Here is a 55,383-nt window from a genome sequence, read left to right as displayed (position 1 = left end):
GGTCAGGTGGTGCTCGTGGTGTGCGACGGGCTGGACGGGGTGGTGGAGGGCGGCGGCGTTGTTGTGGGGATGGGCTTCGCCGAGGTCGTCGTGGTCACCGGCGGCGGCTGGGTGCTGGACGGCGGGGGAGGAGGGAAGCCGGGGCCCGGGGGAGGCTGGACGCCGTTGCTGGAGGTGGTCGACGGCATCGTCGTGCTGGACGGACTGCTCGTCGAGGAGCCGGACGTGGTGGTGGGGCCCGGCGTCGTGGTGGTGGTCTGGCCGGGGACCGGCGGTGCGTCGGAGACGCGGTCGCCCTGAACGGTGTCCCCGCCGCCGGAGGTGCGGCCCTGCTCCGCGGCGGAGGTGGTGACCAGGGTGGCGACGGTGGCGAACAGGGTCGCCGTTGCCAGCGCGACCGCCCCGAGCACGGCGGTGCCCGGAACGCGCTGGCCCTGCTTCACCGGTGCGACCGGATCAGCGCTCACCTGCCGAACACCTGCGTCCACACCCAGCCGCGGGTGTCCAGGCCCATGCCCAGTGCGGTGAACCGGCAGTTCAAGATGTTGGCGCGATGGCCGGAGGACTGCATCCACGACTCCATGACCTGTTCGGCGGAACGTTGACCCTTGGCGATGTTTTCACCGCCAGGCCGCGGATACCCAGCCGCGCGCGCCCGGTCGACGAACGAAGCGCCGTCCGGTGAGGTGTGCGAGAAGTAGTTACGCTCCGCCATATCGGCGCTGTGCCGTTGGGCGGCATTTGCCAACCGCTCATCGATTCGCAGGGCTGGACAGCCCGCTTCGGCGCGGGCGTGGTTTACCAGCTCCGCCACTTTTGCCGCTGGTCCCAAAGGTACGGGTGGCGGTGCGGGGGTGCTGCGCCGCGACGGGGTCGGGCTCGGCTGTTCGGGCGGTGGTGCCGTGGTGGACTCCGTGGGTTGCTTACTCGGAGTAGTCGTCGGCGGGGTCGTGGTAGGGCCGCCGGTGGTGGTCGGGGCGGTCGTCCCCGGAACCGGGGACGTGGTCGTCGGCGGGCTCGTACCGGTGGGCCCGGTTGGATCTCCGGGGGCGCCGACCGCCCTGGTGGAGCCCTTGTCGGCGAGGAGGATCGAGTCCTGCCCGCCGAGCAGGGAGGTCGCCCCGGCCGCCACGGCGCCGACCAGCACCGCGACCAGTCCGGGCACGAGCGAGGAACGACGTGCGCGCTGTCCGGCCACGGCGCGGGACCGTACCACTATCGGGTGATGTACGCGGTTGTCGTCGTAGCCCTTCGCGTTCGGCAGGATGGGTCGGGTGAGCGAGGGAGACAGCGAAGGGGATTTCGTGCGGCTGACCGCGTGGGTGCACGGCCGCGTCCAGGGTGTCGGCTTCCGCTGGTGGACCCGGGCCCGCGCGCTGGAGTCCGGGCTGGTGGGGGCGGCGACGAACCTGCGGGACGGCCGCGTCGAGGTCACCGCGGAGGGTGCGCGGGCCGACTGCGAACGGCTGCTCGGCCTGCTGCGCTCCGGGGACGCCCCCGGAGCCGTCACGGCGGTGGTGGAGCGCTGGTCGGCGGCGCGCGGTGGCCTCACCACCTTCGTCGAGCGCTGACCGGACCACCCCGCAAGATCAAGTAAAGTTGAGGCATGTCGACGTCGCACCCGCCAGGTGCTGCCGCCTCCCTCACCCGCGCGCTGGAGGAGATCGGGGACTTCGAGGTCCTGCTCGTCCTCGCGCACGTCTTCTGCGGGGTCGAGACCGAGCAGGAGCTGCTGGCCACGGCGGGGCCGCGACGGGAGGAGGCCAAGGAGCTGCTCCAGCGGATGATCGAGTACGGCTTCCTGGAGCGCCGCCCCCGGATGCACCGCTCCACCATGGCCTGGGCCTACGAGGTCACTCGCAAGGGTGAAGAACTCCGCGAAGTGGTGACCTTGCTGGAGCGTTTCGGAGAGCGGTGGTCGGCCCCTGACGCGGAGCTTCTGCCCTACCCGAGGGTGCGAGTAGCGCGCTGACCGCGTGCGCCTGCCCGGATCTTGAACGCCCTCCGGCTATCCTCCTGCGGAAGCCACGGACGGGGCCGAGACACGGAAGCGGGCGCACGTGCACCTGAAGAGCCTGACGCTGAAGGGCTTCAAGTCCTTCGCCTCGGCGACGACCCTGCGCTTCGAACCGGGTATCACCTGCGTCGTCGGCCCCAACGGCTCCGGCAAGTCCAACGTGCTCGACGCCCTGGCCTGGGTGATGGGCCAGCAGGCGGCCAAGGCGCTGCGCGGCGGCAAGATGGAGGACGTCATCTTCGCCGGCACCACCGGCAAGGCCCCGCTCGGCCGGGCCGAGGTGACGCTGACCATCGACAACTCCGACGGCGCGCTGCCGATCGACTACACCGAGGTCTCGATCACCCGGCGGATCTTCCGCGACGGCGCCAGCGAGTACGAGATCAACGGCAACAGCTGCCGCCTGCTCGACGTGCAGGAACTGCTGTCGGACTCCGGTATCGGCCGCGAGATGCACGTGATCGTCGGTCAGGGCCGCCTCGCCGAGATCCTGCAGTCCAAGCCGGAGGAGCGGCGCGCCTTCATCGAGGAGGCCGCCGGTGTGCTCAAGCACCGCAAGCGCAAGGAAAAGGCGCTGCGCAAGCTCGACGCGATGCAGGCCAACCTGACCCGGCTCACCGACCTCACCGCCGAACTGCGCCGCCAGCTCAAGCCGCTCGGCAAGCAGGCCGAGATCGCCCGCAAGGCCCAGACCGTGCAGGCCGACCTGCGCGACGCCCGCCTGCGGATCTACGCCGACGACCTGGTCAACGCGCGTTCGGAGCTGGCGAAGGACCAGGCCGACGAGGCCCAGGCGCGGGCACGGCGCACCGAGGTGGAGCGGGCGCTCCAGTTCGCCCAGAACGAGCAGTCGGAGCTGGAGGAGAACCTCGCCCAGGACGCGCCGCTGCTGGCCGCCGCGCAGGAGACCTGGTACCGGCTCTCCGCGCTGGAGGAGCGGCTGCGCGGCACCGTGCGGCTGGCCCAGGAGCGCGCCCGCCACCTGACCGCCCCGCTGGAGCAGCACCGCGGCGGGCGGGACCCGGAGGAGATGGAGCGCGAGGCCGAAGAGGTCGCCGAGCAGGAGCTGGAGCTCCAGGAAGGCGTCGAACAGGCCAGGATGCTGCTGTCCACGGCGCTGGAGACGCGTTCGGAGCTGGAGCAGGAGCTCAAGGCGGCCGAGCGTGAGCACATGGCCGCCGTGCGCGCCGTCGCCGACCGCCGCGAGGGCCTCGCCCGGCTGGGCGGCCAGGTGGAGGCGCTGCGCAGCAAGACCGGCGCGACCGCCGAGGAGATCGAGCGCATGTCCGTGGCGCTCGCCGAGGCCAGGGATCGCGCCGAGCACGCCCAGCTGGAGTTCGAGGAGACGCGGGCGGAGACCGGGGTCGAGGAGGACGCCGACACCGGGCTCGCCGGGCGCAAGGACGCCGCGGTCGAGGAGCACCGCCAGGCGCGGGCGCGGGTGGAGGAGCTGGTCGCCGCCGAGCGCAAGGCCGAGCGGGAGATCGCCTCCTGGAAGGCCCGCGTCGACGCGCTCTCCCTTGGCCTGAACCGCAAGGACGGCGCGGGCGCGCTGCTGGCCTCGGCGGGGAAGCTGCCCGGCCTGCTCGGCTCGGTCGCCGCGCTGATGACCGTGGAGCCGGGCGCCGAGGTCGCGCTGGCCGCAGCCTTGGGCGCCATCGCCGACGCGGTCGCGGTCGCCGCGCCCTCGGATGCCGTTGCGGCGCTTGACCTTCTGCGCACATCCGATGCCGGGCGCGCCGGGATGCTGATCGGTGGCGGGGCCCAGCCGGAGCGCTCCGGCTGGCCGGTGCTGCCGATGGGCGCGCGCTGGGCGGTGGACCTGGTGCAGGCCCCGCAGGCGTTGCGCCCCGCGCTGACCCGCGCACTGGACCGCCTTGCCGTCGTCGACGACCTTCCCGCCGCGCGGGCGCTGGTGGAGCGCTTCCCCGGGGTGCGCGCGGCCACCGTCGAGGGCGACGTGCTCGGCGCGGACTGGGCAGTCGGCGGATCCGGGCGCAGCCAGAGCGTCATCGAGGTGCAGGCCGCGGTCGACGAGGCGCGGGACAAGCTCACCGAGGCCGAGCGCGCGCTGGAGCACTACGGCGCCGCGTTGCAGGGCGCCCGCGAGGACGAGAAGGTGCGTCGCGCGGCGGTCGCCGAGGTCCAGGAACAGGTCAACGACTCCCGGGTGCAGCGGGCGCGCAGCTCCGAGCGGCTGTCCCGGATGGCGAAGGCCGCGAGCGCCGCGCAGGCGGAGGCGGAGCGCCTCGCCGCGCAGCGGCAGAAGGTCGAGCTCGCCCGCGAGGAGGCGCTGACCAAGCTCTCCGAGCTGGAGGAGCGGTTGCTCGCCGCCGAGTCCGAGCAGGTCTACGACGAGGAGCCGGACACCCAGCGCCGGGACGAGATCGCCACGCAGCTGGCCGCCTCGCGGCAGGAGGAGGTCGAGGCGCGGCTGGTGCTGCGGACCTCCGAGGAGCGGGCCCGCGCGCTGCTGGGCAAGGCCGACCAGCTGCGACGGGCCGCGCGCAACGAGCGCGAGGCGCGCGAGCGGGCCGAGCGAGCGCGGGCGGCGCGGGTGCGCAGCGCCACGGTCGCCGAAGCCGTGGTGCGCGGCGGTGAGACGGCGCTGGAGCGGATCGCGCTGTCGTTGACGCGGGCCGCGACCGAGCGGGACGAGGCGCAGTCGCGGCGCACCGAGCGCGAGTCCGCGCTGAACAAGGTGCGCAGCCGGGTCCGCGAGCTCGCCGGCGAGCTGGAGAAGCTGGTCGACGCCGTGCACCGGGACGAGGTGCTGCGGGCCGAGCAGCGGCTGCGCATCGAGCAGCTGGAATCCAAGATCACCGAGGACTTCGGCATCGGCCTCGACGACCTGGTCGAGGAGTACGGGCCGATGGTGCCGGTCCCGCCGAGCGCGCCCGAGGTGGCCGAGTACGAGGCGGCCAAGGAGCGCGGCGAGGACGTCAGCCCGCCCCCGCCGCTGCCCTTCGACCGCTCCACCCAGGAGCGCAGGGCCAAGCGCGCGGAGAAGGACCTGGCGCTGCTGGGCAAGGTCAACCCGCTGGCGCTGGAGGAGTTCGCCGCGCTGGAGGAGCGCTACAAGTTCCTCTCCACGCAGCTGGAGGACATCAAGGACACCCGCCGCGACCTGCTGACCGTGGTCAAGGAGGTCGACGACAAGATCCTGGAGGTCTTCACCTCGGCCTACGAGGACGTGGCGCGCGAGTTCGAGACGGTCTTCAAGACCGTGTTCCCCGGCGGCGAGGGCAGGCTGCTGCTCACCGATCCGGACGACCTGCTCACCACGGGCGTCGAGGTGGAGGCGCGCCCGCCCGGTAAGAAGGTCAAGCGGCTGTCGCTGCTCTCCGGCGGCGAGAAGTCGCTGACCGCGGTCGCCATGCTGGTGGCGATCTTCCGCGCCCGCCCCTCGCCGTTCTACGTGATGGACGAGGTCGAGGCCGCGCTGGACGACACCAACCTGCGCAGGCTGATCGGCCTGTTCGAGCAGCTGCGGGAGAAGTCGCAGCTGATCGTGATCACCCACCAGAAGCCGACGATGGAGATCGCCGACGCGCTCTACGGCGTGACCATGCGCGGCGACGGCATCACCCAGGTGATCTCGCAGCGGTTGCAGCGGCCCGCCGCCGCGCCCGCCGCCGACTGACGCCCCACCGCACCCCAGGGAGAGACCGGAGTGGACACTCCGCAGGACGCGCCTCGGCGTTCGCCGCTGAAGCTGATCGTCGCGATCGTCGTGCCGTTGCTGGTGATCGGCGTCGGCGTGTACCTCTACGCCAGCTCGGCGAGCACCGCGAAGGTCGGTGACTGCCTGCGCGACGGCGCGACCGCCGACGCGCCGATGGCCAAGGTGGCGTGCGGCGAGACGGCCGACTACCGCGTGGTCGGGCGGCTGGAGGGCAAGAAGAAGGACGAGATCGGCGAGACCCGGCCGTGCGAGCGGTTCCCCACGACCGCGGTCACGTACTGGGAGGGCGACGAGTCCTCGGGGAACCTGCTCTGCCTGGAGCCGTACCACCCGTGACACCGAGTTCGTAACACACCTTTGAAAGCAGTTCCGTTCGTGTCCTTTTCCGTGCATGATGAGCGCCCGCTTGACGCGGATCTCACATCTCTTGGAAAGAAGCCCAGTGAGCACTCCTGAGAACATGCCGGAACCCACCGAGCAGCAGACCGAGCAGCCCGCGAAGAAGAAGCGGTCGCCGGCGAAGCTGATCATCGCGATTCTGATCCCGGTCGCCGTGATCGGTTTCGGCGCCTACAGCTACTTCACTTCGGTGGGAAGCACCTCGAAGGTCGGCGACTGCCTCTCCGGCAACATCAACGACGCCGACAGCATCAAGAAGGCCGAGTGCGGGTCGGGCGCGAGCTACAAGATCGTCGGCCGGATCGAGGACAAGCTCCAGACCGAGGGCGGAGAGGGCGGCGCGATCTGCGAGCCGTTCCCGACCGCGGAGGCGCTGTACTGGGAAGGCCCCAAGGACGGCAAGGGCAACTTCCTCTGCCTGGAGCCGTTCAAGGCGTAACGCGATTCACGAGTGGGCCCGGTGCGACTTCTGCGCGCCGGGCCCATTGCTTTGTGGCGCACGTACCAGCAGCCGGGATTCGGGTGCCTGCGCGTGGAGACCTCGTTCAACCCGATGAACCGGTTCCTGTTCTTCCGAAGCCGATCCTGGTGATCCTGCTCAATGTTCTGATGTAAGTGTGCCCCGACTGGTCCTGGCCCGACTCCGCCCGCGTCGGTGAGGATCGGCGGATGCGCTGTGACGATGACGTCGTGGTTGTCGGTGGTGGGCACAACGGCCTGATCGCCTCGATCCTGCTGGCCAGGGCCGGGTTGTCGGTGCGGCTGCTGGAGCGCGCGGAGCACCTGGGCGGCGCCTCGGTCGGCAAGCGGGTGTTCCCGGGCCTGCCCGCGCGGCTGTCCAAGTACTCGTACCTGGTGAGCCTGTTCCCGGACGCGCTCGCCGCGGAGCTGGGCCTGCCGCTGGCGTTGCGGTCGCGCGCGGTGTCCTCCTACACGCCGACCGTTCGCGACGGCCGGGCGACGGGGTTGCTCGTCGAGCGCGAGCCGGGCGCGGCGACGGAGGCGTCCTTCGCGGAGTTGACCGGTTCGGGCGAGGCGTGGCGCGCGTGGACCTCCTTCTACGACCGGGTTTCCGCGTTCGGTGGAGCTCTCGGGCCGTCGCTGCTCGGCCCGCTGCGGAGGCGCTCCGAACTGCGCGCCGAGGTCGATCCGTCCACTTGGGACGATCTGGTCGAGCGGCCGCTCGGCGAGGTCCTGGAGCGCGAGTTCGCCGACGACCTGGTGCGCGGTGTGGTGGCCACGGACGGGCTGATCGGGACCAACGCGTCGCTGCACGACTCCGCGGCCAACCGCTGCTTCGCCTACCACGTGATCGGCAACGGCACCGGTGAGTGGCGGGTGCCGGTCGGCGGGATGGGGGCGCTGGCCGACGCGCTCGAACTCGCGGCGGCCGAGGCCGGCGTCAAGGTGTCGACGTCGACGCCGGTGCTGGCCCTGCACGAGCACGGGGACCACGTCGAGGTGGTGACCGAGGCCGGGTCCACCTCGGCGCGGTGGGTGCTGTGCGCGGTCGCTCCGTCCACTGTGGACCAGTTGCTCGGCAGGGACGCGGAGAAGCCGGAAGGCAGCCAGCTCAAGGTGAACATGCTCCTCAAGCGGCTGCCCCGGCTGCGCAGCGGTGTCGATCCCCGGGTGGCCTTCGCGGGCACGCTGCACCTGGAAGAGGGGTACGCGGACCTGGAGCGGGCCTATCGCCTCGCGCAGGAGGGCGCGTTGTCCGACCCGCTGCCGTGCGAGGTGTACTGCCACTCGCTGACCGATTCGAGCATCCTGGGCGGGTTGGCCGAGCGCGGGTACCACACGCTCACGCTGTTCGGGCTGCACGCGCCCGCTCGTCTGTTCACAGTGGACGGTGCGCGGGAGCGGGCGACCGAAGCGGCCGTCGCGGCCCTGCAAGGCCACCTGGCCGAGCCGCTGGCGGACTGCCTCGCCCTGGACGCGGACGGGAAGCCGTGCCTGGCCGCGGAGTCGCCGCTGGACCTGGAGCGCGACCTCGGCATGCCGGGCGGGCACATCTTCCACGGCGACCTGGACTGGCCGTGGCTCGACGACGACGAGCCCGCCGACACCCCCGCGCAGCGTTGGGGCGTAGAGGTTTCCGGGACGAGCCGGATCATGCTGGCCGGAGCGGGCACGAGGCGCGGCGGCGGGGTGAGCGGCCTGGGCGGCTGGCACGCGTCCAACGCCGTCCTGGAGGCTAGACAACAAGCCAAGATCACCACGCCGTAGGCTTGGCGGCGTGAGCGCGGAGAGCGGGATGCTGATCGTGCACGCCACCTACCACCGCCGCCTTCAGCGCGAGCTGCCGAACGACACGTCTGGTGCCAAGGTGCTCGTCGCCGACCGCGGACAGCTGGCCGAATGGGGCGGGACCGCCACGTTCGAGCTGCCGGAGGGCTCCTACGAGGTCTCGGCGGCGGTCAGCCAGGCCGAGGCGGACTTCCTGGGAGAGGGCGAGCACGAGGAGACGGTCTACGGGGAGGCCCGCACCATCGTGCTGGTGCCCGCCGGTGGTAGCGCGGAGCTGTTCTACGCGCCGCCGTGGACCTCCTCCGGACCGGGGGCGCTGGCCACCACCCGCCCCCGCACGGGTGGCCTGCGAGCGCTCTGGCCGGTCTTCGCCGCGCCACTGGTGATCGTGGCCATCATCGCGATCACCTTGGCGGTCTTCGCCGCGCTCCTGCTCTAGCGCGAGGTCCGCGACCCCGCGTGGTTGGGGCGTCTTCAAGACCCCCGAACCCCCGCCCCGAGCGTCTTCAACCGCGACGCACCCCGCGCCTCGATGGGGTTCGTGGTGGTTGGCGATCGCTGGAGCGGGGGTAGGGGGTACTTGAAGACCGGAGAACCGGCTAGTCGACCTTGGCCGCGGCCATGACGCGCATGCGGTCGATCGGGTCGACCAGGGCGACGTAGTCCGCGTGGCGGCGGACCCATCCCGCCACGAACGGACACAGTGGACGGACGATCAGCCCGTTGACGCGTGCGGACTCCAGCGCCGCCTTCGCCAGCTCGCCGCCGACGCCCTGACCTTCGAACGCGGACTCGACCTCGGTGTGCGTCAACAGGATCTTGCCGCCGAGCCGGGCGTACTCCAGGTGTCCGGCGAGCGCATCGCCGACGCGGGCTTCGAACCGGGTGCGGGTTGCCACCTCGGTGACCACGACATCCATGGGTGCTCCTCTCGCCGCGAACCGCTGCGAGTGGAGCATGCAATGCCGGGCACGCGCTCGCCATTCCAGCGCGTGCCCGGCATCGGCCGTACGGGCTACTTGACCGGGAGTTCGGCCTCCACCGCCTCCGGCGCGTTCGTGCTGTGCCGCAGGGACAACAACCCACCGACGACGAGGGTGATCAGCACGCCGAGCGGCGGGTACCACGGGTAGGCCAGCGCGAGTTCCTTGGCGCCGACCGGGAACTTCACCGTGAGGATGATCGTGGCCATGCCGAGCACGGTCACCACGAACGCCACCAGGGCGTCGGTCTGCCGGGCCTTCTTGAAGATCAGGCCGAGCAGGAACGCGCCGAGCAGCGCGCCGTAGGTGTAGCCGGTGATCGACAGGCCCTGTTCGACGATCGGGTTGTTCTTGCTGGTGAACATCGAGGCGAAGCCGATCAGCAGGCCCGCCCAGACCACGGTCCAGATCTTGCCCTGGCGCAGGATCTCCGCGTCGGTGAAGGTGCGCTTGGAGACCTTCTGGATCACGTCGGTGACGGTGGAGGAGGCCAGCGCGTTGAGCGAGGAGCTCATCGCCGCGGCCAGGATGCTGGCCAGCATGAAGCCGGAGACGCCCGGCGGCAGCACGTTGATGATCACGTGCGGGAACAGCTCGTCGCTGGCGGCCATGCCCATCGACGCCGGGGTGGCGCCCTTGAACAGCGCCCAGATCATCACGCCGATGAACAGGAACAGGCCGAACTGGAAGAACACGATCACGCCGGAGCCGATCAGCGCCCTGCGGCTGTCCTTGAGGTTCTTGCAGGACATCAGCCGCTGCACGATCAGCTGGTCGGAACCGTGCGAGGCCATGGACAGCACGGCGCCGCCGAGCACCGCGGTGACGATCGCGTACGGGCTGGTGAGGATGTCCGCGCCGGTGTCGAAGATCTGGAACTTGCCCGCCTCGAACGCCTGGCCGAGCCAGCCCTCGGGGAGCTTGCCCGCGAGCACGGCGATCACCGCGAGGCCGCCGATGATGTAGACGCCGAGCTGCACCGCGTCCACCCAGACCACCGCGCGCACGCCGCCGATGTAGCTGAACACCAGCATGCCGATGCCGGTGACCAGGCAGATCGCCCAGTACGGGGCGTGGATGTCGTAGGCGGCGAGCAGCACCTTGATCGGGATCGCGGTGGCGAACAGCCGCAGGCCGTCGGCGAGCAGGCGGGTGAACAGGAACGTCACCGATGCCGTGCTCTGCAGCTTCGAGCCGAACCGCTTGCCAAGGTAGGCGTATGCGGTGACGAGGTTGCCGCTCATGTACTTCGGCAGCAGCACGAACGCGACCACGATGCGCCCGAGCAGGTAGCCGATGGCCAGCTGGAGGAAGGTGAACGTGCCCAGGTACGCGACCGTTGGCACGCTGATCACGGTGAGCGCGCTGGTCTCGGCGGAGACCACCGAGAGGCAGACCACCCACCAGGACATGGGTTTGTCGCTGACGAAGTAGTCCTTCGAGGAGCGTTGCCGCCCTCCGAAGAGCACTCCGAGCAGCGGCATACCGATCAGGAACGCCGCGACGATGATCAGATCGAGAGCGTGCATGGCCTCTCCTGCGGACTCCGGGGACGTGACACGTGCGGGGGACTGCTCAGCCGAGGCGCGGCATCGGCGTCTGGTCGGCGAGTTGGAGCACTCGCAGCCGCCTCGGCGGTGTCGTCGCGGGCTCCGGTAGCTGGAGCGCCTGCCTGCCCGGGGTGATCGAGCCGAGCACGCGGGGCCCGCTCGCCCCGGTCGCGGTCGGCAGGTTCGCGGGCAGACCGTGCCAGGTGAGGAAGCCCAGCAGCGCGGTCAGGTACGCCTCCTTGGCGTCCGCGGCGAGGCCGAACGACTCGCTGGTGGCCAGCTCGGTGGCGCCGAGGTGGCGGTCGAGCGCGGCCATCAGCGTCGCGTTGCGCACGCCGCCGCCGGAGGCCACCACGCGGTCGGCGCCGTGCCCCCGGCACGCGTCGGCGACCGTGATCGCGGTCAGCTCGACGAGCGTGGCCAGCAGGTCCGGCAGCGCGATGTCCGGCAGGCCGTCCAGCGCGGTGCGCAGGTAGTCGGCGTGGAAGTGCTCCTTGCCGGTCGACTTCGGCGGCGCCGCCGCGTAGTACGGGTCGGCCAGCAGGCGGGACAGCAGGTCCGGGTGAGGGGAGCCGTTGGCGGCGAGCCGACCCCCCTCGTCGTACTGGATCCGGCTGTCCGCGGCGAGGCGGCAGGCGGCGTCCAGCAGAGCGTTACCCGGACCTGTGTCGTAAGCCAGCGGGGCATGTGTCCCGCCGACCACGGTGATGTTGGCGATCCCGCCGATGTTCAGCGCGACCGCCACGTCGTCGGACGTCGGTGCGAGCCAGAGCGCGTCGAGCAGGCTCGCCAGCGGCGCGCCGTGCCCGCCCGCGGCGACGTCGCGCACGCGGAGGTCGGCGACCACCGGGGCGCCGGTCGCCTCCGCGATCCACGCGGGCTGCCCGAGCTGGAGCGTTCCCTTGCAGGTGCGACCGTCCACCCAGTGGTAGATGGTCTGGCCGAGCGAGGCGATCAGGTCGACCTCACCGCAGCCCACCTCCGCGATGCCCTTGCGCGCGGCGTCGGCGAAGGCCTGCCCGACGAGCGTGTCCAGCACGCAGAGCCGCTCGGCCGAGCACTCCGCGGGCGGCAGTGCGGCGACCAGGTCGCGGCGCAGCTGCTCGGGGTAGGCGATCTCGCGGCTGCCCAGGGGGAGCAGCTCGACCACCGGGCCGCCCGGCGCGTCCTCGCGCAGGCAGAACTCGGCCACCGCCACGTCGATGCCGTCCATCGACGTGCCGGAGATCAGCCCGAGCACCCGCCAAGATTTCACGGAAAAAGGTCTAAACCATGGTGAATCTTTTCGCAAGCACCTGGCCAGCTTTGAGGCCAGGTTGTGAAGCTGTCCACGCGGGAGTGCGAGGATAGCGACGTGCCTGTTGAGTCCGCGCCCACTGAGCCCGTGCCCGTCGAGCCGTCGTTCTGGACCGGGCCGTTGATCTGGATTTCCCTCGTCGTCCTCGCGGTGCTCGTCATCGCGCTGGTCACCGGACTCGTGCTGGCCAGGCGACGGCGGGTGAGCCTGACCGAGGACCGCCCCGGGGGCGCGCCGCCGGTCACCGGCAAGGACACGTACAAGACGGCGGGCGGCATCGGCTTCTCCTCGGGCACCGTGGAGAAGCACCCGGTCGCCGACCGCACGGAGACCGACGGGCAGCCTGGCGTCGGCGACGACGCGTCCGTTCCGAGGGACACGCCGCGTCGCGGCATCGTCGACGTTCAGCTGCCCGAGCAGGAGACGGCGCCCGAGCCGGTCGTCGACGAGATCGAGCCGACCGCTGGGCGGATGGAGCGGCTGCGCGGGCGGCTGTCCAGGTCCCGTTCGACCCTGGGGCAGAGCCTGCTCGGCCTGCTCGGCGCGGGCGATCTCGACGAGGACTCGTGGACCGACATCGAGGACACGCTCCTGCTGGCCGACCTCGGCTCGACCACCGCGAACGAGATCATCGAGCGGCTGCGCAAGGAGATCACCGCGCAGGGCGTGCGCACCTCCGACGAGGTCCGCGGCCTGCTGCGCGAGGTACTGGTCGACGCGCTGCACCCGGAGATGGACCGCGCGGTGCGCGCGCTGCCGCACGACGGCCGCCCCGCAGTGGTGCTCGTCGTCGGCGTGAACGGCACCGGCAAGACCACCACGACGGGCAAGCTCAGCCGGGTTCTCGTCGCGGACGGCCGCACGGTCCTGCTCGGCGCGGCGGACACCTTCCGCGCCGCGGCGGCGGAGCAGCTGGCGACCTGGGGTGAGCGCGCGGGCGCCGAGGTGGTGCGCGGAGCCGAAGGCGCGGATCCGGCCGCCGTCGCCTTCGACGCGGTGAAGCGCGGCATCGAGGCCAAGGTCGACGCGGTCCTCGTCGACACCGCCGGGCGCCTGCACACCAAGACCGGCCTGATGGACGAGCTGGGCAAGGTCAAGCGCGTGGTGTCCAAGCAGGCCGAGGTGGACGAGGTGCTGCTCGTGCTCGACGCCACGACCGGCCAGAACGGCCTGACCCAGGCGCGGGTGTTCTCCGAGGTCGTCGACGTCACCGGGGTGGTGCTGACCAAGCTCGACGGCACCGCGAAGGGCGGCATCGTCTTCCAGGTGCAGCGCGAGCTGGGCGTGCCGGTGAAGCTGGTCGGCCTCGGCGAGGGCGCTGACGACCTCGCGCCGTTCGAGCCGGGGGCGTTCGTCGACGCACTGCTGCGCTGACATGTCCGCGACGCGACTGCTTGTCCTGGGTGTCGTCCGGGCCTACGGGCGGGCGCACGGGTACCTGGTGCGCAACGAGCTGGTCTCGTGGGGTGCCGAGGAGTGGGCCAACGTCAAGTGGGGCTCGCTCTACCACGCGCTGCGCCAGCTCGACAAAGACGGACTGCTCGACCACGTGGACGTCGCCGAGTGGCCGGGGCGGGTCGACTACTTCCTCACCGACAAGGGCGAGGAGGAGTTCCTGGAGATGCTGCGCGAGGCGCTGCGGACGCCGGAACACCGTCCCGACCTGCTCGTCGCCGGGGTGGCGCTGTTGCCCGCGCTGACCCGCGAAGAGGCGATCTCGTTGCTGCTGCTGCGGATCGAGGCGCTGGAGCAGGAGCGCGAGGAGAAGGCCCGGTTCACCGCGCGGGCGGGTGGCGGGGAGTCTCCCGAGCACTTCCGCGAGCTGTGCGGGCTCTGGGTGCACGCGGCCGACCGAGGCGTGGAGTGGACCCGTGACCTGGTGGAGCGATTGCGGGCGGGCGCGTACGTGATGGCCGGGGAGCCGGGCCACGTGTTCGGCGGCGCGAAGGTCTGGGACAACCCGACCCCGGCGTGACCTTGACGAGAACGAATCCGTGCCATCTGCCTTGTATGCGGTGCTCAAGTTTGAGTAGCCTCAAGTTTGAGCAACCGAGAGAAGGAGAGAACGTGACCGTTCTGGTGGCCGGGGCGACCGGCAACGTCGGCGGCATCGTGGTGCGGCGGCTCGCTTCGGCGGGCGTGCCGGTTCGTGGCCTGACCCGCAACCCCGACGCGGTCCTCCCGGCCGGGGTGGAGAAGGCGGTCGGTGACCTGTCCGACGCGAGGACCCTGGCGGCGGCCTTCGACGGGGTCTCCGCCGTCCAGCTGTTCATCAACTGGGGGGACCAGAGCGAGGTGGTGGAACTCGCGGTCCGCGCCGGGGTGCGGCGGATCGTGCTCCTCTCCTCTGATGGCACCCCGGACGAGCTGCTGGAGGGGAAGATCCGCGAGTCCGGGCTGGAGTGGACGATCATGCGGCCCGGCGAGTTCGCGGTGAACAAGATCGACATCTGGGGTCCGGCCATCCGCGCGGGCGAGCCGGTGCGCGAGGCGTACCCGGACATCGCCGGTGTTCCGGTGCACGAGGAGGACATCGCCGACGTCGCGGTGGCGGCCCTGACCGGCGACGGGCACCACGGCCGCACGCACGTGATCCGGGGACCCGAGGCGCTGACCCATCGCGAGCAGATCCGGCTGATCGGCGAGGCCGTGGGTCGCGAGGTCAAGATCGAGGAGGTCGGCCACGACGAGGCGCGGGCGGACATGATCACCAACGGGTTCCCGGAGGAGGTCGCCGACCACATCCTCGACTACTTCGTCGAATGGGTGGACACTCCGCCGCCCCCGGTCTCTCTCGAAGCGATCATCGGCAGGCCCGGCCGCACGTTCGCCCAGTGGGCCCGCGACCACGCACCCGCCTTTTCTCCCGTTTCGTACTCTTAGCCGGAAAGAGAGCGCTCCCAAATCCCGCTATGAGTACGAAACGGGAGATCTCTAGCTACGTCGGCCCGGGATGGGGGCGGCGGGGCGCGTGACGTGCATGGCACGACTTTACCGTGGGCCGATGCGGCTCGGCGCCGTTCACATCAGGCGGGGGCGAGCGGTGAGGTTGCGGTGGGATTGCGCGGGGAAGGGAAGAACACGGCGCGGCGCGCAACGTGGACGTAACAGAAGAGGGCTGACAGTTCACTCTGGGGAAACGTTGCGCGTCGCCGCGTGAAACACCGCCTTCCGATGCTGCTCATGCGAATGGGGCAGGCATCGGAAGGACTACCTATGAACTCCGGCGACACCGCCTGGGTGTTGATCAGCGCCGCGTTGGTGCTGCTCATGACACCAGGGCTCGCGTTCTTCTACGGCGGCATGGTGCGCGCGAAGAGCGTACTGAACATGCTCATGATGAGCCTCGGCAGCATTGCCGTCGTCGGCGTGCTGTGGGTGCTCATCGGTTACTCCACGGTCTTCGGCACCGATGTCGGCGGCGGCCTTCTCGGCAAGCCGTTCGAGTTCTTCGGGTTGGAGGGACTGCTCGGCGCCGACTCGTTGTTCGGCACGATCCCCACCACCGCGTTCGTGGCCTTCCAGGCGATGTTCGCCATCATCACCGTCGCGCTGATCTCCGGAGCCATCGCCGACCGCGCCCGCTTCGGCCCGTGGCTGCTGTTCGCCGCCGTGTGGTCGATCGTCGTGTACTTCCCGGTGGCGCACTGGGTGTTCGACTTCGACGGCAAGGACGCGGCGGGCAACGTCGTGGACCCGGGCGGCTGGATCGCCAACACCCTTGGCGCGCTTGACTTCGCGGGCGGCACGGCGGTGCACGTCAACGCCGGGGCCGCCGCACTCGCCCTCGCACTGGTGCTCGGCAAGCGCAAGGGCTGGCCGAAGGAGCCGATGAAGCCGCACAACCTGCCGCTGGTGGTGCTCGGCGCCGGTCTGCTGTGGTTCGGCTGGTTCGGCTTCAACGCCGGTTCGGCCGTCGCCGCCAACGGCACCGCCGGGGTCGCCTTCATCAACACCCTGGTCGCCACCGCCGCCGCGACACTGGGCTGGTTGGTCGTGGAGCGCATCCGGGACGGCCACGCCACCACGCTCGGTGCCGCCTCCGGCATCGTCGCGGGCCTGGTCGCGATCACCCCGGCCGCCAACTCCGTGACGCCGCTCGGCTCCATCGCGGTGGGCTTCATCGCCGCCGTGCTGTGCGCCCTCGCCGTCCCGCTGAAGTACAAGCTGGGCTACGACGACTCGCTCGACGTGGTCGGCGTGCACCTGGTCGGCGGCCTCGCGGGCACCCTGCTGATCGGCCTGTTCGCCTCCAAGTCCGCCCCGGCCGGGATCGACGGGCTGTTCTACGGTGGCGGCTTCGACCAGCTCGGCAAGCAGGCGATCGGCGCGGGCGCGGTGCTGGCCTACTCCTTCGTGCTCAGCCTGCTGATCGGCCTGGCGATCAAGTACACCGTCGGCTTCCGCGTCAACGCCGAGGCCGAGGTCACCGGGATCGACGAGTCCGAGCACGCGGAGAGCGCCTACGAGCTGGTCTCCTTCGGCGGCCGTGGTTCCGGCCGGGCCGCCAGCGTGACCACCAAGTCCTCCCCGGCCCTTGAGGAGAGCAAGCCATGAAGCTGGTGACCGCCATCGTCAAGCCGTTCACCCTCGACGACGTCAAGAACGCGCTGGAACAGCTCGGCGTGCTCGGTATGACCGTCAGCGAGGTGCAGGGCTACGGCAGGCAGAAGGGCCACACCGAGGTCTACCGCGGCGCGGAGTACGCCGTCGACTTCGTGCCCAAGGTCCGCGTCGAGGTGCTGGTCGACGACGAGGTCGCGGGCAAGGTCGTGGACGCGGTCGTGGAGGCGGCGCGCACCGGGAAGATCGGCGACGGCAAGGTCTGGGTGACCCCCGTCGAAACCCTGGTTCGCGTCCGCACCGGCGAACGCGGCAACGACGCGCTTTAAGCAAGCCGCGCGGGTGCGCTCCGAACACCGGGGCGCACCCGCTGCTCTGTTGAGGGGTGGCGGGGGAGATGACGACCGTGAGCGGTGGAGCCGCTGAGGACCTGGTTCGCGCGAGGGGACTGCTGTTCACCCCGGCACCCGGGCAACGCAGGCTGGCGCCTGATGAGCTGCGCACCGCCCTGGTCGACCTGCACGACTTCTGGCTGACGGCGCACGCGGGCTCGGCCGGGCTCGGTGGGCCCGGCGGCGGTACGGCGCTGGTCGCGGTCGGCGCGCTGGGCAGGCGGGAGCTGACCCCGCGCTCCGACCTCGACCTGATCATCATCCACAGTGGACGGTCGGACATCGGCGAGCTGGCCGACCGCGTCTGGTACCCGCTGTGGGACTCCGGAATCGGCCTCGACCACTCCGTGCGCACGATCGCCGAGGCCAAGCGCACCGCCGGGACCGACCTCCGGGTGGCGTTGGGGCTGCTGGAAATCCGGCACATCGCCGGGGACCAGGAGGTCACGCAGCGACTGTTCAGCACTGCCCGGCAGGCGTGGCGCTCGGGCATCCGCGGCAGGCTCGACGAGCTCGTCGAGTCCGCGGCGGAGCGGTGGTACCGCAGCGGCGAGATCTCCCACCGCGTCGAGCCTGACCTCAAGCACGGCAAGGGCGGCCTGCGCGACCTCCACCTGCTCGACGCGCTCGCTGCGGCCCAGGTCGTCGACCGTCCCGCCGCCGATGTGTCCGGCGCCCGCGCGCTGTTGCTCGACGCGCGCACAGAGCTGCACCGCATCAGCGCGCGCCCGCAGGACGTCCTACGCGCACAGGACGGCGACGACGTCGCGTCCGCGTTGGGCATGGCAGACCGCTTCGAGCTCGCGCGCGCGATTTCGAGTGCAGGGCGCACGGTGAGCTTCGCGCTTGAAGTCGCGCTGCGTACCGCGCGTGCAGCGGCGCCGAAGCGCACCCTCGGCGTCCTTACGTCGTGGCAGCGTCGCCCCGCGCGTAGGCCGCTGGACGAGGGCGTGGTGCTGCACGGAGGAGAAGTCGCGCTTGCAAGAGACGCGACACCCCACCGCGATCCCGCGCTGCTGCTGCGAGTAGCCGCAGCGGCGGCGCGTACCAACAGTCCGATCTCCGCGGGCACCCTCGCCAAGCTCGCGGACTCCGCGCCAGAACTACGCAAGCCGTGGCCCCGCGAAGCGCGTGAAGAGCTGCTGTCGTTGCTGAACTGCGGCCGCGGCCTTGTAGACGTTGTCGAAGCGCTCGACCGCACGGGCCTGTGGGGCCGGCTCATCCCGGAGTGGGGCTCGGTCCGAGATCTCCCGCCGCGCGACGCCGCGCACATGTGGACCGTGGACCGCCACCTTGTGCAGACCGTGGTGCACGCGGCGCGCCTGGCCACGCGTGTGTCTCGGCCAGACCTCTTGCTGCTCATAGCTTTGGTGCACGACCTCGGCAAGGGCATCACGATCGGCCGTCGCGATCCCGAGCACTCCGACCACTCCATCGTCGGTGCTGCACTGGCGACACAGGTCGCCGAACGCGTCGGTCTGTGGCCCAACGACGTCAAGCTCGTCTCCGACGCTGTGCGACACCACTTGTTGCTTCCACACACCGCGACGCGTCGCGATGTCGAAGACCCGGCGACTGTGCACCGCGTCGTGGAGACGCTCGAAGGCAACGCCGTCCTGTTGGAGCTGTTGCACGCGTTGGCTGAAGCCGACTCCTTGGCTACGGGACACGGTGTCTGGACTGACTGGAAGGCAGCGCTCATCGCGGATCTCGTAGGCCGTTGCCGTGCGGCGATGGCCGGTGATCCGCTGCCGGAGCCCGAACCGCTCCCTGAAGACCAGCGCGAACTCGCTGTCGCCGCATTGGAGTCCGGCCGTCCCAAAGTGCTTGTGGCCGAAGACGGATCGACCGCGACCGTCACGGTGTTCGCGCCCGACCGTCCCGGGTTGCTGTCGAGGGTTGCCGGAGTGCTGGCGCTCAACTCGCTCGAAGTGCACGCCGCGGTGCTGCACGGACACGAGAAGGCAGCGGTGGAGACCTTCACCGTCTCGCCGCGCTTCGGCACGCTTCCCGACGCGTCGTTGCTGCAGGAGCAACTGCGCCGAGCCCTCGACGGTTCGCTGCTGCTGAAGGATCGGTTGGCGGCGAAGGAACGCGACTACGGCGGGCCGCCGGAGGAGGTCGCTCCGCCCAGGGTGTTGTGGTTCGACGACGAGGCATCCGGAGCCGTAGTGCTCGAACTCCGTGCTACTGACCGCATCGGCCTGCTGCACCGCATAGCCGCCGCCCTGGAGTCCTGCTCGGTGAACGTGCGTTGGGCGCGTGTGTCCACATTGGGCGGAACAGTGGTCGACGCGTTCTGCCTCGACGGTGACATCTCAGCGCGGCGGTCGATCGAGCGCGCGGTCCTCGCAGCTGCCCGCTGAGCTTTCTTCCGGCGACCGCGTCATGGCTCCGCGCGTGCCCCGTCGTGGATGGTGAGGCACCAACCTCACCTGGGTTGTTTGCGTAGCTCTACGCAAACAACAGCAAGGACCTTCACGCTTCTGGCGCATCGGGGCCCAGCGGCAGGATCTTCCTTGTGACGCGGGTGGGGGCCGCGCGGAACCGCTGACACGGGGGTGTGGCGGATCCGGCGCGGAGGTGGGGATCAGCGTGCGTCGCGGCGCCCGTGGCGGGTGCGGTTCGGATCGAGGGGTCCGGGTCGCTTCCCGCCACGGGCGTTCTTTTGTGCCACCCGAACCTGCGAAGGTTGCGTGAAGCTGTTAGAAAACGGTCATCAATCACAATCCGCACGCGCATGGAACGCCGCCGTGGCCGTCACTCGTTTTCGGGTAGTGGACGCCCCCAGAACCCGCAGAGCGCCCGCCGTCTTCACTGTCGGCGGTCGAGACCTGGTGCTGCTCGCGGGACTGCCCGGGGCAGGGAAATCCGAACTCCTGCGGAGAGCAGCCGTGCCCGCCTACGTGACCGTGCTCGACTCCGACCAGGTCCGCCAACCACTACGTGACGCGCTCGGGCCGGTGCCCTACCGGTTCTACCGACCGCTCGTGCACGTCACCCACCACGCGCGGCTCGTCTGGCACGCGATAACCGCGCCGGGCGCTGTCGTCGTGCACGAGCCCGCCACGCGCAAGAGCACGCGCATGTGGATCGCCGTGCTGCGCATCCTGACCCGTCGGCCCGGGACCTTCGTCTGGCTGGACGTCAGCGCCGTCGAGGCATTGGCGGGACAGCACAGCAGGGGACGCGTGCTGCCCGCCGAGTCCTTCGCCAAGCACGTGCGCAGGGCCTCGGGCATCCGCAGGCGGCTGCGCGCGGGCCACACCTTCCCCGGCTGGCGGAAGGTGTGCGTGCTGCGGCGGCACGACATCGGCGAGCGGGTCCGGGTCGAGTTCCGGCTTCCGGCTACCCTGAGACCCGACTGAGCCTGAGCAGACGACACCTGGCTGGAGCCCGAAACCCGTGTTCGACACCCTTTCCGACCGTCTCACAACGGTACTGAAGAACCTGCGCGGCAAGGGGCGCCTCTCCGACGCCGACATCGACGCCACCTGCCGCGAGATCCGCATCGCGCTGCTGGAGGCCGACGTCGCGCTTCCCGTGGTGCGGCAGTTCATCGCGCAGGTCAAGGAGCGGGCCAAGGGCGCGGAGGTCTCCGAGGCCCTGAACCCGGCCCAGCAGGTCGTCAAGATCGTCAACGAGGAGCTCGTCACCATCCTCGGCGGCGAGACCCGGCGGCTGAACCTGGCCAAGACCGCGCCGACGGTGATCATGCTCGCCGGTCTGCAGGGTGCCGGTAAGACCACCCTCGCTGGCAAGCTGGCCAAGTTCCTCTCCGGGCAGGGGCACACCCCGCTGCTGGTCGCCTGCGACCTCCAGCGGCCCAACGCGGTCACCCAGCTCCAGGTCGTCGGCGAGCGCGCCGGGGTGCCGGTGTTCGCGCCCGAGCCCGGCAACGGCGTCGGCGACCCGGTCGACGTGGCCCGCCGCGCCATCGAGGAGGCCCGCCGGGCCCAGCACGACATGGTGCTGGTCGACACCGCGGGCCGCCTCGGCGTCGACGAGGAACTGATGCGGCAGGCCGCCGACATCCGGGACGCGGTCCAGCCCGACGAGACCCTCTTCGTCGTCGACGCGATGATCGGTCAGGACGCCGTCACCACCGCGGAGGCCTTCCGCGACGGCGTCGGCTTCACCGGCGTGGTGCTGACCAAGCTCGACGGCGACGCCCGCGGTGGTGCCGCGCTGTCGGTCCGGCACGTCACCGGGCAGCCGATCCTGTTCGCCTCCAGCGGCGAGAAGCTGGAGGACTTCGACGTCTTCCACCCGGACCGGATGGCCAGCCGCATCCTGGGCATGGGCGATGTCCTCTCGCTGATCGAGCAGGCCGAACAGGTCTTCGACGCGCAGCAGGCGGAGCAGACCGCCGCCAAGATCGGCTCCGGTGAGCTGACGCTGGAGGACTTCCTCGAGCAGATGCTGGCCATCCGCAAGATGGGCCCGATCGCCAACCTGCTGGGCATGCTGCCGGGCGCGGGCCAGATGAAGGACGCGATGGCCCAGGTCGACGAGAGGCACCTGGACCGGCTGCAGGCGATCATCCGCGGCATGACCCCGGCCGAGCGCGCCGACCCGAAGATCATCAACGCCTCCCGGCGGCTGCGCATCGCCAACGGCTCCGGCGTCGCGGTCAGCGAGATCAACGACCTGGTCAACCGCTTCTTCGACGCGCGCAAGATGATGAAGCAGATGGCGGGCCGGTTCGGCCTGCCGGGCACCGGTGGCGGCGGCTCCAAGAAGCTCAAGGGCAAGAAGGGGAAGAAGGGCAAGAAGTTCGGCCCGAAGAACAACGCGGGCACCGGTCTGCCCGCGGGCATGCCCGACCTCTCGCGGATGCCCCCCGGCCTCAACCAGCTGCCGCCGGGGCTGGCCGGTCTCGACCAGCTGCCCGCCGGTTTCGACCCGTCGAAGCTGAACTTCGGCAAGAAGAAGAAAAAGGACTAGCGGTGCCGAATCTGCACCTGCGCGGGGTGGTGCTGCCCCGCGAGGAGCACGGTGACGAGGTCCGCGACCTGTGGATCGCGGACGGACTGGTGTCCTTCGAGCCGGTCCGCGACGCGGTGACGGTCGCGGACGGCTGCTGGATCGTGCCGGGGCTGGTCGACGCGCACTGCCACGTCGGCATCGGCCCAGGTGGCCCGGTGGACCTGCCGGAGGCGGCGGCGCAGGCGGAGGTCGACCGCGACGCGGGCACCCTGCTGATCCGGGACTGCGGCTCGCCGATCGACACCCGGCCGCTCCAGGAGCGCGAGGACCTGCCGAGGCTGATCAGGGCGGGACGGCACATCGCCCGCCCGAAGCGCTACATCCCCTACCTCGGCGTGGACGTCGAGGACCCGGCCGACCTGCCCGCCGCCGTCGCCGAACAGGCCGCGTACGGCGACGGCTGGGTCAAGCTCGTCGGCGACTGGATCGACCGCGGCGCGGGCGACCTGGCCCCGCTCTGGCCGGAGGACGCGCTGACCGAGGCGATCAAGGTCGCGCACGAGGCGGGCGCCAGGGTGACCGCGCACGTGTTCTCGGAGGAGGCGATTCCCGGCCTGGTCAACGCCGGGATCGACTGCATCGAGCACGGGACCGGGCTCAGCCGCGAGCTGATCGACGTGATGGCCGCCCGCGGCACCGCGCTGGTCCCGACGCTGATCAACATCGAGAACTTCCCCGACATCGCCGACAAGGCGGCCAAGTACCCGCGGTACGCGGGGCACATGCGCAGCCTGTACGCCAACTCGCGCGAGACCATCGCGCAGGCGATCGAGGCGGGCGTGCCGGTCTACGCGGGCACCGACGCGGGCGGCGGCATCAAGCACGGCCGCATCGCCGACGAGATCGCCGCGCTGCACTCGGTCGGGATGACCGCCGAACAGGCCATCGGCGCGGCGAGCTGGGCCGCGCGGCGCTGGCTCGGCATGTCCTCGATCGCCCACGGCACCGCGGCCGACCTGGTCGTGTACGACGCGGACCCCCGGGAGAACCTGGCCACGCTGCGCACACCGTCACTGGTCGTGTTGCGTGGTCGTCCAATGCGGTGACCTGACGACGCCCCGGAACCGGCTAGCGTCTTGGCGAAGGCGTCGCGGGGTAAGGAGGGTGTGTGGAAGACCAACGGCAGGACACCGGCGGTACCGATGACCCCGTCGAGGCCGCCACCCCGCCGATGGGTGTTCCGCAGCAGCCCCAGCCGTCCTGGGCCGCCTACGGCACGCCGATGCGCGGGGTCGAGGACGGCAGGGACACCAAGCTGCACACCAGGTTCTGGGAGGCGGAGCAGGTCGCCTCGGCCAGGGGCAGCCTCCAGTGGGGCTTCCTCGCGTTCTTCATCGGCTTCGGCGGGTTCTACCTGCTGTCGCTGCTGATCAGCGTGTTGATGGCGGGACAGCTGCGCGGGTTCGACCCCGCCGACCCGCCGAAGCTCGGCCCGCTGCTGCTGCTCGCCTTCGTGCCCAACCTGCTGCTCGGCCTCGGACCCGTTGTGGTGTCGTGGATGCGCGGCCGCGGGCCGGTGGCGGACTACGGCTTCCGGCCGACGCTGCGCGATGTGCGGGTGGGCGTGCTGTGCGGGCTCGCGGCGCTCGTGCCCGCGTGGATCATCGCGTTCGTCCTGATCCGCAATTCCCCGGACGGGGGACCGCAGGGGCCGGTCGCCGGGCTGCCGGTGTTCTCCGAGGGCCAGACGGTCTGGCTGGCGATCTTCGTCCTGTTCATCGCGGTCGGCGCGCCGATCACCGAGGAGCTGCTGGTCAGGGGCGCGCTGTGGGGAGCGCTCGAGCATTTTCGGGTGCCGAGGTATGCCATCCTGATCCTCACCACCATGATGTTCGCGTTCATTCACCAGGAACCGGACCGGATGCCGCTACTGTTCGCGGCCGGGCTGCTCCTGGGAACGGCCCGCATGATCACCGGACGGATCGGCGCCAGCATCGTGGCGCACGCCGTCTACAACCTGCTGCCCGCCATCGTGTTGTTCTTCGCGGCCGGTTGAGCTCCACCGCATCCCGTTCGCAGGCAGGCAGGTAGCACCGACGCTCGGAGGCGCACGTGAACGCACCGCACAAGTCCAGCGGTGGTGGCGTGCGCGCCTGGGCGGCCTACCTCCGCGCGCTCGGCAGCAGCCCGGCACCGACCCACGGCCCGGACACCCCGGTCAAGGCGCACCGCTGGGGCTTCGGCGCGTTCCTGTTGGCGCAGCTGGTGTTCCTGCTCGTCTCGGTGTTCCTCGCGGCCATGTTCCGGCCCGGCGCGGGCGAACCGCTGTCCCCCGCGGGTCTGCTGCTCACGCTCTCCGTGCCGATCGTGCTGGCCGCCGGGGTCGGGATCGCCGCGACCAGGACGCGCGGCAACGGCCCCCTGGTCGACCTGCGCATCGAGTGGCGCTGGTCGGACGTGGTGCTCGGGCTGACGATCGGGGTGATCAGCCTGGTCCCGACGCTGATCGCCTCCTCGCTGTGGACGAAGTGGATGGGCAAGGACGAGGCCAGCTCGGCCGTGGGCAACGTGCTCGACGGCGTGCACCTCTCGCCGACCATCGCGGTGCTGGTCTTCCTGCACCTGTGGCTGATCGCGCCGATCTGTGAGGAAATCCTCTACCGCGGCCTGGTCTGGGGTGCCGCCGAGCGCCTCGGCTGGAGCCGCTGGGCGGCGTTCGCGGTCAGCACCTCGATCTTCGCGGTCGCCCACCTTGAACCGGCCCGGACGCCGTTGCTGCTGGTCATCGCCATTCCCATCGGGCTGGCCCGGCTGATCACCGGCCGCCTGCTGGCCAGCATCGTCGCGCACCAGGTGAACAACCTGCTGCCCGCGCTCGGCCTGCTGCTGACGGTGCTCGGCGTGATGCCCGCCTAGGGTGTGTTCGCCGGCCCCCGCCGATCTGGCACAATGGCTGGCTGTCCGCCCTGTCCGGCCCCTCTCGCCGGACCAGGGCGCCTAGACACCTGGACGTTCTGACCCGCAACCCCACGCTGGTCACGAGCGCTCAACCGTGAACACAGTTGAGGAGCACTCCTACCCGTGGCCGTCAAGATCAAGCTCATGCGGCTTGGCAAGATCCGTTCGCCGCACTACCGCATCGTCATCGCCGACTCGCGCACCCGTCGCAACGGCAAGGCGATCGAGACGATCGGCAAGTACCACCCCAAGGAAGAGCCGAGCCTGGTCGAGGTCGACTCCGAGCGCGCGCAGTACTGGCTGGGTGTCGGCGCGCAGCCGACCGAGCCCGTGCAGCGCCTGCTGGAGCTGACCGGTGACTGGCAGAAGCACAAGGGCCTGCCCGCGCCCGCCGAGGGCACCCTGAAGGTCAAGGAGCCGAAGGCCGACAAGAAGGCCCTGTTCGAGGCCGCTCTCGAGGCCGCGGGCTCCGAGCCCAGCATCGACGCCACCACGCCGAAGAAGAAGCCGGCCAAGAAGGCCGACAAGGCGGACAAGGCCGAGGCCAAGACCGAGGGTGACGCCGAGAAGGCCGAGGGCGGCGAGGCGTGAGCGAGCTCGCGGACGCTCTGGAGCACCTCGTCCGCGGCATCGTCGAGAACCCGGACGACGTGCGCGTCCAGTTGATCACGACTCGGCGTGGCCGCACCCTCGAGGTGCACGTGCACCCCGACGACCTGGGCAAGGTGATCGGCAGGGGCGGTCGTACCGCGACCGCGCTGCGCACCGTCATGTCCGGGATCGGTGGTCGCGGCCTGCGCGTCGACGTCATCGACACCGACCGCTGAGCGAATCGGGACGAAGTGGACCTGGTAGTCGGACGTGTGGTGAAACCGCACGGTGTCCGGGGCGAACTCGTGATCGACGTCCGCACGGACTCGCCCGAGGACCGCTTCGCTCCCGGTATCGCGCTCGGTGTGCGTGGTTCGGCGAGAACACTCACCATCGCGGCCGCCCGGCCCCACACCGGGCGGCTGCTGGTGTTCTTCGACGGCGTCGGCACCCGTGAGGCGGCCGAGGAGCTGCGCGGCACCCTGCTCACCGTCGAGGTGGACCGGTTGCCGCCGATCGACGATCCCGACGAGTTCTACGACCACCAGCTCGAAGGGCTGGTGGTGGAGCTCCAGGACGGCACCGCCGTCGGCACCGTGCGTGAGATCGCCCACGGTCCCGGTGGGGAGCTGCTGGTCGTCAAGGCCGAGGACGGGCGCGAGGTGCTGATCCCGTTCGTGGAGCAGATCGTGCCGACCGTCGACGTCGAGGGCGGCCGGGTGGTCATCGACCCGCCCGACGGCCTGCTCACCATCGAGTAGCAGGCCGTGTTCCGCAGGTCCGTGTTCGCGATAGCCGGGCCGCTGTGGCCAGACTTCGGCCTACGGCCGGGGCAGCCCCTGGCTGCGTCGTCGGAAAGCCCACGTACAACACCGGTACGCGGTCTTCCCGCCGTCTTGCCAGGAACGACCTCGCTGTAACCCGACTTCGGCCTGCGGCCGGGGCAGACTCTCATCGAACGAGACCTACGGAACACGGCCCAATGCGCGTCGACGTCATCACGATCTTCCCGGACTACCTCGCCCCGCTGCGCGAGGCGCTGCTGGGCAAGGCCATCGACAAGGGCCTGCTCGAACTGGACGTGCACGACCTGCGCAAGTGGACCTACGACGTCCACAAGGCGGTCGACGACAGCCCGTTCGGCGGCGGTCCGGGCATGGTGATGAAGCCCCAGGTGTGGGGAGAGGCCCTGGACGAGGTCTGCGCCGGTGCCGCACCGCGGCTGATCGTGCCGACCCCGGCCGGTCGCCCGTTCACCCAGGCCGTGGCCGAGGAGCTGGCCGCGGAGTCGCACCTGGTCTTCGCCTGTGGGCGGTACGAGGGCATCGACCAGCGGGTGATCGACGACGCCGCGACCAGGATGCCGGTGGACGAGCTCTCCATCGGCGACTACGTGCTGGTCGGCGGCGAGGTGGCGGTGCTGGCCATGGTGGAGGCCGTGGTCCGGCTGCTGCCCGGCGTGCTCGGCAACCCCGCCTCCCACCAGCAGGACTCCTTCTCCGACGGCCTGCTCGAAGGGCCGAGCTACACCCGTCCCGTCCTCTGGCGGGACCGCGAGGTGCCCGAGGTGCTGCGGTCGGGCAACCACGCCGCGATCGCCCGCTGGCGGCGCGACCGGGCGCTGGAGAGGACCTTCGAGCGCAGGCCTGACCTGCTGGAAGCCCTCCCGGATTCGGAGCTGGACAAGCAGGACCGTAAACTCCTCGACCGGTTGCGTGACCAGCAGCAACCCGGGTCGATTTCATGACCGGGCAACCCGTCTGGCAGACTGGACAGGTTGCCGATGCCGGGCGGAACAACCCGGCGCGCTCAACCAAGCCATCTCCCGCCCCAGGGAATGTCCTCGTCATCTGACGGGTGGACCCGAGGCGGAGAGCACGAAGCACACGTGAGGACGGACCCCCGATGAACACCCTGGACGCCTTGGACGCCCAGTCGCTGCGCTCCGACATTCCGGACTTCCGCCCGGGCGACACCCTCAAGGTCCACGTCCGCGTCATCGAGGGCTCGCGCTCGCGGGTCCAGGTCTTCCAGGGCGTGGTCATCCGGCGGCACGGCGGCGGCCTGCGCGAGACCTTCACGGTCCGCAAGGTCTCCTTCGGCGTCGGCGTCGAGCGCACCTTCCCGGTGCACTCCCCGAACATCGCCCAGATCGAGGTCGCGACCCGCGGTGACGTGCGTCGCGCCAAGCTCTACTACCTCCGTGAGCTGCGCGGCAAGGCCGCCAAGATCAAGGAGAAGCGCGACACCGTCCGCAGCTCCTGACGCCCGTCGTTCAGACCTGCGTAGCCTGGCGTCGTGGCCGAACTAGATCCTTCGCCCGCCGCACAGGGTGATCCCGATTCGAGCTCCTCGGACGGAGATCACCCTGTCGGCGAGAAGCAGGCGAAGACGAAGAAGAAGAGCTCCTTCTGGCGTGAGCTGCCGATCCTCATCCTCACCGCCCTGGTGCTCACCTTCCTGATCCAGACCTTCCTGGCCCGGGTCTACGTGATCCCCTCGCAGTCGATGGAGACGACCCTCCACGGCTGCTACGGGTGCACGAACGACCGGGTGCTGGTCGACAAGATCACCTACAACTTCACCGATCCCAAGCCCGGTGACGTGGTGGTCTTCCGCGGACCGGACTCGTGGAGCCAGACCGAGTTCGAGGACAACCGCTCCGAGAACGTGGTCGTCCGCTGGTTCCAGGAACTCGGTTCGGTGATCGGCCTCGCCCCGCCGAACGAGCGCGACTTCGTCAAGCGCGTGATCGCCGTCGGCGGCCAGACCGTGGAGTGCTGCACTCCGGACAACAAGCTCAAGGTCGACGGCAAGCCGCTGAACGAGCCCTACATCCACTACGAGGAGGGCCGCGGCGACAAGCAGGAGGAGTTCGCTCCCGTCAAGGTCCCCGAGGGCCAGCTCTGGATGATGGGCGACAACCGGAACAACTCCTCGGACTCGCGCGCGGACAACCACGGGCCGGTGCCGGTGGCCAACGTGATCGGCAAGGCGCAGTTCATCGTGCTGCCGCCGAGCCGCTGGCAGGGCATCGACAACCCGAACCCGCAGGCCGTAGCGCTCTCCGCGCCCGCGTGGCAGGCCGGTATCCCGGCCGGTCTCGGTCTGGCCGCGGCCTGGCCTGTGCTGTGGCTGTTCCGCCGCACCAGCCGGGGCATCCGCTCCCGGATGATCCGCCAGGACTGAGATCCGGCGCTGATGACCGCCACGATGCGCACCGCCCCCGGTCCGCGGCTACCCGTGCCGCGTCCGCCGAGGGCGGTCGTGCGTTCCAGCACCGGCACATGGGCTCTGCAGTCCACCCTGGTCCGCAGGGGACTGGGGCCGGTGGCCGGGGTCGACGAGGCTGGCCGGGGCGCGTGCGCCGGTCCGCTGGTCATCGCCTCCTGCGTGCTCCGCCCCGGCGACGTGCGCAGGCTGGACGGCCTCAACGACTCCAAGCTGATGACCGCGGCGGCCAGGGACCGGATGTTCGACCTGGTCCTGGAGCGGGCGGTGGATCACGCGGTCGTGGTCGTCGACGCCGCCGAGGTCGATGTCATCGGCGTGCACGTGGCCAACATCGAGGGCATGCGGCGGGCCGTCGCCCGGCTCGCCGAGCACCCCGGCTACGTGCTGACCGACGGGTTCCGGGTGCCGGGGCTGACCGCGCCGAACTTGGCGGTGGTCAAGGGCGACCAGGCGGTCGCGTGCGTCGCCGCGGCATCGGTGCTGGCCAAGGTCACGAGGGACCGGATCATGGCAGGAATGCACGAGGACCTGCCGGTGTTCGGATTCGACGTGCACAAGGGCTACGCCACCGCCGACCACTCCGCCGCGCTGGTCAAACACGGGCCGAGTGACCAGCACCGGTGGTCCTATGCCAACGTGGTCGCGGCGGCTGCCGAACACGGCATGCGCGCGCCGCGCCGGGTCAGATCAGGGCTGCTGCACCTCGATCGAGCCGGGGTGGTTCAGAATGGGGTGCCCCCCGTGTCCGGGGTGGCAGGCTCGCAAGCAGGAGGGGCGCGGACCGCATGAGCGCGGAGGATCTCGAGAAGTACGAGACCGAGATGGAGCTGCAGCTCTACAAGGAGTACCGCGACATAGTCAGTCAGTTCTCCTATGTCGTGGAGACGGAGCGCCGCTTCTACCTGGCCAACGCCGTTGATGTGCAGGTGCGCAACGCCGATGGCGAGGTGTACTTCGAGGTGCGGATGTCCGACGCCTGGGTGTGGGACATGTACCGGCCCGCCCGGTTCGTGAAGAACGTCCGGGTGATCACCTTCAAGGACGTCAACGTGGAGGAGCTGGACAAACCGGACCTGCGGCTGCCGGAACCGGGGCCGTTCGGCCAGTAACCCACTCGGGGCTTTGACAGGGGCGCGTGCGCACGGCACGCGCCCCTTTTTCGTGTCCCCGGCACACCTGGTTCGCCTAGTTGTCCACATCGACGGTCTCTGTCCACAGATCGCCTCCGGAGGGCGTCGGCCACTTCGCGGATGCCGCATCGTCGAGGTGGGACCGGCGGTGAGGGAGGAAGCGTGGGGACGGGACGTGGGGCGGCGAACCAGGAGCTGGGCCGCCGGGGTGAGGACCTGGCGGTCTGCTACCTCGAACGGCAGGGCATGGTGGTGCTGAGCCGCAACTGGCGGTGCCACCTCGGTGAGCTCGACGTGATCGCCGCGGACGGGGACGTGCTGGTGGTGTGCGAGGTGAAGACCCGCTCCGGCACCGGCTTTGGCGGCCCGGAGGAAGCCGTCACCCGGGTGAAGCTGCGCCGGATGCGGACCCTGGCGAACCAGTGGCTGTCCGTCTACCGCGTCGGCTGGTGCTCGATCCGCTGCGACGTGATCGCGGTGCTGTGCCGGCCGGACGGCAGGACGTTCATCGACCACCGCCGCGGGGTGGTCTGAATGGGGCTCGCGCGTGCGTGGTCGGTCGCGTTGTTCGGCGTGGACGGCGTCGCGGTCGAGGTGGAGGCCGACATCGGCGCGGGCCTGCCCGCCGTGCAGCTGGTCGGCCTGCCGGACGCGGCGCTGCAACAGGCCAAGGAGCGCGTGCGCGCGGCAGTGCGCAACAGCGGCGAGCAGTGGCCGCCGCACCGGATCACGCTCGGGCTCTCACCGGCGGCGCTGCCGAAGGGTGGTTCGGGCTACGACCTGGCGATCGCGTGCGCCATCCTGGCCGCGGCCCAGGCGGTCCCGCCGGATGTGCTGGACAACATCGCCCTGATCGGCGAGCTGGCGCTGGATGGCCGCGTGCGCCCGGTGCGCGGGGTGCTGCCGGGCCTGCTGGCGGCGAGGCGGGCGGGACTGCGCGAGGCGATCGTCCCGGTGGCGGCGCTGCCCGAGGCGGCGCTGGTGGACGGCATGCGGGTCTTCGGTGCTCACCGGCTGGACGAGGTGATCGGCTGCCTGCGCGGCCAACAGGGACTGGAGACCCCGCCCGAGCGCGCCCCGGCGTCGCGGGTGTCCTCGGCCGACCTCGCGGACGTCCTGGGCCAGCCGGAGGCCAGGTGGGCGCTGGAAGTCGCGGCGGCGGGCGGGCACCACCTGCTGTTCGTAGGTCCGCCCGGCACGGGCAAGACCATGCTCGCCCAGCGGCTGTGCGGGTTGTTGCCGGAGCTGACCCCGGAGGAGGCGCTGGAGGTCACCGCGATCCACTCGGTCGCGGGGGCCCTGGCGACGGACTCGCCGTTGATCGACTCCCCGCCCTTCGTCGCCCCGCACCATTCCCTGTCGATCGCCGCGATGATCGGCGGCGGCACGGGGCTGGCCAAACCCGGCGCGGTCAGCCGGGCGCACCGCGGGGTGCTCTTCCTGGACGAGGCGTGCGATGCCCTATTCACCCTCGGACAACCCCATTCTACCAGGGGAAATGGATCCCCTCATGATCAACTAGGTGTGTGCGTCGCCGTGTGGATCGCCCCACGGCTCCCAGGGCGCTGACCAGTGGGAAAGGCTGCTGCCGCGAGCGGAATACCCCTTCGTCGCTGGCCTTGGGCTCGACGCCTGGGGGCATCCCAAGATCATGTGCACGAGGGGCGCCGGGTAGGCGAGGAGACATCGAGCGGCTGGTCTTGGGGAGACAAACCGGCATGGCGGCGCGGCTTGAAGGACGTGAACCAAGGCAGCGCTCTGCGGGAGCTTGGTTCGATGCCTTCAAGGGCCGTCTTGGTGCGTCGAGGAAGCGTCACCATTGCCGCCTCAGACGGCCGCTGAGCGCCTGGCGACTTCAGCGAGCCCTTCTCCCTGCCGCTGATGGCTGGCGGCGGTGCTGCGGCCTGCTGAGTCTTCGCGACGTGGGTCAAGGGCACAGGTTGAGCCCCGACTAGCCCGAAACGATGGCCGTATATGCGACAGAATGCGCATGGGTTGAATATTTCTACGCTTACCTTATAATTAACATTAGTAATGAACGAGAAGTTTCCTCACGTCACCTCTGCAACACCTGACTTGGCCCGTAATTTTCGGACTGAGCGGGAACGTATCGCTAGAGAAATCGATGAGCAGCGGCTGGCGCACTCTTCTAAGATTGCCCGTTGGGCGACGCAATTCCCAGAGATTGCGGGGCCGCTCCGTCGTCACGCCGAGCGCGTGGGCCACGATCTAGAGGCCATGAAATCTCGCGACTATCAGCATGTGCCGGACGAGGATCGCGCCAGGAAAGAAAAGGCAGACTGCTGGGAGCTTCTGACTATTCTCGCTCAAGCCGTGCCGGACTTGCCGATTGCGGAGATGCATGACGAGGCATCTGCATCGATCGACGCAGCAATGCGTGAAGGTAGCCAGAAGAAGGCTGCGCTGAAAAAGGCGGCGAACGATACCAGGGTGACGATGGGAGACACAGCCATTGACCATCACGTAAGTCGACGTGATGGAGGGGCGACGGCGTAGGGAGAGCCTCGCCCGCTCCGGCGTCATACCGTCAACCGCGAGCTGTCATGCCCACCGTCGTAGATCTGGGGTTGGCGCTCCTTCCCTGACGAGAATCGTCAAGAGGAGTCCTCCTTCATATCTGTCTGGAAAGTACTTCCAGCCGTTTTTGTCGACCATCTTCCATCGTGCCTGAGATGTTCCGGCTAGAGGTTGCGCGCGGATAGCGACCGAAATATCGACTATCTCGCCGGGCATCGTGTCGGGTATGGGCGTGTGGCTTGGCGAATGCGGAACGCCGTACCCGGCTGCGGCTCCATCACGTGCAAGTAATCTACCAATCCAGGGTACTGTGCCCGAATTTTTGATCCGCCATGTCTTCTCAAAAATGAATAGGGGCGGCATAAGTGTGCCATCGGGAATAGTAACATCGGCTATGAACTCAGAAGCGTCGCCAGGGATAGGGTAATCTGGTTTATCCGCAGCGGGTGCACGTTGAGGTGGCCGGGGTCCCGTTTGCACTTCCACATATGCCGCCCATAGCTGACCGTCTGCATGAAAGTTGTTTTCGTAGAAGGCAATGATGTCCCAACTAGGGGCGTCGCGGCCGGACTCCACGTTGCTCAGATGACCCTTGGTCTTGCCAAGCAGTGCCGCAGCGGTCGTCAAGCTCATGCCGCTGAGGCGCCGGTGGTAGCGGAGCTGATGGCCGAGCACGACACGGGAGCCTTCTAGCGCCATCGACCCATCCTTGTTTGGAGTTCGCCATACGCCCCGGGGCTTCGCCTACGTTGCGGCGGACGGGCAGACGGCCCGTCCTGGAGCCAAGCATGCGAGAGGTCGAACGATGAGTGAGCTGGAGCGTCTCTCGGCACAGGCGGAGATCATGCCGTTGTTCCGGACGCATGGGGGCCTCGTGGTATCGCGTGAAGCTAGGCAGTTGCAGGGGAGGCTTCGTCAAGAGGCCGCTGAAGGTGTGATCAAGAAGGCCAAGATCGCCATCGCCACCGATGTCGCCATGGACGCCATGGATGGTGTGAAGCAGGTGGACGACTTCCGCCGCACCCTCGCGAACGGCGACGAGGGCCTGAACAGCGTCCTGGCCGAGATCGAAATCGCGTACGTCCACCATGTCAACCGCATCCAGCGCGGCAGCGCCTTCTAGGAGGTGATGACCGTGAAGAAGTGCGCGCACACCTTCTTGGCCACGATCAAGAGCAAGCTCCGGCGGTCTGCTGAGCGGGCGAAGAGCGGGGGACCTGAAGGACAACCGGGGCGAGCCCGGAGAGCGGATGACGAACAGGCACGGTGTCACGCCGCGCACTCGTTGATGAAGGTTGACCGCCACCGCCGCCAGCTCGTGCAGGAGAACCCGACGTTGCAGCAAGCACTGGGCAACATCGAACTCAACCTTGCTCACGACCTCGGCCAGCACTTTCGGTCGTCGAGGCAGGACTAGCCGATGGACGAGTTCTTGTCTTGGGTATTCGGCTTCTTCGCCTTGATGGTCATGCTCGGCTACGCCATCCAGGGCATCGCCTGGCTCGTGGCCAGCCTGTGGTGGGTGATCGTGCCCGTTCTCCTACTCGTGATGGCGATGCTGATCGCAGGGTGGATCTACAACAGCCCTAGTGCCAAGGCCAAGCGCGAGCTCAAGGCAGTCATCAAGCACGGCAACCAGATGATCGATGACATCGAGTTCGCCACGGAGAAGACCAAGGCCGCGATGGAGCGGATCGCCCGCGACTGGAACAAGCAGCGATGATCAGAAAGCTCCGTGCCGGGTTGGTGACTGCGACTCTCCTCGCGGTCACCGCCCGCGTGCTCTGGTGGGCGGTCGAGCCGATGGTGCCGTACTTCATCGTCGGCTTGGTGCTCGTGACCATCTTCGGCTTCATGTACTACCGCGTGTGGCGGTGAAGCGATGGTTCATCAGGAGCCGGCGGGCAGCTGCCGCCGCTACAGCCTGGTCTTCCCGGCCAATGTACAACCGGCGCAGGTTCAAGCCTGGCTGCGAGCGCTCGCCGGAGCCCTCGGTGCTCCGCATCGCCGCGATGCCGTTGCCGTCCTTGAACTTCAAGCCGATGCACGTGGCCTTCAGCATCGACTCGTGATTCCGCCTCGCCACGCGGACTACGCCGTTGCCCAGCTCCGCACGCTGATCCCCGGGGTTCGGGTTGCGCCGCAGACCGATCCAACACGGACGCCGTGGACGAGCGTGGTCGAGCTGACCTCCTCCTCGCCCAAGGGAGATATGAACTTGCCGTCCATCGAGGCCGCCGCAGCCACGGTGATGGCCGCGATGCAGGGCACCGCGGATCAGGAGGCCCTTCTGCTCCAGGTGGCTGTTACCCCAGCCATGGCAGCCAAGGCGGTGAAGAACGACCGCTCCACCCACAAGGCGGTCAAAGCCGTTGAGCCTGGCTACCTGGTGTCCATCCGCATTGCCGCCAGATCGGACGACGCTGAACATGCCCAGCGGCTTCTTCGACGTGTGCAAGCAGCCGTGGGCAGCACGGCCAGCTCAGGGGCGCGCTTCCGGAGGAAGCTGACCTTCTCGAAGGCGGCCTTGTCGAAGAAGATCGAGCAGGCCAAGGGCAACCTGATGTACAGCACGCAGCTCAGCGTCATCGAGCTGAGCGCACTCCTCGGCTGGCCGATCGGTTCTCCGCATGTAGCTGGTCTGCCGCAGGGGAGAACTCGGCAACTGCCCGCGTCGGCCGCGGTGCCCAGGAAGGGCAAGGTGATCGGCCGCTCCAACTTCCCCGGTGCCGAACGCCCCGTTGCCGTTGCCGCCAGGCAAGCGGTCAAGCACCTGCACGTCGTCGGCCCGACCGGCACCGGCAAGACCACGTTGCTCGCCAACTTGGTCGCCCAGGACATGAAGCAGGGCTACGGCGTCATCGTCTTGGAGAGCAAGGGCGACTTGTTCCAGGCCGCGCTCGACCGCGTCCCGCGCAGGCGGATCAAGGACGTCATCGTGCTGGACGTCAACGACGCGACGCACCCCGTCGGCTTCAACGTCTTGAGCTCCGGCACCACGCGCTCGGCCGTGGACGAGCTGAGCGCGCTCATCACCAACCTGTACGGCGACGGGGGTGGCGTCTACGCCCCGATGCTCCTCTACTACGGCTTGCACGCTCTGGCGGAGACGCCAGGCAGCACCTTCATCGACTTGCCGTCGATGCTCACGCCGCAGGGGCCGGAAGAAGTCGCCTGGCGCGACCAGGTGGTCGGCAGCGTCAAGAACCGCGACGTGCACCAGTTCTGGCAGCGCTACTTGAGCGACAGCAACAAGGAGCGCGACCGCATGGCCGCCCCCGTGCACAACCGCATCTGGCAGCTCGCGGTGCGGCCGGAGATCCGCAACATCATCGGTCAGAGCACGAGCAGCTTCACGTTCGAGGAAGTGTTGCAGGACAACAAGATTCTGCTCATCAACTTGAACAGCGTCCGGGTAGGCGAGCAGACGGCCAGCCTGACCGGCACCCTCCTGATGAACGCGCTCTGGTCGGCTGTGCGCACGGTGAAGAAGACGAAGCCGAGCTTCCTGTACCTCGACGAGTTCCAGGACTTCGTCAACTTACCGATCAGTGCCGCGGACATGCTCGCGAAGACGCGCAGCTTCAACCTCGGCCTGGTGCTTGCTCACCAGGATCTCGATCAGCTCTCCAAGGTGCGCGGGCTTGAACAGGCGGTCCTCGCGAACGCGCGCAGCAAGGTCGTCTTCCAGACCAGTTCGCGTGATGCCCGTGCACTGCAACGGGAGTTCGGCCGCTTGGTGGATGAGGAGGACTTCCTCAACCTCGCCGCGTACGAGGCGATCGTCCGCATCGCGACCGAGGACGGCGTCAGCTCGCCGATCACGGTGTCCACGAACCCAGCCATGAAGCCGACCGGCGTGGCGAACGCCGTCCGGTTGGCGAGCCGCACCACCTATGGCAGACCGATCGCGGAGGTCGAGGCGCAGATCGATGTGCGCCGTCGAGGAAGTGACCGAACCAAGACCAAGCCGAAGCTCGGTGCGCAGAAGTGGGGATGAGCATGCACCACACCACGCGGAACATTCTCGGTGAAGTGGAGTACTTGCGGCGCTCCTGCGAGATTCTGCTGGGGCAGCTCAGGGAGATCGGCGGCATGGCGACGGGCACCGAACAACTCACCCCGATCCAAGAGGCTGCCGTTGCCGATGCCCATGTAGCTCAGGCTGAGCGCGCCAAAGAACACCTGGAACTTGCCGGCCAGTATCTCCAGGGGTGGCAGCGTGCCATCAATGACGCGCTGGTTATGGAGCCGTCGTGGCAGCGTTAGGGCGCTCGGAGCTTTCCACTCGGGATCGCGCCCTCGTGGAGTTGGTCGGCAAGTTTCGCCAGATGACCAGTAAGCAGATCGGTATCAGTCTGTTTTCTAGTCTTGCTTCACAGACGCCGCTTGACCGCGCGCTAAAGCGGCTTGTTGAACGAAGATACCTAGAACGCTTGGATCGGCTCGTCGGCGGCAACCAAGGGGGATCGGCGCAGTACGTCTACCAGCTTGGCAGAGCTGGCTGGAAACATCTACGCAGGCCAGGTGTCTTTTGGGCTCCACGAGCGGTCAACCTGCACACTCTCGCTATAGCCGATTGCTACGCCGAGCTCAAGCGACGTGAGCAAACTGGCCAACTAGAACTTATCCAATTCGTCGCCGAGCCGGAATGCCACCGGGTGGTTGGGGATGTTCTTCTAACTCCAGACGCGTACATCGAAGTAGGTAACCGGCCCAAGCGGATCAAGCGCACCTACTGGCTGGAGGTGGATAGAGGAACCGAGCAACTGAACAAGATCCAAGAAAAGTGTCAGCGGTACTGGACCGCATACCGCGCTTGGAGGGAAGAGTATTTCCCTCGAGTGTTTTTTGTTGTGCCTGATGAACAGCGGAAGGAGGTTATTGTGAGGGTGGTCAGTAAGGGGCCATTAGAAGCGCGCTACCTGTTCGTCACGCGCTTGCTAGGTGACGCCTGCCAGATCCGATTCACAGACTAAGGCAGAGGCAACTCTCAACTTGATTGCTGGCGACAGCGAAATTTCACTCCAGCTGAAGGGGATCAGATGTATACGGCTGACAAGAGGGACCATTACTGCAAAACGTGTAGGGTCAAACGCACTTGGGTAAAATGCGGCAACTGTGGAGGGCGTGGAGCTACTTGGACAACAACCTGCAAGTATAAATGTACGGGCGGGTACAAGTGTGAGACTGCGCCCACGGATCCGTATCACCCAGTGTCCGATAAGGCGTAGAAGGTTTTGTCGCTGATTCCTCGGTGTGTCGTCGGCCTGGTCAGCATCAATTGGTCGGCCAGGCTGCACTACACCTTAAACCTAATCAGTCCCGCCAATTCGGCATCACCCATGAGGGCGTCTTCCGAATATGTCTCGTATACTCTCGCAAGCGTTGTGCGCCAGGTATCAACCGTAGATACAACATCTGCTCGGCCGAGGTAATCCTCATCTATTACAAAGGCGACATCGGGACTCTTGAACACGTCGTTCGCAATCATTATAGTTTTCATGTGCTTATGGCGATCCTCGGAAACCTCCGCCTGAACGAATGAGGAAATCGCTGCCCCCGGATAACCTAATAGCATGCCAAAGCGAATATTATGCGGACTCCACCAATCTCTGAGCCATTCGCTGAAATGAAGCTCGTTTTCGATAGCTCGTACGATTGCAATATCGAGCCCGGCTTGCCAGCCGAAGAAGCCCCAATCCGACCTCTCCAGCACAGGACCTACCTTCGAAATGGTCTCAAGTGGGTATGTTGCCGCCAGGTTATCGGCCACGTTGAAGTTGATAAGAGCATACGAGGGCAACTCGGGGTCGGTGACATTGGGTTGTTCGTTGAGCCATAGGAATCCATGGCTTGCCAGAAGCTTTTTAAACTGTTTCGTATCAATCTCAAACCGGAGCCTGTCGTTATAAGGGCTCATGCTACGTAAGCCAGCCAGTGCTAGAACGTTACTAGGCGCAAGCATGTGTGCAAGTAGCCTGCGATCGAAGCGCTCGAATGTATGTAGAAGCGTAAGAGCACGCGTAGCGTAGTCTTTTGTTTCTGGAGGCACATAGGAAATTTCGGTTGTTTTGAAAGCCATCTGCCTTAATGGTACCGCCTTCGGTGGGGAATTGCAATTGTTGCACGATCGACCCCTTCCTTATCAAAGATGACATCTGTCCGACGTGGTTCTGTGGCTACTTGTAACAGTCCTAAGGGTTAGTGTCGCCCTAAGAGGGCCATGCCGTGCTGGCGGGCTAACGCCATGATGGTCGAGCACGTTTTCTTGACTATTACTCGAGGAGAAATGGAACCAATGACTGATATGGCCAGGCTGGCGGTCTTGTTAGACGAGATTGGCGGCTACCAGCAAGCAATCGATGCCGGCATGCCTTTGGCTGTAGCAACCCCGGAGTTGCTCATTCGCTTGCGCGAGGCGAATGAACTCTTGCCGCTTGGAAATCAGCACATTTGGAATGATTTCCACATGTGGATCATTTATGAATGGGGTTCGGCCTATAGGAGCGGTGGTGATGCTGCCGGTGACCCCTGGCTGAAGTTTCGCGCTGACGTGCAGGAATTGCTTGGGCCTCCCGTCTCTGATTAGTGTGGTATGCGAGCGTGCTTCACGGCGGAACTTCGAGCGCGTCGTCGATTAAGAGGGCGAACTCGCTGAGCAACTTCGCTGTCTATAAATAGGTAGGTCTTCGTCACCGTGACAAAACCCCTCCGTGAGGCTCGGTAGGTCCGAGCCGCGAGGAGGGGCTTTGTGCTGCGGCACTTCGCCGCTACTCGCCCAGTCTCGGCAGCACCTCGGTCTCTGCTTCATCCGCTCGCACACCCCCGCCAGACCGGTGCACTTCTCCGCCTTCGCCGTCCAGCCCTTGCTCGCGGCGGTACGCCGCCCTGGCGTTCAGCCAGGAGCGCACCTCTTCCAGCTCGATCTGCTCCGGGGCTTGTAGCCGCGCAAGGAGCTGCCACCAGACCACGTCCATCGGCTTCGTGAGGAAGAACCGGGCCGCGGTGCGCACCGAGCACCGCGTTGAACGGCGCCACCACAGTCCTGTGCGTTGCCACCGAGGACACACCGGACACTGTTCGCCGTCCTCGGGCAGGTGCTTGAGCAGCAACACGAACAGTGCCCCCGCGCAGCGAAGCAGCGGTTCTTCCGCAGCTTCATGGACAAGCTGCTGCTCGTCTTCCGGATCAGCGAGGTTCCAGAGGACGGCCCGCAGTTCCTCCACCAGCTCTGCGGTGCCCGGACGCACCGGGCTCACCGCTCCGGCTCCCGGTGCTCATGAACAGGGAGAACCTGTTCGCCTCGACCGGCAAGCAGGAGCCGCCGCTCAGCTGGTGCCGGCTCGTCGGGAGTCTCGCCGTCCACCACCACACCTCGATTGGCGTGCGCCCGGAGCTGGACGGCGAGCCCTTCAAGCTCGTCGGCAAGGTCGTGGTGCACCTGGGCGTCGAGGAGCTGCTGTTCCAACATCGCCACCACGAAGGCTTGCAGCTTGCTGTTCATCCGGCCGAGCGCCAGGAACAAGTCCTTGTCTTCTGGGATCACCGCGGGCTCCGTCCGGTCTCCCGCTGCGTCGAGCTGCTGGACAGCACGGAGATCAGCGACTCCAGCCCGACGATCGCGAAGCGCATGGCGTTCCTCGCGTCCATCACGATGCACATCACGACGGCCGCCGATTCGAGCGGTCCTCCGTCGTGCCGTTCGGCTTCTCCTTCGGCTCGCCGCTGTTCCTCGGCGAGCCCATCTCCTTGCCGATGGTGTCCGGCGTGGTCGTTGGCATCTCCATCTCCGTCACCGGGACGCCGGTGTGGATGAAGTGCAGCCGGACGCCAGTGCGCTGGAGCGGCCGGGCGAGCACCTCGAAGGTGGTGAGGTCCCAGGAGAAGTGGTGCGGGCTCGGCAGCACCACGCCGCGTGTATCCGGCAAGCCGCAGACGTCGAGCAGCCCGGCGAGTCCCGGCCGCAGCCGCATATCGCTCGGTGTGGCCGTGTCCGAGAAAATCCCCGCCAACTGGTAGCCCTCGCGGTCGCAGAAGGTCGCGATCTGCCGCTGGTAGCGCCGCAGCTTGTTGTAGGAGTGGCACGAGGTGCGGATGTACCCGTAGACCAGCGGTAGCAGCGACATGTCGTTGGGAGACAGAGCATTTTGGAACAGCTCGTCCTCGAGCACCTGCAAGCGCCGCTGCCAGTCCTGCGGCTCGCGCTCGTCCGGGAGGCTCATCTAGAACCCCTCCCGCAACCGGAACGCCAACCGCACCTGTTCGCACGGCCAGGTGACGCCGCAGCGCATGCACAACCCCGAGCGCTTCCCGGGGTAGTGCAGCACCAGGGCGAGCGCGATCAGGCCGTACAGCTGGTCGGGCTCGGTGGCGTTGATCGAGTCCCGCACCTCGGCGGTGTCGTGATCGCCACGAGCAAACAGCAGTGCCCCGGCTGCTTGCCGGGGCACTGCACTTCCGTTGGTACGCAAGGGGATGACGTTGGATGCCACGGGACATTCGCCTCCGGTTGGTGATCCGTCCAAAGTGGACGGCACCCGGAACCGGGGATACTTCCGCGCCAGGCCGGGCTAGGAGAAGTAGCCGACCAGGCGGCGCCGGGGGACGGAGATCGACCCGGAACCGGGTGCCTGGGGATGACCCTTGTCCGTTGGCAGAGAGGGCGAGATGCCGAAAAAGGGATATCCGGATATTCCCAAAACGCATATCCCCTGGTAGGGATAGTTGCGTAACGTGGTTAGGTTGGCACTGAGCGCAACCAACCCTCACGGACGGAACGGGCGCCATGGGACCCCAGGAGACGACGCGGCATTGCCGCTGCGGCACCAAGCTCGCGCGGGACAACCGTGAGACCCGGTGTCATCAGTGCCGCAAGGCAGCTCGTGATCTCCGGCTCCGTCCTCCTGCCGTGCCGCTGGCGTTCTGGCACACCGAGGAGATGCGCACCGCCCTGAACTCGTGGCACATGGGCAAGGTCATCCGTGCCTTCCGCACGCATCCGTTCCACGAGACGACGATTCCCCAGAGCGTCGCGGCTACCTGGAACCACCTGACACAGGCACAGCTCAGCCGGATCGAGAACGGTCCGCGGCTCACTGACCTCATCCGGCTCATGCAGTGGGCGCATGTGCTCGACATCCCGGCCGACCTACTCTGGTTCAAGGTGCCAACAGCGCTTCCCGAGTCCGACGGCGTACTCGACGCGCATGCACCGGACCCTGCTGCTTGCGATCACGAGTCGGCACGGCGAGCGTCGTCAGCTTCAGCGGGCAACGTGGTCTTGCCGGTCATCGTTGACGGCCGTCCGGTGCTTCTCCCGTTGAACGCCAGCACCCTGGCGACCAACGACCTCGGCGCCCTGCTCGATCATGTGGTCACCAGCGACAGGTCGGGCGTCTCGCCCGACGCTGCCACTGATTGGGACGCCGTGAGTCCACAGAATCGCCGCTGGTTGTTGAAGCACAGCGTGGCCGCCGCTGCCGCCTTTCCGGCTCTCGATCTCGCCGCGATGCCACAGGTCGCCGCCGCGTTAGAAGATGCCCGGCGCTATCTCGACGGCTCCGTCGTCGAGTACTTCAGCAACCAGCTCGACCAGTGCAAGGCCAACGACGGCTCGGTCGGCGCCAGCCGGACCTTGCCAGCCGTGCTCACCATCCTCCGCACCATCGAGCAGTACGCGCGCGACGTGAAGCCAGTCGTCCGGCGGCAGCTGCTTTCCGTTGGTGCACAAGGTGCAGAGTTCGCCGGTTGGCTCTACCGCGACGCGTATGACCCGCTGCGGGCTGGGTTCTGGCGTGACCGTGCCACGGAGTGGGCACAAGAAGCGGGCGACTTCGCGATGCAGGGCTATATCTTGCTCAAGAAGGCCCAGGCCGCCTACGACGACCGCGACGCGCTCCGGATGCTGACGCTCTCGCAGGCAGCACAGGACGGACCGTGGTCCCTGCCAATCAAGGTGCGCGCGGAGATCGCACAACAGGAAGCCCGCGGCTTCGCCATGCTCGGCGAGGACAACGCCCTGGTGGAACGCAAGCTTGACGAGGCGCATCAACTGCTCGCCGACGTCAGCGCGGATTCAGGCGACCACCAGCTCGGCGCCCACTACAACACCTCGCTGCTCACCTTGCAGACGGCCATCTGCTACACCGAAGCCGGTCAGCCTCGCCGTGCCACCGAGCTGTACCGGGAATGGTTGTCTACCAACCACTTCTCCCGCCGCGACTACGGCTACTTCCTCTCGCTGATGGCCTCCACCCTGGCGCTGTCCGGCGAGCCGGACGAAGCCGCCAGGACCGGCGTGGTGTCAGCGGCGTTGGCGGCGGAGACCAACTCGCAGCGAACGGTGCAGGAGCTGCACAAGGTCCTCGACACCTTGAAGCCGTGGGAAAACCGTGCAGGTGTGCGTGAACTTCGCGAGGCCGTGACCGCGTAGCCGCGCCGGGCTCAAGCAGGCTCCGGCGCAGTGATCCAGTCCGCCACTGTCCTGATGACGAACGCTTGCCACTCCTGGCTCTGCGGATCGGCGTACTGCGGATCGTCGTGCACCGCGAAGCCGTGCTGCGCGCCCTCGATCTCCACCAACTTGTGCACCGCGCCGAGCTGCGCGATGGCACCGCGCGAGGACTCCACGGGGATGAAGGTGTCCTTCGTGCCGTGGATGATCAGCGTGGGCGCGGTGATCTCGCCGAGCACCGTGTGCGGCTGGAGCCAGAACACCTCGTTGAGCAACCCGCGGCTGAGCTTGAAGGTCGGGGAGTGGGCGATGAAGCCCTGCTCGTTCAGTTCCCGCGCGGCATCCTCGTGGATGCGGTCCTCCGACCAGTACGGCTTGTCGTCGATGAAGCGCTTCTTGTAGTTGAGCAGCGGGTTGCCCATGACCAGCCGCTCGACAAGCTCCGGGCGCTTGGCCGCGAAGTACCCCACCAGCCCGCCCGCGAAGCTGACGCCCAGCAAGCTCACCGACGAAGCACCAGCTGCGGCACGAACGTGCTCGATCGCCAGCTCGATGTCGTTGAGGATCGCCGAGAGCGTCAGATCCTCCTGACGTCCGGCACTGTCGCCGTGTCCCCGAAGGTCGAAGCGCAAGCTGGCAACACCAGCTTCAGCCAGCCCGGCCGCAAGTCGGGTGAAGAAGCCGGCCTCGTCACGAGTGACACCGCCGCCGTGCACCAGGACCACCGCTCGTTCGGCAGCGGCCTCCGGCTGCACGAGCGTGCCGACGAGCTGCAAACCGTCACGAGTGCGGAAGCGGGTCTCGGTGCTCTTGATCGGCACGGGCAACCTCCGGGAGACGACATGCTGGTGCCTCGATGTTCCCAGGTTGAGCCAAGGAAGATCAGTGCCATCTCAGATGCTGACAGGGTGGCGGACTTCTACGCCGCCGCAGGGGTGCGCCGAGCAAGGACGTCTTTGCCCTGGCGTCCATGGACTGTGGCCCCCTCCAGCAAGAAGAAGATCGCCGCGATTCCCTGCTTCCGGTCGGGCGACGCAGAAGCCTCCGGGCGCCTCCTTGCGCCTTGTATCCCCGTACTCCCCAAAGGAAAGGTCGCCTTACTCGAGGCTCCGTCCGCGTGGCGCCGAGGAAAAGCACAAAATGGGGGAATCTCGGGCCGAGCGGGGGCGATCTACCCCCTCCATGACAATTGTCATGGAGGGGGCCGAGTGTCCCGTGCCCGACGGCACGACCGATCGGTGAGCGTTCAACAAGTGCCCTTGACCTGCGATGAGCGGTCAATGAACGGCCGGGCAGAACGTTTTCGCTCTTGCACGAGGTGGTCAAGCGCTCCGACGTTCACCCACTTGCCGTAAGTCGAGGAGAAAACGCTTAGGTAAATGCCGGTGCGTTCCGGTGAGTGGCACTTGCCTGATAAGCCCACGTTCTCACGTGGTGTATCCATCTGACCGAGGCGACGTGTCTCGTTCGAGTGGCTAGGGCGACTTCAAATCACAGCGTGTCGCCGATCTGGCGATGGTCAGCTTCCCGCAAGGGTGAGCTAGGCATTTGCCGTTCCCCAAAAGGACTACGCCTACCCGGACGCTAATGAATATCAAGTTCTGAGCGACCGATCGGCATTTGCCGTTCGGCGCACGATCTCGACGTCTCGACGGATGACGTGAACTGCGGGTGGCAGTATCAAGATCATCATCTGCACAATTCGGGCAACCAATCTGGCTAGAGCAATCCGAGATATTCGATCTTGGATGGCTCGTGCCGTTGCACGGGGGACGAGGGGTGGAGATGACGAAGGTGACTGCCTGCTAGCCGCAGCGCTGAGCCGGGGTTGTCCTCGGCTCGCGTAGCCCCTGCCGCGCCGCCCAGTAGCTCCGCAGTCCAAACGTATGGCTGCCCACACGAGAAACCAGCGTCATCCGTGACCCTCGAACGTCGTCGTTCAACTCCTCAGCGCCGGAAGACCAAGCCCAGTAAGGGAAACTGCCTTATAGACGCGTACTACCACGCCACCAGCGACTGGGACATCACCATGCGCACCCTGCTCTTGGTTGGTGTGCCGCTTGTCCTGGTGCTCAGCTCGATCGTCCTGCTGTTCATCTTCGCCGGGCCGATCACTGCCGGGGCGATCACAGCCGCGAGCACGGCGGGTGGCATGTGCGTATACACCAAGCGCCGGGCGACGAAAGCTGGCACCAACCCCACCGTGGTCGAGGGGACGGTCGAAGGCGGCCAGAACGGCAGGCCGCAGATCGGTCAGTGAGCGCGCACCTCGGCTTGACCTCCAGCGTCTACTTCACCTCGCCCGTTGAACAGACCGCTCCATGCCGCAACTGGGCAACGTGCGATTCGAGCTGCTTCACGAGCGCGGCCAGTTCTTCGTCCGCGACGTAGAGCAAGGTGACCGTTCCCCGCGGCGCAGCGTGCTGGTTGGCAAGCAAGCTCCGCTTGGCGAGATCCAGCCCGTTTCGAGCGTCCCGCAGCTTGGCGACCGCGTCGCTCGCGTGGCGGTGCGCTTCTTCAGTGTTGTGCGGAGCCGGGTAGGACATGGCGGTCATGAGGTGCGTGCCTTCGTGGTCTGGTCGAGGAGGGGTTGCCGTCGGTCCTGGCGCGGCGGTCTTCTAGTCGAAGCTCGTGCCGCAGTCGGTGCAGACCGCTCGGTTGCCGTGGTGGACCACTTCGCCTTCGCACTCCTGGCAAGTGCCCAGGGACTCGGGTTCCATACAGGTGCTCCGGTGAACGAGGGCGTCACGAAGAGGTCAAGCTACTCGGATGCGCGAGCTGAACACTGCGGGGTGTGACGGGCAAACGACCGGCATAGGACAGCACGTGGAAACCAGAGTGTTCGCTGATTTCCGGCTGGTTCACCGGGACGAAGGTTCTAGTCGACTAGGCCGAGCTAGCGAAGGTGTGCCCTTGACCTGCAATAAATCCCGTGGGCGAGGTCTGGTGCACAGATTGCTCTTCAGTTCACAAGGTGAACATGCGCCCGCCTTCCCGCTTGCCTCAAGAACAACCGGCATCTTCTTGGCGATTGCCTATGTCGAGTTTGAGTCCGTTTCGTGTTGAAGCAGTAGCTAACACGCGCCTCTGAACGGACGATACTCAGTTGAAGCCGGATACTAGAAGGGCGGTGCCGTAACCAGTAGACATCGGCTCGACTTCAATGCACGGCTTAGGAAGCGCTTCTATAAATACTCTGGTTCGTCGGGATGGGGTTCAGCTCCCCAGTGCGGATCTTGGCGACCGCCGGATCAAGTTTCAGGAGTTCTTCTTCAATTCCTACTCCTCGGGCGATAATCTCTTGATTTCGTGCGACAAGCGCGGCTAATTCCAGTATTTCGCTTGGGGAAAAGGTAAAGTCGACAGATACCCCGTCAGATGTCTCGCCGCTTACGGTCAAGCTTGGTAGTCCTTCATCGAAGTGCGCCTCGATTCTTCCGATCTTCTGGTAGTGAAAAGTTTCGTTGTGTATCTGCTCCTTTGACGGTTCATTCGGTTCGAGTGTTTCCATGCCCTGGGTTCCTGCTTAGTTGTACTTATGAATATAAGCAGGAGCTGGGGAATTGTCAAATATCATTTCATGAAAGAGGGATGCGAACGTGGGTAAGTATGTTGTTAACGGTGAGGTGGTTGAGGTGAAGAAAGATCAACCGACAGCACTCGACCTGAAGGAAGGAATTGGCAGTGTGCGAAGCGATTGGGTAATGGCTAGCCTGCCTAACGGTGAGGTTCTCAGGCTAAATGACGACGAGGCTCTTCCCTCAGAGGCAACAGATTTCTCAATAGTCACGCCATTTATCTACGGTCGCTGATTGGTGCAGCCGACTCGCAAAACATTCGCGACATGAAGGGTTCTAAATGTCTGACTTGGAGACAACCCTGAGGATTAGTCGTCTAAGGGCTGAAAGTTACGAACTGAGCAAACGTTATCCAGAAGTGACTTTTGATACGAAAGATGGGATGTGGCTGCATGTCAAGTCGTTGGAGATAGCCAAGGGTTGGAACAGGAAGCGAATCGAGGTGCTTATTGATATCCCATGCGGCACACCTGGCTATCCGTCCGTAGCGCCCCAGTGGTTCTGGGCTGATCACGATCTCAAGACCGACACCGGTCAACCGATCAGCCACTTTTTCTCTCGCGGCCTTAATGAGGCCGATCAGCAGTACACAGATAAAGGGTGGGGGCACTTCTGCGTGCATGTCAATAGGTGGAATCCAGCAGGGGCAGGAAACTTGACGAAAGGACATAGCCTGATTACGTACCTAGACCTGATCAGAGCCGTGTTTACGGATCGCAAAAGGCTAGGAAATTAGCCCATGAATAACAGCCGCTTCGAGATTGTGTTGCCATCTGACATGTGGCAGGAACTTCACAGTCATCTGATCCGCAAATCTGATCGCGTTGGCTGCGAGCAAGATGAACAACTGGCGTTCATCTTGGTTGCCCACAACCTCACGGTAGATGGAATTCGGCTCGTGGGTCGCGAGTTGCTACTGGCAGAACTGGACGACTTCGATTACCAATCGACTTCCAGTCTCAGGCCAAATTCCCTGTTTGTTACACGTGCCCTCACTCGCTGTCGCCAAGAGGGTTGGAGCCTTGTTGAGGTTCACTCACACCCCTTCGATTCGTCAAGCTCCACGACGTTCAGTGGGATCGACTGGGTCAACGATGAAGCAAAAATGCCCAGCCTGGCAAAAATGTTCCCTGGGGATTTCCATCACGCCACGATGGTTGTGGGCCAGATAGCCCTAGACGCACACTTTTATGATCGCCACTCAGCTGGAATTCTGCCAGTGACAGCGGTCCGGATCGTAGGCTCTTCAGCAGACTCGAATGAAATAGTTCAAGTCCTGACGCCCACGAGCGCCACGAGCCAAACGAAAACCAGGATCTCTGGTACGCATGAGAGACAGGTTCCGCTGATAGGGAAAGCGACTCAGCAAGCGCTCGCAAAAGCCAGGGTGGTGATCGTTGGACTCGGCGGCCTTGGTTCTTTCGTATCGCTAGAGCTGGCTCACATTGGCGTCGGAAATCTTGTCCTGATTGATGACGATGTGATTGAAGAGAGCAACCTCAACCGGCTCCTTGGCGCAAACGGTTCAAATGTTGGCCAGTCGAAGGTGAGTTTCTATCGCAATGTAATCCAGCGTATCGCTCCATCTGCCACGGTGACGGCAATGCAAGCTTCGATATTCGATAGAAAAGCACTTGAGCAAGCGAAGAGTGCAGATCTGATCCTCGGATGCGTTGACAATCACGGGGCTCGCTTGGTACTAAACCATCTCTCTGTTCGCTATGTAATTCCTTTGATCGATGCTGGCACCGGTGCGCGAATTGGCGAGGATGACACCCTCGATCGCATAGGCGGTCAGGTACAGGTCGTGGCACCGGGTATGGGATGTCTTGAGTGTCGTGGGTTCATTGATCCGCAACGCGCTGCTTTTGATCTTGCGTCCCCTGAAATGCAGGCATATGAACGTTCGCACGGCTATGGAACAGAGGAACCAGCACCGTCAGTCATATTTTTGAACGGCGTGGTCGCGTCGATGCAGGTTGCCGAAGTGGTTCGGATAATGAGCCCTACACTTAGAGGAAAGTCCTCTAGTCGAGCAATCGTAGCGTACGATGCTTTGAAGCAGAGAGCGCTACCTGTTGTCTCTCAGTCTTCGCCAATATGTGTGACCTGCGGCCGTGATGGTGTGACAGGTGTCGCCGACCTTGCGCCGATACAACTCCACTCCTCGGAGGTTCGCCGGTCTCCAGGAATGACTCCACAGTTGCCTGGTTTGTAGCCATGCCCGATCCAATTCCCATGAATAAGAGTGCAAGTAGCCGGACAAGTGCCGTGCGCCGCTCCGTAACCCGGCCTGCCAGCGCACAGCCAACTCGAGTTGTGCGACGACTTGACGACACTCGAGCGTCAAGCGAACAGGAACGAATCGTAGCTCGGCGTCGTCATGATTGGATGGTTCTTGCCTGGTTGGCCTTCATTGCCATCACAGTCTTGATTCCGTGGTTGATCGGTCGGAGCGCTCTTCGGGATAGTTTCTTGTTTCAGAGAGACCCGGATCTCTTCGATGTCGCCATTCGTGATGGCAAGACGTACTTCCTATCTGATTATCTCGGCGGACTATTGCTTCCAGGCGCTATCGCTGCGGTCTTTCTCGTTCTCCGCCCGTGGGCGGGCAGGAGAGCATTTGGTGTGGCCGGCATGTTTTTGACAGCAGCGTTGGTCGCAACTCTAACGATAACAGAGAGCGTTTGGGAAGAGAACGAAGCCCGATCGGTTCAGAGGCTGCGAGTAGAGAAGTTTCCATATAGCGAAAAAGTCCCCTACGCGTGTGGTACGGGTAAGGATCTGAGTGCAATAGTGGACGGTAAGACACTGTCGGTGGGAATCCGACAATCGAGTTCTACTCCGACGGCATTCTCCAGCCACTGTAACATCATTGAAGTCTTTTCCGGGTGGCGTAAAGTGCATCAGATCACGTTACCCGGTGCGATTCATATCCCAGTGTCCGGAGGATCTCAAACTGACAGCATATTCTTTCGTGTAAATGTCGAGGGCGACGTTGCTAGATTCGCCGGCTTGGTAACCGTTTCCGACGCCTCTGCGTACCTTCTTGGTTTTAGCTTGGATCGACCAGGGGGAATGTGGAAGCGCGAGTTGAAGGTAACTGATGCTGAGGGCAGCTGGGCTGCCCCTCAGGTGACTTTACTGGGAGGCACCCTAGCTATCCAAGAGAAGATCGATCAGTTCAGATACCGACTTATAGGGGCGGATTTTCGTACCGGCAAAACTATGTGGACCTTATCGTGTCCAAAGGGGTACAGGTCGACTACGTTTTCCCGAGAAGTCCAAGGTGGGGATAGCGTGATGACCATGCTTTGTGGAAATGGCGGAACTGGGGTGAGTGGATCATTTCAAGTTAGTCAGAGTGGGGCAATTTCCCGCATCAAGTGAATGAGCGGCTTGGGATTGATCGTCAAATGTGAGCGGATAAGCTGATGGTGAGCAGGGGAAACAACAGCCCCCGGCGATGGTTGCGCCGGAGGCTGTGGCGTATGTGCGCTACCCCTTCGCTGCGTCGTACGCCTCCAGCACGCTCGTCGCGATCCGCCCGCGCTCGGAGACCTCGTGTCCGTTGCTCCGTGCCCACTCCCGGATCTCCTGGAGTTCTTCCTTGCTGCGTCCGCAGCCGCTCGCGCCGCGAGCTGCTGCACCGCTGCCGCGCTTCGCCCGGCCACCAACTCGACGGGCGGCTTCGACGTACTGAGCGAGTCCGTTGCGGAGCTTGTCCACGTTGGCGTCGTTCAGATCGATCTCGTAGGTAATGCCGTCGAGCGCGAACTCCACGCGGGAGATGTCGCCGCTCTCGGTGCCGTCCAGGTCGTCAACGAGCTGGACGATGGTGCGCTGTGCCATGGGGTGTATGCCTCACAAAGAGTCGGTGCAGAGTCGGTAATCAGACCGTAGCAATTGGCTGAATACTACGCCCACCGAGGCGTTCGATTGGGGACGACCCGCTCGTCTACGTGGGCTTTGCAGGGGTAAGCGTGTGTGGGTGTTGTCAGATCGAGTTGGTCGTGTTCAACAACAGCGCCCGCTCTGTCATCGCGCTGAGGGTAACGGCAGTGCTGCGACTGGCGATCTCCCGGCAACAACGAGGCGCGGGAGATGAGCAGGCATGTCACGAAATCGTTCCACCTTGATCTCTGACGATACCCTCACCGCTGCTGTCGGCTGGTATCTGGCTTCAGGGCGAAGCTCGTGGGGTTTTTCCGAAGCAGCCTGGGGCGTCATCTGCCGCCAGCTCGTCGACCACCTTGAAGGTCTCGCGCGATCTCCTCGCGGGATGGTCTTCTACAAGCAGCTGGTGGCGGACACCGATCTCGGCCAACACCCGGAGTGGCATCTCGCCGTCTCGCCGTTCCTGCAAGTGCTGGTGAAAGCCTGCCACCTCGCCGAGCTGCCTATGCTGACCTCGTTGGTGTACGGCAAGACCGCGAATGCACCCGGCCCAGGCTTCCACGATGCAGCGCACCTGTTCGGCTACCGCCGAGCTGCTGATGATGACGATCTCCGGTTCTGGTTCGAGGAGATCGCACGGGTGCGGGTGCGATGGCGCTGAACGGGGCCACAAGCTCCGAGGCGCGAGCGCCTTGATTCGTCACTCTGATGGCTCCTCGCGCCAACTAGGCCGCGCGCGTGAACCAGTCCAGAAGCCCCCGTTTTCGCTGATCTCCGGCTGTAGCGTCCCCGGCTGCAACAGATCGTCTTGCAGCTGCGGCCGAGAACCAGGGGGACTCCGCGTGTACGGAAGCGTCGGTGAACTACGAGCTCAACTACTTCAGCTCGTCGAGCAGCTGCCCACCGCGGTAGTCCTCCAGAACAAGACCGACGCCCTCGCCGCGGCCGGCGAGTTGGCCGAAGCCTGGCGCTCTACCAGCGACACGGGCGCCGCCGAGGTCGTCGGGATCATCCACCAGGCCGTCGATCAGCTGGATGGAGTTGGGGAACGGCTCGCCTGTGCCGGAGACCTGATATCCGCCTACGCCACCGGCATTTAGGTGACCGGGGTGGCGAACGTTGGTGAGGTGGTCGAGCGGCTTCGCGCCGCACTGCAGGACCTCCGCCCGGATGAGCTGAAGACGTCCGCCGAGCTTCTGCGCGAGGAAGTCCTTGTCGTTCTCACCGCAGCCGCGGCCGAGAGCAACCACCCTGAACTACAGGAGGCCGTCGAGCCGCTGACCGGTGTGCCCGATGAGCTCGAAGCCGCTGCCGCCCTCTACGAGCAGGCGCGCAGCGGAACCGAGCGATACATCCAGCAGCACAGCGGGACTGGAGGTGGAGGCGCTCTTCCCGCCGCCGCGGCCGCTCCCTCGGCGACGCCGTCCTCCGGCTCGTGCGGTATGCCAAGGAGCGAGGCGTCCACAACGCCGCCAGCCGCGACGAAACCCAGCAGTACCAAGGCGTCCCCGTCCAAGAGCAAGCCCGCCAGCTTCGGCTGGACAACCTCTACCAACTACCGCAAGACCTTCTTCGACGCCCACCCCGACACCGAAGGCAAGGTGGTCGTGCACCACGCCGTCGAGCAGCAGGTGCTCAGGATTTTCCCTGGCGTGGTGCAGACCGAGGAAGTGCACTCCTTGGAGAACCTGCGGGGTATTCCGAAGGGGCTCATCAACAACCGGGTGCACCTCAGCGCTATCCGCATTGCCTGGAACGACTTCTACAAGCCCTTCCGCAAGAGCGGCACTCGTCCTACAAAACAGCAGCTCCTCGACTTCGCTACCATGATCGACGACCAGTACGGCACGTCGTTCAACCCGAACATCAGGTGAGGCGTCCAGCCATGGGGTACTACATCGTCCAGCCCGAGGTTGCGGGCGACTTCGGCGACAACACAGTCCTCGACTTCAGCGTCGAGCCAGCGGTGGTGACGCGCTTGGAGTACCGCTTTTCCGACTGGCTCGGCGACGCCATCCTGGAGTGCACCCCCTGCTTCATCGTTACCGAAGCGCTGGCCTCCGCGATCACCGACGCTGGTCTCACCGGGGTCGAGTTCGACGAGTTGGAGGTCAGCCTCTCGCCCGAGGGCGAAGAGCTGATCGAGGAGCCGCTGCCCCGCTGGAAGTGGCTGCGCTTCACTGGCAAGGCACACCAGGAAGATCTGGGCGTCGACGAGGACTTCATGCTCGTGGCGTCCGAACGAGCACTTGCCGTGCTGCGCGAGCACGGACTGAACAACGCCCGCGTGACCGAGGTAACTCCATAGCTGGGCGGCAAACCTCGGTCGGTGTACGGACACGCGGCGGACGTGTCCTAGCCCAAATCGAGACGCTTCAACACGTCGATCACTGTCGTGCCAAGGACTTCAGTGACCTGGCGCAACTCGAACACGTCGAGCCGCCGGTCTCCGGCCTCGTACTTGCTCACGAAGGACTGAGGCACCCCGAGCCGCGCCGCCACCTGGACCTGGGTCAGCCCGGCTGCTTCACGCAACTCCCGCAGCAAGAGACAGAGTCGTTGCTGCTCTTCGGAGTGGATGCTCTTGTCCACGAGGGAAAGCGGACCCCGCCACTTGCCAATATCCCAAAATAGGATATTGTCCTCCCGTGCCAACCGGCACACGGCCCCGATAACCCACGAAGGGGGTGACCATGCGCACGATCCTGAGCGGCGGTGGCGGCGGCACCTGAGCCCCGTAACCCATGAACAAGGCGAGAGCCCTGGGCGTTGATATCGCCCAGGGCTCTCTTTTGCTATTCAACACCAAACGCATATTTGCTACAATTGATCTTGAACATGCGTAGCACCCTTGACCGGCTCTATAAGACCAAGCTCCAGCTCATCGCCATCCTGATGACCTCTCTTGGCGTGATCTTGTTGCTGGTCAAGGAAAACCTTGGCGTGGACGCGCCCGGCTGGTTCCTCGACTTCGGCTCCGCGCTCCTCACCACCGGTCTGCTCGCCGTGGCCTTCGAGTACATCGACCGCAAGGACGGCGACGAACGAGCCACCCAGCGGCTACGCCAAGTCCTGCACGAGGAAGCGCCCGCCATCCGCGACGCTGTCCTCGACAGCTTCGCCTTCAACGCCAAGGCGTTGAAGGATGTCGCCTCAAACGACACCCTCGACCGGATCGCTGCCAACGCCCTCGGACTCCGCCTTGGTGATGGCGACCTGGCGTCGGACATCTACGCCGACATCCGCAACCAAGTCGTCCAGGCGCCAGAACGCTGGCACGACGTCGATGTGAACGTGACGCTCAGCCCGTGGGGCGACGGACCAGCAACCGGCCGCGGCTCGATGTTCCTCGCGACCATCCGCTGGGAGTACCGGGTCACCGTGGCCCACCCCATGCTGCGCTTCGCGTGCGTCTCCGACATGGCCGAGTACCGCGAGCTCCTTCGTGATCCGGCGATCACGTCGGTCTGGCACGTCGACCCGTCGTCCACGATCACCGCGGACTCGCCGGCCGCCTTTGAACTCACCCACCTGACCGTCGACGGCCAGCCGAAGAAGATCCGTCGTGCCCAACGACGCGGTGGGCAGATTTACAGCGTCGACCTCGGTGACGTCGTTGGCTCCGAGGTGACCGTCGCCTACAGCTACACCGTGCTCGTCCAACGTCACGGGCACTTGCTCTACCTCGACTTGCCCCGCCCGACCAAGGGCGTCCACGTCCGACTCAGCTACGCCGGAGCAGGGATTCGCCGGGTGAACACCTTGGACTACTTCGCCAGCGCTGAGCAGGCACGTGTCGAGCACACCAGCACCGACGCGTCGGCGAAGACGGTGGACGTCGGCTTCGACGGTTGGGTGTTTCCGCGGGCAGGGGTGGCGTTCGTGTGGGTGCTGGAAGAGGAGCTGCAACGCGCTAAACGATGATGCGGAAAAGATGCGGAGTGGCTGCTCGTTTAGTGCCATGGGTTGGAGGACACTACGGCGATGACGTTGGAGGAGAAGCTAGCTGGGTGGACAGACTGGTCGAGCCAGACTGAGCAAGATAAGCAAGATCGCACCGAGCGCATGATTCGAGAGGCAGTTCGTAACCACGGTGCGTTTGCTGACTGCGGCCTGAAGGTTTATGCGAAGGGCTCATATGCCAACAACACCAACGTCAAGGCAGACAGTGATGTTGATATTGCCGTTCAGTGCACTGATGTTCGGTACTACGAGGAAGCGGCTGGCTGTGTGCTGCCTTCGGGTTTCATATCGCCCTACACTGGAATCTGGACGCCAGATAAGCTTCGTGCCGAGCTTGGCGTCGCTTTGGAGAAAATGTTTCCTGGGCAAGTGGATTACTCCGGATCGACAGCATTTCGCATTAACTCAAATACGGCTCGGGTCGATGCTGATGTTGTGCCGTGTTTCGACTATCGTTACTACTTCTCGGCCAGCAGCTATCGCGACGGGTCGAAGGTGTTCAAGAAGAGCGGCGCGAATCTGAAAAATTATCCGGAGCAACAGCTCAAAAACGGTAACGCAAAGAACAACGACACTAGACGATTCTACAAGAAGGCTGTTCGCATCTTGAAGCGCGTTGAGAACGCGATGGTCGAGAGCGGAGAGCATCGCGAGGTGCCGTCGTTCTTTGTAGAATGCTTGGCCTACAACTGCCCGAACAGCCTTTTTCTGGCGGAGACTTGGACTGAAATCATTCGTGGATTGCTCGTATACGTGTGGGACGAACTTCAGGGCGACGAACCCGCCACCGAAGCTCAGAGGTGGCTGGAAGTGAACGAGTGTAAGTTCCTGTTTCACTGGGAGCAGGCGTGGAGCCGGGCGGACGGCCGCGACTTCGCTAAGGCAGCTTGGAACTACCTGGGATACGCCTCATGAAGTGGAACGTGCTCACACGAGTCGTCATCGGTGTGGCCGTTCTCGTGTTTTTCGTCGG

Annotated in this window: 64 protein-coding genes and 1 pseudogene (1 of these 65 cut by a window edge); 50 read left to right on the top strand and 15 right to left on the bottom strand. The window is 66.3% G+C overall.

Going from position 1 to position 55,383, the window contains the following annotated elements; genetic code table 11:
- The first annotated feature begins 6 nt into the window (after window positions 1-6).
- Window positions 7-300 carry a hypothetical protein gene (locus NLX83_RS02000; RefSeq protein WP_254233144.1) on the top strand — a complete coding sequence of 98 codons (294 nt, stop codon included), beginning with the start codon at window positions 7-9 and terminating at the stop codon, window positions 298-300.
- 163 nt (window positions 301-463) lie between these two features.
- On the opposite strand, the gene NLX83_RS01995 is transcribed toward NLX83_RS02000, so the two are convergent.
- Window positions 464-1,198 carry a CAP domain-containing protein gene (locus NLX83_RS01995; RefSeq protein WP_254233143.1) on the bottom strand — a complete coding sequence of 245 codons (735 nt, stop codon included), beginning with the start codon at window positions 1,196-1,198 and terminating at the stop codon, window positions 464-466.
- Between the two features lie 67 nt (window positions 1,199-1,265).
- Between NLX83_RS01995 and NLX83_RS01990 the strand changes: the two genes are divergently transcribed.
- From NLX83_RS01990 to NLX83_RS01960, 7 genes are all read left to right on the top strand, one after another.
- The gene (locus tag NLX83_RS01990; protein ID WP_254233142.1) at window positions 1,266-1,571 is read left to right on the top strand and encodes an acylphosphatase; all 306 of its coding nucleotides are present in this window, start codon (window positions 1,266-1,268) and stop codon (window positions 1,569-1,571) included.
- Between the two features lie 35 nt (window positions 1,572-1,606).
- Window positions 1,607-1,972: a winged helix-turn-helix transcriptional regulator gene (locus tag NLX83_RS01985; RefSeq protein ID WP_254233141.1), complete on the top strand. Its 366-nt coding sequence runs from the start codon at window positions 1,607-1,609 to the stop codon at window positions 1,970-1,972.
- Window positions 1,973-2,060: 88 nt separating this feature from the next.
- Entirely contained in the window at window positions 2,061-5,660 is a 3,600-nt protein-coding gene (gene smc / locus NLX83_RS01980; protein ID WP_254233140.1) for a chromosome segregation protein SMC, read from the top strand.
- Window positions 5,661-5,690: 30 nt separating this feature from the next.
- A complete protein-coding gene (locus NLX83_RS01975; RefSeq protein ID WP_254233139.1) occupies window positions 5,691-6,038 on the top strand; it encodes an LppU/SCO3897 family protein in 348 nt (115 codons plus the stop codon).
- Window positions 6,039-6,144: 106 nt separating this feature from the next.
- The gene (locus NLX83_RS01970; protein WP_254233138.1) at window positions 6,145-6,540 is read left to right on the top strand and encodes a SurA N-terminal domain-containing protein; all 396 of its coding nucleotides are present in this window, start codon (window positions 6,145-6,147) and stop codon (window positions 6,538-6,540) included.
- A 230-nt stretch (window positions 6,541-6,770) separates the two neighbouring features.
- Window positions 6,771-8,330, top strand: a complete 1,560-nt coding sequence (locus NLX83_RS01965) for a phytoene desaturase family protein (protein ID WP_254233137.1) — start codon at window positions 6,771-6,773, stop codon at window positions 8,328-8,330.
- A gap of 10 nt (window positions 8,331-8,340) precedes the next feature.
- Window positions 8,341-8,790, top strand: coding sequence for a hypothetical protein (locus NLX83_RS01960; RefSeq protein WP_254233136.1), 450 nt, complete (start codon window positions 8,341-8,343; stop codon window positions 8,788-8,790).
- Between the two features lie 160 nt (window positions 8,791-8,950).
- On the opposite strand, the gene NLX83_RS01955 is transcribed toward NLX83_RS01960, so the two are convergent.
- The 3 genes from NLX83_RS01955 to NLX83_RS01945 form a co-directional block, all read right to left on the bottom strand.
- Window positions 8,951-9,271, bottom strand: a complete 321-nt coding sequence (locus NLX83_RS01955; RefSeq protein ID WP_254233135.1) for a GNAT family N-acetyltransferase — start codon at window positions 9,269-9,271, stop codon at window positions 8,951-8,953.
- A gap of 95 nt (window positions 9,272-9,366) precedes the next feature.
- Window positions 9,367-10,863 carry a sodium:solute symporter gene (locus tag NLX83_RS01950; protein ID WP_254233134.1) on the bottom strand — a complete coding sequence of 499 codons (1,497 nt, stop codon included), beginning with the start codon at window positions 10,861-10,863 and terminating at the stop codon, window positions 9,367-9,369.
- Between the two features lie 46 nt (window positions 10,864-10,909).
- Window positions 10,910-12,097 carry an anhydro-N-acetylmuramic acid kinase gene (locus NLX83_RS01945; RefSeq protein WP_254236045.1) on the bottom strand — a complete coding sequence of 396 codons (1,188 nt, stop codon included), beginning with the start codon at window positions 12,095-12,097 and terminating at the stop codon, window positions 10,910-10,912.
- A gap of 171 nt (window positions 12,098-12,268) precedes the next feature.
- Here NLX83_RS01945 and ftsY point away from each other — a divergent pair, with 171 nt between their 5' ends.
- From ftsY to NLX83_RS01835, 22 genes and pseudogenes are all read left to right on the top strand, one after another.
- Window positions 12,269-13,555 carry a signal recognition particle-docking protein FtsY gene (gene ftsY / locus NLX83_RS01940; protein ID WP_374118755.1) on the top strand — a complete coding sequence of 429 codons (1,287 nt, stop codon included), beginning with the start codon at window positions 12,269-12,271 and terminating at the stop codon, window positions 13,553-13,555.
- Between the two features lies 1 nt (window position 13,556).
- On the top strand, window positions 13,557-14,156 hold the full coding sequence (locus tag NLX83_RS01935) for a PadR family transcriptional regulator (protein ID WP_254233133.1): 600 nt from the start codon (window positions 13,557-13,559) through the stop codon (window positions 14,154-14,156).
- A 92-nt stretch (window positions 14,157-14,248) separates the two neighbouring features.
- The gene (locus NLX83_RS01930; RefSeq protein WP_254233132.1) at window positions 14,249-15,064 is read left to right on the top strand and encodes an SDR family oxidoreductase; all 816 of its coding nucleotides are present in this window, start codon (window positions 14,249-14,251) and stop codon (window positions 15,062-15,064) included.
- Window positions 15,065-15,397: 333 nt separating this feature from the next.
- A complete protein-coding gene (locus NLX83_RS01925) occupies window positions 15,398-16,738 on the top strand; it encodes an ammonium transporter (protein WP_254233131.1) in 1,341 nt (446 codons plus the stop codon).
- Entirely contained in the window at window positions 16,735-17,073 is a 339-nt protein-coding gene (locus NLX83_RS01920; RefSeq protein WP_254233130.1) for a P-II family nitrogen regulator, read from the top strand. The genes NLX83_RS01925 and NLX83_RS01920 overlap by 4 nt, the downstream gene beginning before the upstream one ends.
- Before the next feature lie 68 nt (window positions 17,074-17,141).
- The gene (locus NLX83_RS01915) at window positions 17,142-19,502 is read left to right on the top strand and encodes a [protein-PII] uridylyltransferase (RefSeq protein WP_254233129.1); all 2,361 of its coding nucleotides are present in this window, start codon (window positions 17,142-17,144) and stop codon (window positions 19,500-19,502) included.
- A gap of 411 nt (window positions 19,503-19,913) precedes the next feature.
- A complete protein-coding gene (locus NLX83_RS01910) occupies window positions 19,914-20,504 on the top strand; it encodes an AAA family ATPase (RefSeq protein WP_254233128.1) in 591 nt (196 codons plus the stop codon).
- Window positions 20,505-20,541: 37 nt separating this feature from the next.
- Window positions 20,542-22,083, top strand: coding sequence for a signal recognition particle protein (gene ffh / locus NLX83_RS01905; protein ID WP_254233127.1), 1,542 nt, complete (start codon window positions 20,542-20,544; stop codon window positions 22,081-22,083).
- 2 nt (window positions 22,084-22,085) lie between these two features.
- Window positions 22,086-23,171 (top strand): amidohydrolase family protein, encoded by a 1,086-nt coding sequence (locus NLX83_RS01900; RefSeq protein ID WP_254233126.1) that lies wholly within the window; start codon window positions 22,086-22,088, stop codon window positions 23,169-23,171.
- A 62-nt stretch (window positions 23,172-23,233) separates the two neighbouring features.
- A complete protein-coding gene (locus NLX83_RS01895) occupies window positions 23,234-24,121 on the top strand; it encodes a CPBP family intramembrane glutamic endopeptidase (RefSeq protein WP_254233125.1) in 888 nt (295 codons plus the stop codon).
- 56 nt (window positions 24,122-24,177) lie between these two features.
- Window positions 24,178-24,981, top strand: a complete 804-nt coding sequence (locus NLX83_RS41710; RefSeq protein ID WP_254233124.1) for a CPBP family intramembrane glutamic endopeptidase — start codon at window positions 24,178-24,180, stop codon at window positions 24,979-24,981.
- A 165-nt stretch (window positions 24,982-25,146) separates the two neighbouring features.
- Window positions 25,147-25,614, top strand: coding sequence for a 30S ribosomal protein S16 (gene rpsP, locus NLX83_RS01885; RefSeq protein ID WP_254233123.1), 468 nt, complete (start codon window positions 25,147-25,149; stop codon window positions 25,612-25,614).
- Entirely contained in the window at window positions 25,611-25,850 is a 240-nt protein-coding gene (locus tag NLX83_RS01880) for an RNA-binding protein (protein WP_030430526.1), read from the top strand. Before rpsP ends, NLX83_RS01880 begins: the two co-directional genes overlap by 4 nt.
- Window positions 25,851-25,865: 15 nt before the next feature.
- Complete coding sequence (gene rimM, locus NLX83_RS01875) at window positions 25,866-26,375, top strand: ribosome maturation factor RimM (protein WP_254233122.1); 510 nt, start codon at window positions 25,866-25,868, stop codon at window positions 26,373-26,375.
- A 221-nt stretch (window positions 26,376-26,596) separates the two neighbouring features.
- Window positions 26,597-27,361, top strand: a complete 765-nt coding sequence (gene trmD / locus NLX83_RS01870) for a tRNA (guanosine(37)-N1)-methyltransferase TrmD (RefSeq protein WP_254233121.1) — start codon at window positions 26,597-26,599, stop codon at window positions 27,359-27,361.
- Window positions 27,362-27,519: 158 nt separating this feature from the next.
- Window positions 27,520-27,879, top strand: coding sequence for a 50S ribosomal protein L19 (rplS, locus tag NLX83_RS01865; protein ID WP_030430523.1), 360 nt, complete (start codon window positions 27,520-27,522; stop codon window positions 27,877-27,879).
- Window positions 27,880-27,912: 33 nt separating this feature from the next.
- Entirely contained in the window at window positions 27,913-28,803 is an 891-nt protein-coding gene (gene lepB, locus NLX83_RS01860) for a signal peptidase I (RefSeq protein WP_254233120.1), read from the top strand.
- Between the two features lie 12 nt (window positions 28,804-28,815).
- Window positions 28,816-29,637 (top strand): ribonuclease HII, encoded by an 822-nt coding sequence (locus tag NLX83_RS01855; protein ID WP_254233119.1) that lies wholly within the window; start codon window positions 28,816-28,818, stop codon window positions 29,635-29,637.
- Window positions 29,634-29,957 carry a DUF2469 domain-containing protein gene (locus NLX83_RS01850; RefSeq protein ID WP_030430520.1) on the top strand — a complete coding sequence of 108 codons (324 nt, stop codon included), beginning with the start codon at window positions 29,634-29,636 and terminating at the stop codon, window positions 29,955-29,957. Before NLX83_RS01855 ends, NLX83_RS01850 begins: the two co-directional genes overlap by 4 nt.
- 183 nt (window positions 29,958-30,140) lie before the next feature.
- Complete coding sequence (locus NLX83_RS01845; RefSeq protein WP_254233118.1) at window positions 30,141-30,512, top strand: YraN family protein; 372 nt, start codon at window positions 30,141-30,143, stop codon at window positions 30,510-30,512.
- Window positions 30,513-31,436 (top strand): annotated as a pseudogene (locus tag NLX83_RS01840) (YifB family Mg chelatase-like AAA ATPase); the annotation flags it as partial. It lies immediately after the preceding gene.
- Window positions 31,437-32,012: 576 nt separating this feature from the next.
- Window positions 32,013-32,495, top strand: a complete 483-nt coding sequence (locus tag NLX83_RS01835; protein ID WP_254233117.1) for a hypothetical protein — start codon at window positions 32,013-32,015, stop codon at window positions 32,493-32,495.
- A gap of 45 nt (window positions 32,496-32,540) precedes the next feature.
- Here the strand turns inward: NLX83_RS01835 and NLX83_RS42200 are convergent, their stop codons facing one another.
- Entirely contained in the window at window positions 32,541-33,149 is a 609-nt protein-coding gene (locus tag NLX83_RS42200) for an NBR1-Ig-like domain-containing protein (protein WP_374118754.1), read from the bottom strand.
- Between the two features lie 172 nt (window positions 33,150-33,321).
- Here NLX83_RS42200 and NLX83_RS01830 point away from each other — a divergent pair, with 172 nt between their 5' ends.
- The 7 genes from NLX83_RS01830 (at window position 33,322) to NLX83_RS01805 (ending at window position 37,495) form a co-directional block, all read left to right on the top strand.
- Window positions 33,322-33,639 (top strand): hypothetical protein, encoded by a 318-nt coding sequence (locus NLX83_RS01830; RefSeq protein ID WP_254233116.1) that lies wholly within the window; start codon window positions 33,322-33,324, stop codon window positions 33,637-33,639.
- 165 nt (window positions 33,640-33,804) lie between these two features.
- The gene (locus NLX83_RS40750; protein ID WP_256562947.1) at window positions 33,805-33,933 is read left to right on the top strand and encodes a hypothetical protein; all 129 of its coding nucleotides are present in this window, start codon (window positions 33,805-33,807) and stop codon (window positions 33,931-33,933) included.
- 3 nt (window positions 33,934-33,936) lie between these two features.
- Entirely contained in the window at window positions 33,937-34,239 is a 303-nt protein-coding gene (locus NLX83_RS01825; protein WP_254233115.1) for a hypothetical protein, read from the top strand.
- Entirely contained in the window at window positions 34,236-34,394 is a 159-nt protein-coding gene (locus tag NLX83_RS01820; RefSeq protein ID WP_254233114.1) for a hypothetical protein, read from the top strand. Before NLX83_RS01825 ends, NLX83_RS01820 begins: the two co-directional genes overlap by 4 nt.
- Window positions 34,395-34,398: 4 nt before the next feature.
- Window positions 34,399-36,516, top strand: a complete 2,118-nt coding sequence (locus NLX83_RS01815; RefSeq protein ID WP_254233113.1) for a type IV secretory system conjugative DNA transfer family protein — start codon at window positions 34,399-34,401, stop codon at window positions 36,514-36,516.
- The gene (locus NLX83_RS01810; protein WP_254233112.1) at window positions 36,513-36,785 is read left to right on the top strand and encodes a hypothetical protein; all 273 of its coding nucleotides are present in this window, start codon (window positions 36,513-36,515) and stop codon (window positions 36,783-36,785) included. Before NLX83_RS01815 ends, NLX83_RS01810 begins: the two co-directional genes overlap by 4 nt.
- Window positions 36,773-37,495 (top strand): replication-relaxation family protein, encoded by a 723-nt coding sequence (locus tag NLX83_RS01805; protein ID WP_254233111.1) that lies wholly within the window; start codon window positions 36,773-36,775, stop codon window positions 37,493-37,495. The genes NLX83_RS01810 and NLX83_RS01805 overlap by 13 nt, the downstream gene beginning before the upstream one ends.
- A gap of 323 nt (window positions 37,496-37,818) precedes the next feature.
- Here the strand turns inward: NLX83_RS01805 and NLX83_RS01800 are convergent, their stop codons facing one another.
- Window positions 37,819-38,601 (bottom strand): hypothetical protein, encoded by a 783-nt coding sequence (locus NLX83_RS01800; RefSeq protein WP_254233110.1) that lies wholly within the window; start codon window positions 38,599-38,601, stop codon window positions 37,819-37,821.
- A gap of 165 nt (window positions 38,602-38,766) precedes the next feature.
- Here NLX83_RS01800 and NLX83_RS01795 point away from each other — a divergent pair, with 165 nt between their 5' ends.
- Window positions 38,767-39,108 carry a hypothetical protein gene (locus NLX83_RS01795; RefSeq protein WP_254233109.1) on the top strand — a complete coding sequence of 114 codons (342 nt, stop codon included), beginning with the start codon at window positions 38,767-38,769 and terminating at the stop codon, window positions 39,106-39,108.
- Window positions 39,109-39,289: 181 nt separating this feature from the next.
- Here NLX83_RS01795 and NLX83_RS01790 read toward each other — a convergent pair whose 3' ends face one another.
- From NLX83_RS01790 to NLX83_RS01775, 4 genes are all read right to left on the bottom strand, one after another.
- Window positions 39,290-39,778, bottom strand: coding sequence for a hypothetical protein (locus NLX83_RS01790; protein WP_254233108.1), 489 nt, complete (start codon window positions 39,776-39,778; stop codon window positions 39,290-39,292).
- Entirely contained in the window at window positions 39,775-40,065 is a 291-nt protein-coding gene (locus NLX83_RS01785) for a hypothetical protein (RefSeq protein WP_254233107.1), read from the bottom strand. The genes NLX83_RS01790 and NLX83_RS01785 overlap by 4 nt, the downstream gene beginning before the upstream one ends.
- A gap of 115 nt (window positions 40,066-40,180) precedes the next feature.
- On the bottom strand, window positions 40,181-40,741 hold the full coding sequence (locus tag NLX83_RS01780; RefSeq protein ID WP_254233106.1) for a recombinase family protein: 561 nt from the start codon (window positions 40,739-40,741) through the stop codon (window positions 40,181-40,183).
- Window positions 40,742-40,969 (bottom strand): hypothetical protein, encoded by a 228-nt coding sequence (locus NLX83_RS01775; RefSeq protein WP_254233105.1) that lies wholly within the window; start codon window positions 40,967-40,969, stop codon window positions 40,742-40,744.
- Window positions 40,970-41,427: 458 nt separating this feature from the next.
- On the opposite strand from NLX83_RS01775, the gene NLX83_RS01770 reads away from it, so the two are divergent.
- Complete coding sequence (locus NLX83_RS01770; RefSeq protein ID WP_254233104.1) at window positions 41,428-42,951, top strand: helix-turn-helix domain-containing protein; 1,524 nt, start codon at window positions 41,428-41,430, stop codon at window positions 42,949-42,951.
- Between the two features lie 11 nt (window positions 42,952-42,962).
- Here NLX83_RS01770 and NLX83_RS01765 read toward each other — a convergent pair whose 3' ends face one another.
- Window positions 42,963-43,793 (bottom strand): alpha/beta hydrolase, encoded by an 831-nt coding sequence (locus NLX83_RS01765; protein ID WP_254233103.1) that lies wholly within the window; start codon window positions 43,791-43,793, stop codon window positions 42,963-42,965.
- A 1,097-nt stretch (window positions 43,794-44,890) separates the two neighbouring features.
- Between NLX83_RS01765 and NLX83_RS01760 the strand changes: the two genes are divergently transcribed.
- Window positions 44,891-45,232 (top strand): hypothetical protein, encoded by a 342-nt coding sequence (locus NLX83_RS01760; protein WP_254233102.1) that lies wholly within the window; start codon window positions 44,891-44,893, stop codon window positions 45,230-45,232.
- Between the two features lie 28 nt (window positions 45,233-45,260).
- On the opposite strand, the gene NLX83_RS01755 is transcribed toward NLX83_RS01760, so the two are convergent.
- Window positions 45,261-45,527 (bottom strand): hypothetical protein, encoded by a 267-nt coding sequence (locus NLX83_RS01755; RefSeq protein WP_254233101.1) that lies wholly within the window; start codon window positions 45,525-45,527, stop codon window positions 45,261-45,263.
- 617 nt (window positions 45,528-46,144) lie between these two features.
- Window positions 46,145-46,483: a hypothetical protein gene (locus tag NLX83_RS01750; RefSeq protein WP_254233100.1), complete on the bottom strand. Its 339-nt coding sequence runs from the start codon at window positions 46,481-46,483 to the stop codon at window positions 46,145-46,147.
- Between the two features lie 88 nt (window positions 46,484-46,571).
- Here NLX83_RS01750 and NLX83_RS01745 point away from each other — a divergent pair, with 88 nt between their 5' ends.
- From NLX83_RS01745 to NLX83_RS01735, 3 genes are read left to right on the top strand one after another with little or no spacing between them, the layout of a single operon-like run.
- Window positions 46,572-46,784, top strand: coding sequence for a hypothetical protein (locus NLX83_RS01745; RefSeq protein WP_254233099.1), 213 nt, complete (start codon window positions 46,572-46,574; stop codon window positions 46,782-46,784).
- Between the two features lie 46 nt (window positions 46,785-46,830).
- A complete protein-coding gene (locus NLX83_RS01740; protein WP_254233098.1) occupies window positions 46,831-47,286 on the top strand; it encodes an E2/UBC family protein in 456 nt (151 codons plus the stop codon).
- A gap of 3 nt (window positions 47,287-47,289) precedes the next feature.
- Window positions 47,290-48,768 carry a HesA/MoeB/ThiF family protein gene (locus NLX83_RS01735; protein WP_254233097.1) on the top strand — a complete coding sequence of 493 codons (1,479 nt, stop codon included), beginning with the start codon at window positions 47,290-47,292 and terminating at the stop codon, window positions 48,766-48,768.
- Between the two features lie 1,280 nt (window positions 48,769-50,048).
- Here NLX83_RS01735 and NLX83_RS01730 read toward each other — a convergent pair.
- Window positions 50,049-50,402, bottom strand: a complete 354-nt coding sequence (locus NLX83_RS01730; protein WP_254233096.1) for a histone-like nucleoid-structuring protein Lsr2 — start codon at window positions 50,400-50,402, stop codon at window positions 50,049-50,051.
- Between the two features lie 283 nt (window positions 50,403-50,685).
- Here NLX83_RS01730 and NLX83_RS01725 point away from each other — a divergent pair, with 283 nt between their 5' ends.
- The 4 genes from NLX83_RS01725 to NLX83_RS01710 all read left to right on the top strand — a co-directional run bounded on the left by NLX83_RS01725 (window position 50,686) and on the right by NLX83_RS01710 (window position 52,755).
- Window positions 50,686-51,108, top strand: a complete 423-nt coding sequence (locus tag NLX83_RS01725; RefSeq protein WP_254233095.1) for a hypothetical protein — start codon at window positions 50,686-50,688, stop codon at window positions 51,106-51,108.
- A gap of 181 nt (window positions 51,109-51,289) precedes the next feature.
- Window positions 51,290-51,547: a hypothetical protein gene (locus NLX83_RS01720; protein ID WP_254233094.1), complete on the top strand. Its 258-nt coding sequence runs from the start codon at window positions 51,290-51,292 to the stop codon at window positions 51,545-51,547.
- A gap of 9 nt (window positions 51,548-51,556) precedes the next feature.
- Complete coding sequence (locus tag NLX83_RS01715; protein ID WP_254233093.1) at window positions 51,557-52,321, top strand: hypothetical protein; 765 nt, start codon at window positions 51,557-51,559, stop codon at window positions 52,319-52,321.
- Between the two features lie 11 nt (window positions 52,322-52,332).
- Window positions 52,333-52,755 (top strand): hypothetical protein, encoded by a 423-nt coding sequence (locus NLX83_RS01710; RefSeq protein WP_254233092.1) that lies wholly within the window; start codon window positions 52,333-52,335, stop codon window positions 52,753-52,755.
- 47 nt (window positions 52,756-52,802) lie between these two features.
- Here NLX83_RS01710 and NLX83_RS01705 read toward each other — a convergent pair whose 3' ends face one another.
- On the bottom strand, window positions 52,803-53,039 hold the full coding sequence (locus tag NLX83_RS01705; protein ID WP_254233091.1) for a helix-turn-helix domain-containing protein: 237 nt from the start codon (window positions 53,037-53,039) through the stop codon (window positions 52,803-52,805).
- A 246-nt stretch (window positions 53,040-53,285) separates the two neighbouring features.
- Between NLX83_RS01705 and NLX83_RS01700 the strand changes: the two genes are divergently transcribed.
- The 3 genes in view from NLX83_RS01700 to NLX83_RS01690 are tightly spaced (at most 60 nt apart) and all read left to right on the top strand, a layout consistent with a single transcriptional unit that may run on beyond the window.
- Window positions 53,286-54,371, top strand: a complete 1,086-nt coding sequence (locus tag NLX83_RS01700) for a hypothetical protein (protein ID WP_254233090.1) — start codon at window positions 53,286-53,288, stop codon at window positions 54,369-54,371.
- A 60-nt stretch (window positions 54,372-54,431) separates the two neighbouring features.
- Window positions 54,432-55,325: a nucleotidyltransferase domain-containing protein gene (locus NLX83_RS01695; protein ID WP_254233089.1), complete on the top strand. Its 894-nt coding sequence runs from the start codon at window positions 54,432-54,434 to the stop codon at window positions 55,323-55,325.
- On the top strand, window positions 55,322-55,383 hold the 5' portion of the coding sequence (locus tag NLX83_RS01690) for a hypothetical protein (protein ID WP_254233088.1). The gene runs 571 nt beyond the window's last position; only the first 62 of its 633 coding nucleotides appear in the window; the start codon lies at window positions 55,322-55,324; its stop codon lies beyond the right edge, outside the window. The genes NLX83_RS01695 and NLX83_RS01690 overlap by 4 nt, the downstream gene beginning before the upstream one ends.

The organism is Allokutzneria sp. A3M-2-11 16, assembly GCF_024213555.1.
GTDB lineage: Bacteria > Actinomycetota > Actinomycetes > Mycobacteriales > Pseudonocardiaceae > Allokutzneria.
Note: the sequence above shows the minus strand (reverse complement) of the source record. Positions and strands in the feature narration are given on the sequence as shown.

Bases quoted from the DNA above. Each gene is read 5' to 3' on its own strand.
- NLX83_RS01985 (WP_254233141.1), top strand. From the start codon at position 1,607: ATGTCGACGTCGCACCCGCCAGGTGCTGCCGCCTCCCTCACCCGCGCG.
- NLX83_RS01925 (WP_254233131.1), top strand. From the start codon at position 15,398: ATGAACTCCGGCGACACCGCCTGGGTGTTGATCAGCGCCGCGTTGGTG.
- NLX83_RS01820 (WP_254233114.1), top strand. From the start codon at position 34,236: ATGATCAGAAAGCTCCGTGCCGGGTTGGTGACTGCGACTCTCCTCGCG.
- NLX83_RS01915 (WP_254233129.1), top strand. From the start codon at position 17,142: ATGACGACCGTGAGCGGTGGAGCCGCTGAGGACCTGGTTCGCGCGAGG.
- NLX83_RS01800 (WP_254233110.1), bottom strand. From the start codon at position 38,601: ATGGCTTTCAAAACAACCGAAATTTCCTATGTGCCTCCAGAAACAAAA.
- NLX83_RS01750 (WP_254233100.1), bottom strand. From the start codon at position 46,483: ATGGAAACACTCGAACCGAATGAACCGTCAAAGGAGCAGATACACAAC.
- NLX83_RS01990 (WP_254233142.1), top strand. From the start codon at position 1,266: ATGGGTCGGGTGAGCGAGGGAGACAGCGAAGGGGATTTCGTGCGGCTG.
- NLX83_RS01835 (WP_254233117.1), top strand. From the start codon at position 32,013: ATGAACGAGAAGTTTCCTCACGTCACCTCTGCAACACCTGACTTGGCC.
- NLX83_RS01815 (WP_254233113.1), top strand. From the start codon at position 34,399: ATGGTTCATCAGGAGCCGGCGGGCAGCTGCCGCCGCTACAGCCTGGTC.
- NLX83_RS01780 (WP_254233106.1), bottom strand. From the start codon at position 40,741: ATGAGCCTCCCGGACGAGCGCGAGCCGCAGGACTGGCAGCGGCGCTTG.
- NLX83_RS01740 (WP_254233098.1), top strand. From the start codon at position 46,831: ATGTCTGACTTGGAGACAACCCTGAGGATTAGTCGTCTAAGGGCTGAA.
- NLX83_RS01710 (WP_254233092.1), top strand. From the start codon at position 52,333: ATGGGGTACTACATCGTCCAGCCCGAGGTTGCGGGCGACTTCGGCGAC.
- NLX83_RS40750 (WP_256562947.1), top strand. From the start codon at position 33,805: ATGAAGGTTGACCGCCACCGCCGCCAGCTCGTGCAGGAGAACCCGACG.
- NLX83_RS01735 (WP_254233097.1), top strand. From the start codon at position 47,290: ATGAATAACAGCCGCTTCGAGATTGTGTTGCCATCTGACATGTGGCAG.
- NLX83_RS01855 (WP_254233119.1), top strand. From the start codon at position 28,816: ATGACCGCCACGATGCGCACCGCCCCCGGTCCGCGGCTACCCGTGCCG.
- NLX83_RS01730 (WP_254233096.1), bottom strand. From the start codon at position 50,402: ATGGCACAGCGCACCATCGTCCAGCTCGTTGACGACCTGGACGGCACC.
- NLX83_RS01830 (WP_254233116.1), top strand. From the start codon at position 33,322: ATGAGTGAGCTGGAGCGTCTCTCGGCACAGGCGGAGATCATGCCGTTG.
- NLX83_RS01950 (WP_254233134.1), bottom strand. From the start codon at position 10,863: ATGCACGCTCTCGATCTGATCATCGTCGCGGCGTTCCTGATCGGTATG.
- NLX83_RS01695 (WP_254233089.1), top strand. From the start codon at position 54,432: ATGACGTTGGAGGAGAAGCTAGCTGGGTGGACAGACTGGTCGAGCCAG.
- NLX83_RS01810 (WP_254233112.1), top strand. From the start codon at position 36,513: ATGAGCATGCACCACACCACGCGGAACATTCTCGGTGAAGTGGAGTAC.
- NLX83_RS01850 (WP_030430520.1), top strand. From the start codon at position 29,634: ATGAGCGCGGAGGATCTCGAGAAGTACGAGACCGAGATGGAGCTGCAG.
- NLX83_RS01945 (WP_254236045.1), bottom strand. From the start codon at position 12,097: ATGGACGGCATCGACGTGGCGGTGGCCGAGTTCTGCCTGCGCGAGGAC.
- NLX83_RS01755 (WP_254233101.1), bottom strand. From the start codon at position 45,527: ATGACCGCCATGTCCTACCCGGCTCCGCACAACACTGAAGAAGCGCAC.
- NLX83_RS42200 (WP_374118754.1), bottom strand. From the start codon at position 33,149: ATGAGCTTGACGACCGCTGCGGCACTGCTTGGCAAGACCAAGGGTCAT.
- NLX83_RS01920 (WP_254233130.1), top strand. From the start codon at position 16,735: ATGAAGCTGGTGACCGCCATCGTCAAGCCGTTCACCCTCGACGACGTC.
- NLX83_RS01935 (WP_254233133.1), top strand. From the start codon at position 13,557: ATGTCCGCGACGCGACTGCTTGTCCTGGGTGTCGTCCGGGCCTACGGG.
- NLX83_RS01825 (WP_254233115.1), top strand. From the start codon at position 33,937: ATGGACGAGTTCTTGTCTTGGGTATTCGGCTTCTTCGCCTTGATGGTC.
- NLX83_RS01965 (WP_254233137.1), top strand. From the start codon at position 6,771: ATGCGCTGTGACGATGACGTCGTGGTTGTCGGTGGTGGGCACAACGGC.
- trmD (WP_254233121.1), top strand. From the start codon at position 26,597: ATGCGCGTCGACGTCATCACGATCTTCCCGGACTACCTCGCCCCGCTG.
- NLX83_RS01795 (WP_254233109.1), top strand. From the start codon at position 38,767: ATGATGGTCGAGCACGTTTTCTTGACTATTACTCGAGGAGAAATGGAA.
- NLX83_RS01955 (WP_254233135.1), bottom strand. From the start codon at position 9,271: ATGGATGTCGTGGTCACCGAGGTGGCAACCCGCACCCGGTTCGAAGCC.
- rplS (WP_030430523.1), top strand. From the start codon at position 27,520: ATGAACACCCTGGACGCCTTGGACGCCCAGTCGCTGCGCTCCGACATT.
- NLX83_RS01700 (WP_254233090.1), top strand. From the start codon at position 53,286: ATGCGTAGCACCCTTGACCGGCTCTATAAGACCAAGCTCCAGCTCATC.